The sequence below is a fragment of the Microbulbifer sp. SE14 genome (assembly GCF_059834885.1).
On record NZ_JCBAJA010000019.1, the window covers coordinates 1 to 57,671 of the forward strand.

The following is a 57,671-nucleotide window of genomic DNA, read 5'->3' on the forward strand; positions in this document are numbered from 1 at the left end:
GTCGGTGTCGGTCTGGTTGGCATTGGCCACCAGCGGGCAGTTGTCAGCCCCGTCGTCGACGCCGTCATTGTCGTCGTCGCCGTCGCAGGCATCGCCGATGCCGTCACCGTCAGTGTCGGTCTGGCCCGGGTTGACCACCAGCGGGCAGTTGTCGCTGCCGTCGTCGACGCCGTCTCCGTCGTCGTCGTTGTCGCAGGCATCACCTACGCCATCGCCGTCGGTGTCGGTCTGGTTGGCATTGGCCACCAGCGGGCAGTTGTCAGCCCCGTCGTCGACGCCGTCATTGTCGTCGTCGCCGTCGCAGGCATCGCCGATGCCGTCACCGTCGGTGTCGGTCTGGCTCGGGTTGACCACCAGCGGGCAGTTGTCGCTGCCGTCGTCGACGCCGTCGCCGTCGTCGTCGTTGTCGCAGGCGTCGCCGATGCCATCGCCGTCGGTGTCGGTCTGATCCGGGTTGGGCACTGCCGGGCAGTTGTCCGCGCCGTCGTCGTGACCGTCATCGTCGGTATCGGAATCGTCGTCACAGGCGTCGCCGATGCCGTCGCCGTCCTGGTCTTCCTGGCCGGGGTTGGCTACCAGCGGACAGTTGTCACTGCCGTCATCCACACCGTCATCGTCGTCGTCGCTGTCGCAGGCATCGCCTACGCCGTCGCCGTCGGTGTCGGTCTGGTTCGGGTTGGGCACCGTCGGGCAGTTGTCGCTGCCGTTGTCGACGCCGTCGCCGTCGCTGTCGCTGTCACAGGCGTCGCCGATACCGTCGTTGTCAGCATCTTCCTGAGCGGGGTTGGCCACCAGCGGGCAGTTGTCGTTGCCGTCGTCGACGCCATCGCCGTCGTCGTCGGTGTCGCAGACATCGCCGATGCCGTCGCCATCCAGGTCTTCCTGGCCGGCGTTGGGCGTACTCGGGCAGTTGTCCACGTCGTTGCCGACGCCGTCACCGTCCAGGTCGTCGTCACAGGCGTCGCCGATACCGTCGCCGTCCTGGTCCGCCTGGTTCGGGTTGGGGATCAGCGGACAGTTGTCGCTGTCGTCGCTCACACCGTCGCCGTCGTCGTCGTTGTCACAGGCGTCGCCGATACCGTCGCCGTCTGAATCCTCCTGGTCGGGATTGGGCGTGAAGTGACAGTTGTCGAAGCCATCGGGGACGCCATCGCCGTCATCGTCGTCGTCGCATTGATCGCCGGCGCCGTCGCCGTCGATGTCGGTCTGGTGCGGGTTGGGCACTGTCGGGCAGTTGTCGTTGCCGTCATCCACGCCGTCGCCATCAGTGTCGCCTTCGCAGGCGTCGCCAATGCCGTCGCCGTCGCTGTCCTCCTGGCCGGGATTGGGCGTGTTCGGGCAGTTGTCCGTGCCATCGTCGACACCGTCGTTGTCGCTGTCGTTGTCGCTGTCACAGACATCGCCGGCACCGTCGCCGTCCTGGTCTTCCTGGTTCGGGTTGGGTACCAGCGGGCAGTTGTCGTTGCCGTCGTTGACGCCGTCGCCGTCGTCGTCGCTGTCACAGGCGTCGCCCATGCCGTCGCCGTCGGTATCGGTCTGGCTGGGATTTGCCACCAGCGGGCAGTTGTCGTTGCCGTCGTCGACACCGTCGCCGTCGTCGTCATCGTCGCAGGCGTTGCCGAGGCCGTCGCCGTCCGTATCCAGTTGGTCGGGGTTGGGGACAGTGGGGCAGTTGTCCGTGCCGTCGTCGACGCCGTCGCCGTCGCCGTCGCCGTCACAGGCGTCGCCGATGCCATCGCCGTCCGAATCCTCCTGATCCGGGTTCGGCGTCAGCGGGCAGTTGTCGACGCTGTTGGTCACGCCGTCGCCGTCCTTGTCGTTGTCGCAGGCGTCGCCGATGCCGTCGCCGTCGGTATCCGTCTGGCTGCTGTTGGCGACCAGCGGGCAGTTGTCGGTGTCGTTGGGCACACCGTCGCCGTCCACGTCATCGTCGCAGGCGTCGCCGATACCGTCGCCGTCCTGGTCCGCCTGATCGGCATTGGGCGTTTCCGGACAGTTGTCTGCGCCGTCGTCGACACCGTCATTGTCGCTGTCGTTGTCGCAGGCATCGCCCACACCGTCGCCGTCGGAGTCCTCCTGGCCCGGGTTGGGGGTATTGGGGCAGTTATCTTCGTCGTTGTCGACGCCGTCGTTGTCATCGTCGTTGTTGTTGGTTGTGTCGCAGGCATCACCGATTCCGTCACCGTCCGAGTCCTCCTGGTCCGGATTGGCGATGAACTGGCAGTTATCGAAGCCGTCGAGGACACCGTCGCCGTCATCGTCCGCATCGCACTGGTCGCCCTCGCCGTCGCCGTCGGTGTCGGTCTGGTGGGGGTTGGGGGTATTGGGGCAGTTATCCTCGGTATCGGGGATACCATCCCCGTCCGCGTCAACGGCAGCAGCCATCGCCCTGTTCGTTTTGCCGTCGGCGTCGCAGCCCGTCAGGGCTGCCATCGCCAGGGCGAAAAGTAATATTGGTATTCGTAACATCGACAAAGTCTCCCAGGCACAAGCACCCTTGTGCAGTAATTGGTCGTATGGCCCAGGGATGTGTGAGAGGTATGGCGGTGTGACACAGGTGCACGCACGTCGACGAAGGCTTGTGCCTCGCCGGCTGGGGTGCCGCTAAAGCGACTGGTGTCCGCAGAAGCCACAGCCCAACTTCCCTGTCTGGCCGCGCAAGATTTCCCATAGTTTCCCGGTGCGAACCGGCAAGTCCGCGATTCATGTTTAGGCGATGTCCTGCTGACTGTCTAAGCGATGGCGGCCGATGCTTACAATTCTGGCGGCTATTTCTCCTTTCCTGTCCCCAAGTGCCCGCTGGCAAGTGAGTCTCGAATAAGACAGCCGGTTCCGAAAATGACTAGTTCTCGGCGGCACCAGCCCCTAGACTGGCGGGCAGAGAGAGGAGATACCTGTGCAACTCGATCCGGCAATCTGTTCCAGTGCGCGCCTCGCCCGCGATCGGCGCTTCGACGGTCGCTTCTATACCGCGGTGAAGACCACCGGCATCTTCTGCCGGCCAATCTGTCCCGCGCGGCCGCCGCTGGAACGCAATGTGACCTATTACGCCACCGCCGCCGAGGCGGCCAGCGCCGGCTACCGGCCCTGCCTGCGCTGCCGGCCGGACGCGGCGCCGGGCAGCCCGGCCTGGGGGCTGGTGTCCACCACCGTACAGCGGGCACTGAAACTGATGCGCAGCGAACGCGAGGCCCAGTCCGTGGAGACGCTGGCAGAGCGCCTCGGCATCAGCAGTCGCTACCTGCGGCGGCTGTTCGCCGAGCATCTGGGGATCGGCCCGCTGGCGGTGTGGCAGGCGGAGCGGGCACTGTTTGCATTCAGCCTGCTGCGGGACACGAACCTGCCGGTCTCCGAGATCGCCTATGAGGCGGGCTTCAACAGCCTGCGCCGCTTCAACGGCGTGTTCAAGCAGGTCTACCAGCGCACGCCATCGGAGGTACGGCGGGAGAAGGGGGCCGGCGAGGCTGGAAGTACCAAGGACACCGTGACCCGACTGTACCTCGATTACCGCCCGCCGCTGGACTGGCCACGGCTGCTCGAATTCTTCGGCGCCCGCGCCCTGGCCGGGGTGGAGCAGGTGGAGGGGGAAGTCTATCGGCGCAGCTTTGCCCTGGCGCAGTTCCGCGGCGTGCTGCGAGTGAGCAACCAGACCGAGAGAAACCGCCTGGTGGTGGAGATCAGTGGCGAGGGGGCCGGTGCGGGCCTGTACCTGTTGAACCAGCGACTGCGGCGGCTGTTCGACCTGGATGCAGATAGCGAGGAGATAGCGGCGGTACTGGCGAAGGATCCGCTGCTGGCAAAACAACTGGCGCGTTCTCCGGGTGTCCGCCTGCCCGGCGCCTGGGACCCGTTCGAGTACGCACTGCGCGCGATACTCGGCCAGCAGATCTCCGTGGCGGCCGCCACCACCATCGCCGGGCGCCTGGTGGCTCGCTACGGAGAATCCTTCGTGGACGGCGAGGGTGAGGAGCACTATCTGTTCCCCACTGCCGAACAGCTGGCCGAGGCGGATTTTGGCGGTCTGGGCCTGACCCGGGCGCGGGCGCAGACGCTGCGTGCATTCGTCGCCGCCACCCTGGACGGACGGGTCAATTTCGCCGAGGTGGAGCTGGGTGACTGGTGCAGACAGGTGACCGCGCTGCCGGGTATTGGCGACTGGACGGCGCAGTATATCGCCATGCGCGGCCTGTCGATGCCGGACGCCTTCCCGGCATCGGACCTGGGTATATTGCAGGCGCTGGCTAGCAACGGGGAGAAGGCGAAACCGAAACAGGCCCTGGACCGGGCGGAGAACTGGCGACCCTGGCGGGCCTACGGCGCGCTGCTGCTGTGGCAGTCGCTAAAACCTGGAGATGAATGATGATCAACTACGAAATCTACGCCACCCGCTTCGGCGAAGTGGGGATAGCCGCGGATGGGCAGGGGCTGCTCGCACTGGAATTCCACAGCGACGAGCGCCCGATGCGGATAGATCCCGACTGGCAGAGGGGGGCTTCGGATCTGACTGATCTGGCCGCCCGGCAGTTGGGGGAGTACTTCGCCGGCGAAAGGCGGGCATTCGACCTGCCGCTGAACCCCCGCGGCACCGACTTCCAGCGCCGCGTCTGGGAGGCACTGCTGCGCATCCCCTATGGCGAGACCCGCAGCTATCGCCAACAGGCGGAGGCGCTCGGCGATCTGAAGGCGATCCGCGCCGTGGCGCGGGCCAACGGCGCCAACCGAATCGCGGTGGTGATTCCCTGTCACCGGGTGATCGGTGCCGACGGCAGCCTGACCGGCTACGCCGGCGGCCTGGACATGAAAGCCCGCCTGCTGACCCTGGAGGGCGCCCGCTTCGTACAGCAGTCGGAGCTACTGTAGCCGGCCCCCCTGCTCCGGCAGTGGAAATACGCAATACCCATCCGCTAGCCACAGCCCCCTCCGACCGGGATAATAGCCGGCTCGCATCGATTCGAGCCGGAGGCCAAATGCTGTACAAACTGGGCGACAAGCAACCACGACTGGACGGCGAAGGCCACTACATTGCCCCCGGAGCCCAGGTAATCGGCAATGTGCGCATGCTCAGCCGCAGTTCCGTGTGGTTCAATGCGGTAGTGCGCGGGGACTGCGACCTGATCACGATCGGCGAGTACAGCAATGTGCAGGACGGCTCGGTGCTGCACACGGACCCCGGCATTCCGCTCACTATCGGCAAGGGCGTGACCATCGGCCACAAGGCGACGTTGCACGGCTGCAGCATTGGTGACTACAGCCTGATCGGCATCAACGCCGTGGTACTGAATGGGGCCAGGATCGGCAAATGCTGCATTATCGGCGCCAATGCACTGGTCACCGAAAGTACCGAAATTCCCGACTACTCCCTGGTAGTGGGATGCCCGGGCAAGGTTGTCAAGACCCTCGACGAATCCACTTTCGAACTGCTCAAGGCCAGCAGCGACCACTATGCGGCCAACGGCAAGCGCTTTGCAGAAGAATTAGTCCCGGTTTCCGAACCCTGATGTCTGATAAAGAAGTAACGGCCGGCAGGCCGGTAAAGTCCCCCTGTATTTCCGTCTGCGCGCTGAATGCAGAGGATATCTGCGAGGGCTGTTTCCGCAGCGGTATGGAGATCAGCCGCTGGGGCAGTATGAGCAACGATGAGCGCCGCGCGGTCCTGACTGAATGTACCGAGCGGGCGCGGCGGATGGGCCGTATCTGGTAAAAAATTTAAAAGCACCCCGCCGCTCCTACAGCGGGCTGAAGCCAAGAATTTAGACGAAAAATGACCCAACCCTTTGTCCACTTGAGAGTCCATTCCGAATTCTCCCTGATCGACGGCCTGGTGCGCATCAAGCCGCTGGTGGCGCGCGCCGAAGAGCTGCAGATGCCGGCGCTGGCGCTCACCGACCAGACCAACTTCTACGGCCAGATCAAGTTCTACCGCGCCTGCCTCAGCGCCGGCATCAAGCCGGTCACCGGTGCCGACTTCTGGCTCAGTGAGGGCGGCGAGGACAAGCCGACCCTGATCACCCTCTACGCGATGAACGGCGACGGCTACCGCAATATCACCGAGCTGATCTCGCGGGCCTGGATGGAGGGGCAGTACCACGGCAACGCCTATGTGAAGCGCGAGTGGCTGCGCGACTACAGCGCCGGCGTGCTGATGCTGTCCGGCGCCAAGTACGGCGACGTCGGCCGCGCGCTGGTCGCCGGGCGCCGCCAGCATGCGGAGGAGCTGGCCCGGGAGTGGGCGGGCATATTCCCCGGCCGCTACTACCTGGAGCTGCAGCGCACCGGCCGCCCCGGCGACGAGGAGTACCTGCACGCGGCCGTGGCCCTGGCCCAGCAGCTGGAACTGCCGGTGGTGGCCACCAACGACGTGCGCTTCCTGGAGGAGAGCGAGTTCGAGGCCCACGAGGTGCGGGTCTGTATTCACGACGGCCGCACCCTGGACGACCCCAGGCGCGAGCGCCGCTATTCGGAGCAGCAGTATTTCCGCACCCCCGAGGAGATGTGGGAGTTGTTTGCGGATATTCCCGAGGCGCTGCACAACACTGTAGAGATCGCCAGGCGCTGCTCGGCGCCGATCCAGCTGGGCAAGTACTTCCTGCCGGAATACCCCATCCCCGAGGGCATGACCGAGGACCAGTTCTTCGAGAAGGTCTCCTTCGAGGGCCTGGAGCGGCGCCTGGAAAAAATCCTCGACAGATCCGCCCCGGATTACGCCGAGCGCCGCGCCGTCTACGAGAAGCGCCTGCGCTTCGAGTTGGACATCATCTGCCAGATGGGTTTCCCCGGCTACTTCCTGATCGTGATGGACTTTATCCAGTGGGCCAAGGACCACGATATCCCGGTGGGCCCGGGGCGGGGTTCCGGTGCCGGCTCCCTGGTGGCCTACTCGCTGGATATTACCGACCTGGATCCGCTGCAGTACGACCTGCTGTTCGAACGCTTCCTGAACCCGGAACGGGTGTCCATGCCCGACTTCGACGTCGACTTCTGCATGGAGAAGCGCGACCGGGTGATCGGCTATGTGGCCGACAACTACGGACGCCAGGCGGTGAGCCAGATCATCACCTTCGGCACCATGGCCGCCAAGGCGGTGGTGCGCGACGTGGCGCGGGTGCAGGGCAAATCCTACGGCCTGGCCGACAAGCTCTCCAAGATGATCCCGCCGGACCCGGGCATGACGCTGGAGAAGGCGTTCGAGCAGGAGGAGGTGCTGCGGGAATTCCTCGAGAGCGACGAGGAGGGCCAGGAAATCTGGGAGATGGCCCTGCAGCTCGAGGGCGTGGCCCGGAACGTCGGCAAGCACGCCGGCGGCGTGGTGATCGCCCCCACCAAGCTCACCGACTTCGCACCTCTCTACTGTGACGAGACCGGCGCCGGCCTTGTGACCCAGTTCGACAAGAACGACGTGGAGGACGCGGGCCTGGTGAAGTTCGACTTCCTCGGCCTGCGCACCCTGACCATCATCGACTGGGCCAAGCGCATGGTGGACGAACAGCGCGCGCGGGAGGGGCTGGAGCCCCTGGACATCGCCGCGTTGCCGCTGGACGACCCGGATACATTCAAACTGCTGAAAAGGGCCGAGACCACCGCGGTGTTCCAGCTGGAATCCCGCGGCATGAAGGACCTGATCAAGCGGTTGCAGCCGGATAACCTGGAGGACATGATCGCCCTGGTGGCCCTGTTCCGACCGGGCCCGCTGCAGTCGGGCATGGTGGACGACTTCATCAACCGCAAGCACGGCCGCGCCCAGGTGGCCTACCCGGATGCCAAGTACCAGCACGAGAAACTGAAACCCATCCTGGAGCCCACCTACGGGGTGATCGTCTACCAGGAGCAGGTGATGCAGATCGCCCAGGAGCTGGCCGGCTACACCCTCGGCGGTGCCGACCTGCTGCGCCGCGCCATGGGCAAGAAGAAGCCGGAGGAGATGGCCAAGCAGCGCTCCACCTTCGAGGAGGGCGCGAAAGCGCAGGGCATAGACCCGGAACTGGCGATCAAGATCTTCGACCTGGTGGAGAAGTTCGCCGGCTACGGCTTCAACAAATCCCACTCCGCCGCCTACGCCCTGGTGTCCTACCAGACCGCCTGGCTCAAGGCCCACTACCCGGCTCAGTTCATGGCCGCCACCATGTCCTCGGACATGGACAAGACCGACAAGGTGGTGACCTTTATCGAAGAGTGCCGGGCCATGTCGCTGGACCTGGTGCCGCCGGACGTGAACCTGGGCAGCTACCAGTTCTCGGTGGATGTGGACAATCGCATCATCTACGGTCTGGGCGCCATCAAGGGCCTGGGCGAGGGCCCGATCGAAAACATCATCAATGTGCGCAAAGAGGGCGGGCCCTTTACCGACCTGTTCGACTTCTGCTCGCGGATCGATCCGCGCAAGGTCAACAAGCGCGCCCTCGAGGCTCTGGTGCGCTCCGGCGCCCTCGACAGCATCGGTCCCGATGTCGGCGGTGAGGACGGGCTCGATTACTCCCGCGCGGTCATGTTCAACGCCCTGGACGAGGCGGTGAAAGCCGCCGAGCAGCAGGCGGCCAACGCCAGTGCCGGCATGATGGACCTGTTCGGCGAGCTGGTGCCCCGGGCATCGGACGGCGACGTCTACGCCGACTTCCGCCGCGCGCGTCCCTGGAGCATCCGCGAGCGCCTGGAAGGCGAGAAGAACACCCTCGGCCTGTATCTCACCGGCCACCCGATCGACGAATACGAGGGCGAACTCAAGCACCTGGTGAAGGCGCGTATCGCCGACCTGAAGCCGGGCAAGGAGAGCCAGAAGGTGGCCGGCCTGGTGGTGGCCATGCGGGTGATGAAGACCAAGCGCGGCGACACCATGGCCATAGTCACCCTCGACGACCGCAGCGGCCGCATAGAGGCGGCGGTGTTCAGCGAGGCCTTTGGGGAATGTCGCGAGAAGCTGGCCAAGGATGCATTGCTGGTGCTGGATGGCCCAGTGGCCCACGACGACTACAGCGGCGGCCTGAAGATGACCGTCAACAGCGTCTCCACCCTGGATGAGCTGCGCCAGGGCAGCGTGACCGGCGTGCACCTGCAGCTGGACAGCGCCGGCGCCACGCCGGGGCTGAGCAGGCGCCTGGCCGCCTGCCTGCAGCCCTATACGGGCGGGAATTGCGATGTGAGCCTGGAGGTGATGCGCAGCGATGCCCGCGGTATCTACCAGTTGCCGCCGCAGTGGAAGGTGGAGCCAAACGACCAACTGGTGCAGTCATTGCGCGAACTGCTCGGTAGAGAAAGGGTGACTCTCAACTACACTGAGCGACGGTGAGAACCACTGAAAGCCACTGCGCGTGCGCCTGGCGGCGTCCGGCGGTGCTGGTGCGCCAGCCCGGTCGAATCCTCACGTACTAAAGTACGCTCCGGTTGCTGCGCTCCGACGGCCGCCGCCAGCCACCCGCTCGCTACGCTTTCAGCGGTTCTCAAGTCAGGGTGGGCTCGACTAGCCAGTTCTATATAGGTAAGCTAGCCGCCATTTTAAATCGACGGGACGGGCTGGCGCTCCGTGTTGGGCTTCGCAAAGCTCAGCCCAACCTACCGGATAAGCTGGCCGTTTTTTTGAGCGATGGGGCAGGGCGTAGGTTGGGCTGGGCTCCGCGAAGCCCAACAGGGCGGCGCCCGGTGCTCCCGGGTCCCGACAAGTTTTCAAGGCGCGGATTTCATGAATTTCAATTTTCTCGAGTTTGAACAGCCGATTGCTGAGCTGGAAAGCAAGATTAAAGAACTGCAGCATGTGGGCGACGATGTCGACCTGAATATCGCCGACGAAGTGGCCCGCCTGCGGGAGAAGAGCCAGAGCCTGACCGAATCCATCTACTCGAACCTGTCCCCCTGGCAGGTGGTGCAGGTGGCGCGCCACCCGCAGCGCCCCTACTCGAAGGACTATATCGAGCGCATCTTCACCGACTGGGATGAGTTGCACGGCGACCGCCACTTCGGCGACGACAAGGCCATCATCGCCGGTATCGCGCGCCTGGACGGCAGGCCGGTGGCGGTGATCGGCGAGGAGAAGGGCCGCTCCGTGAACGAAAAGGTGGCGCGCAACTTCGGCATGCCCAAGCCCGAGGGCTACCGCAAGGCCCTGCGCATCATGGAGATGGCCGAACGTTTCAAACTGCCGGTGCTGACCCTGATCGACACCCCCGGGGCCTATCCGGGCATCGACAGCGAGGAGCGCGGCATCAGTGAGGCCATCGCCCGGAACCTGGCGGTGATGTCGCGCCTGCGCACCCCGATCATCTGTACCGTGATCGGCGAGGGTTCCTCCGGCGGCGCGCTGGCCATCGGCGTCGGCGACCAGCTGAACATGCTGCAGTACTCCACCTACTTCGTGATCTCCCCGGAGGGCTGCGCCAACATCATCTGGAAAACTGTGGAGAAGGCACCGCTGGCGGCGGAGGCCATGGGGGTGACTTCCGGCGTGCTGGAGGAGCTGGGTATCGTCGATGAAACCATTGAAGAGCCCCTCGGCGGCGCCCACCGCGACCCGGATACCATGGCCGCCCGCCTGAGAGAGCGTCTCAGTTCACAGCTGGACCAGCTGAACAATGTGCCCATCGATGAATTGCTGGAGAAGCGTTACCAGCGGTTGATGAGCTATGGCAATATCGCTTCCTGATCAGCCCCGCAAAATCCATTTTTTCTGTAGGGGCGAACCTTGTGTTCGCCCAACGGGAGCGGTAATACGCCGATCCCGATGCGAAGGCCCTGCTACCGGTGGTCGCCCGGGAAATGTTTGCCGATGAGGCTTTTTTCCGGGCGGCCACCGGTAGCAGGGCCGGCACAGAATTGACAGCAGGCCTCGGGTGCTACCCAGGCCAGGGCGAACACAAGGTTCGCCACTGCAAATCCAATTTATTCCGCGGCCAATGCCTTATTCCTTGCTCGCCAGCGCCAAGGCCACAGTCCCCGGCCCCAGGTTGATTCCGCCGGACAGGCTCATCACCGAGCGATAGACCTTCACATTGTGCTCCTGCGCCACCTTTTCCAGTTCGGCAAATCCCTGAACTTTGGGCAGCTCATCCAGCCGCCCGGCGATGCTCACCACCACCATCGGCGTCAGCAGCTCTCCGGCGCGGATCCTGTCAGTCGCCAGTCTGAACAGCGCCCCGGTGCAGTTGTCGTAGCCGCGCACCGTGTCCGTCACGGTGCTGCCGTCGCGATGCATCGACAGTATGGGGTGCAGGTCCAGGTGGCGGGCGGCGGTGGCCTTGAACCAGCTGATACTGTTTTCATTCTTGTTGCGCGCCCGCTCGCGCACATAGTAGACGTCCCTGATCGCGGCGTAGCCGTGGATCCAGCGGCTGAATTCCTCCGCCTTGTCCGCGACCTCTGCGCCGCCCAGTCCCCTGCGAATCAGCATCAATGAATAGAGTGCGAGCAGGCCCTGGCCGGAAAACAGGGTGTGCGAATCCACAGTGTGAATCGCCACATCGTCACCGACGGCGCCGCTGTTCAGCAGCAGGCGCGCGGCAGTGCGGGCATTCTTGTAGGTGGGACTGTTGGTACCGTTGATGGTCTGCACCACAATGTCTTTGCATCCCCTGTCGACCAGGCTCCGCAAAATGGAGCCGATCTCCTCGGTCGGCGCCGGTCCGCTGACAATCTGGCGCGAGCGGTCCACCAGCGACATGGAGTAAAAATGATTCATCTTCGCCGGATTGCGCTGGTCGCCGAAGATATCCTTGCCGACCCCAACCGAGTGGGGGAGGACGGGAATGGAAAACTTGCGCAGGAAATCATCCGGCAGGTCGCATCCGGAATCTACAACTAACTGGACCATCAGGTGCTCTTTTTATACAACTCGTCGTTAAGGCTATTTGGCCCGGGTATCGCATCGCGGCAATTCCGGGTCAGTTGTGATGAATTTATCATTCGGCGCCGGTGGACGACAAAACAAAATGGTACAAAAGTATTAATAGCGGTAATTTGTCCTAGGATATAGCTACTTTTGAGTTATTTTTACCAATCGAAACCTTTGTTTAGGAGCTGGTGTGAATAATTTGGTGGGATTGGTCAGGGAAGCGCTTGTGCACCATCCCTGTGGCGGTGTGCGCTGGCTGGGCTACAGCGGCGGACTCGATTCCACCGTGCTGCTCCAACTGCTGTGCGAAATGGGGATAGAGGTGCGGGCGATACATGTCCATCACGGCCTTTCCCCGAACGCCGATGCCTGGCAGGCGCACTGCAAGGCGATGGCCGAATCCCTGGGGGTGCCGTTTTATCCGCGGCGAGTCCGGGTCGATACTGGCGGCAGCCTGGAGCAGGCCGCCCGCACTGCCCGCTATCGGGTGTTCGAGGAATTACTGCGGCCGGGCGACCAGCTGCTGCTGGCCCAGCACGGCGACGACCAGGTGGAAACCTTCTTCCTGCGCCTGCTCCGCGGCGCCGGCGCCCTGGGCCTGGCGGCCATGGCGGGTAGCCGCCCCCTCGGGGACGCGACGGTGCTGCGCCCGCTGCTCGGCGTGGGCAGGACGCAGCTGGAAGCCTATGCGCGGGAACACCGCTTGCAGTGGATCGAGGATGAGAGCAATGAGGACCAGTCCCTGGATCGCAACTACCTGCGCGCGACGGTGATGCCGCTGCTGCGCGAGCGCTGGCCGCTGCGCGAGCGGGTGGGGCGGGCGGCGGAAAACTTGCGCGAGGCCGCCGAACTGCTGCAGGACTTGGGCGATGCGGACCTGGACTCCTGCGGCCGGCGCCGCGAGCGCTTCGGGGAGAGTCTGGAACTGGCGGTCTTGCGGGATCTGTCCGAGCGTCGGCAGAAAAATCTGCTGCGCAGCTGGCTGGCGACGTGCGGCGGCAATATGCCGGAAGCTGCGCACCTCGAACAGGCTTTGACCCAGGCGCTGCAGGCCGCGGAGGACAGTCGGATGTCTGTCTCGCTGGGCGGGCGGGTGGCGCGCCGCTTTCGCGATCGCCTCTATCTGACGCCGCCGCTGCCGAAGGTGGAGGAGGGTGAATGGCGCTGGGATGGCCGCTCCGTCTTGCTGTTGCCCGGCGGCTGGGAACTGAGAGCCGGTTCCGGCTGGCCGCAAGGGGGCTACCGCGTCCGCTTTCGCCGCGGCGGCGAGCGGGCCAAACCTGTAGGTCGTCAGCGCTCACAGACACTGAAAAAACTGCTGCAGGAAGTCGGTCTGGAGCCCTGGCTGCGCGACCGTGTGCCGCTGGTCTACAGGGGCGAGGAGCTGCTGGCGGTGGGTGACCTGTTCCCCTGCGTAGAGGGGCTTGCGGGATCGCTCAAATGGCGCTATGCCGGGGCCTGCGCATGATTCTTTGACTGAGCGCCTGCGGCTTTTCCAATTGAGGGGCGAGCGCCTTTCTGGTAGTCTGGCGTCCCATCTCAAAGGCACCGGGACGGGCAGGAGCAGTCCCCAGGGCTGTTATCAGGAGAGTCCGCCCGGGCCAGCCCCGCACCCCGATTCCATCGGGCATTCAACTGACCAAGGTTTTGCATGACGCGCTATATTTTTGTCACTGGTGGCGTGGTTTCCTCGTTGGGGAAAGGTATCGCCTCCGCCTCCCTGGCCGCCATTCTCGAGGCCCGAGGCCTCAAGGTCACCATCCTGAAGCTGGACCCCTACATCAACGTGGATCCGGGCACCATGAGCCCCTTCCAGCACGGAGAGGTCTTCGTCACCGAGGATGGTGCCGAAACCGACCTGGACCTGGGCCACTACGAGCGCTTTATCCGCACGCGCATGTCCAAGCGCAACAACTTCACCACCGGCCGGGTCTATGAAACCGTGCTGCGCAAGGAGCGCCGTGGCGACTATCTGGGCGGCACAGTGCAGGTGATCCCCCATATCACCGACGAGATCAAGCGCCGCGTCCTGGAAGGCGGCCGCGACATGGACGTGGCCATCGTCGAGATCGGCGGTACCGTGGGCGATATCGAATCCCAGCCCTTCCTGGAATCCGTGCGCCAGCTGCGCGTGGAGCTGGGTCTGAACCGCGCCCTGCTGATTCACCTGAGCTACGTGCCCTATATTGCCACCGCCGGTGAGACCAAGACCAAGCCGACCCAGCACTCCGTCAAAGAACTGCGCTCCATCGGCCTGCAGCCGGATATCCTGCTGTGTCGCTCCGAGCGCGAGATCGACGAGGACTCCCGCCGCAAGATCGCGCTGTTCACCAACGTGGAAGAGCGCGCGGTGGTGCCGCTGCCGGACGCCAAGACCATCTACAGCGTGCCGCGCCTGCTGCACAGCTACGGCCTGGACGATATCGTCGTCGACAAGCTGCAGCTGGAGTGCGACGCACCGGACCTGTCCGAGTGGGACGCTGTCGTGGACGGCAAGCTGAACCCGCAGCATGAAGTGAAGATTGCCATGGTCGGCAAGTACATGGAGCTGCTGGACGCCTACAAATCCCTGATCGAGTCCCTGACCCACGCCGGCATCAAGCACCGTTGCAAAGTGGATATCGACTTCATCAATGCCGAAGATGTCGAGGGCGAAAACGGCCTCGACCTGATCAAGGATGCCGATGCCATCCTGGTGCCCGGCGGCTTCGGCGAGCGCGGCCTGGAAGGCAAGCTGGAAGCGGTGCGCTACGCGCGGGAAAACAAGATCCCCTACCTCGGCATCTGCCTCGGCCTGCAGTCGGTGGTGATCGAGTATGCGCGCAATGTGCTCGGCCTGAAGGAGGCCAACAGCACCGAGTTCGACATCAACACCCCGCACCCGGTCATTGGCCTGATCACCGAATGGATCGACAGCGAGGGCAAGGTCGAGAAGCGCGATGAGCAGTCCGACCTGGGCGGCACCATGCGTCTCGGTGGCCAGGAGTGCCGCCTGACCAGGGACAGCAAGGCGCGGGAAATCTACGGCTCCGACGTGATCGTCGAGCGCCACCGCCACCGCTACGAAGTGAACAACAACTACGTCGACCGCCTGCAGCAGGCCGGCCTAAAGATAGGTGGCTGGTCCGCGGACGATACCCTGGTGGAAATGGTGGAACTGCCGGAACACCCCTGGTTCGTGGCCTGCCAGTTCCACCCGGAGTTCACCTCCACACCGCGCGACGGCCACCCGCTGTTCGAGAGTTTCGTCGCCGCGGCGATGAAACAGCATGAAAAACAGGGACTGGGGACGGTTCGCTGAGCGTCGCATATACTCGCAATTTGAAAGATTAGCGCCCCTCTCCCGCTTGCGGGAGAGGGGCCGGGGGAGAGGGAAAGTTGAAAATTATTGAAGTCGGAAAAGTCCAGGTCGCCAACGACAAGCCCTTCGCGCTGTTCGGCGGTATGAATGTGCTGGAATCCCGCGACCTGGCCATGCAGGTTGCAGAACACTATGTAAAAGTTACCGAGAAACTCGGTATCCCCTACGTGTTCAAGGCCTCCTTCGACAAGGCCAACCGCTCATCCATCCACTCCTACCGCGGCCCCGGTATGGAAGAGGGCCTGAAGATCTTCGAGGAGATCAAGAAGACCTTCAACGTGCCGCTGATCACCGATGTGCACGAGCCCGAGCAGGCGGCGCCGGTGGCGGAAGTGGTGGATATCATCCAGCTGCCCGCCTTCCTCGCCCGCCAGACCGACCTGGTTGCCGCCATGGCCAGGACAGGCGCGGTGATCAATGTAAAGAAACCGCAGTTCATGAGCCCGCCGCAGGTGAAAAATGTGGTGGAGAAATTCGCCGAGTGCGGCAATGAGAAAATCATTCTGTGCGAGCGCGGCGCCTGCTTCGGTTACGATAACCTGGTGGTGGACATGCTCGGTTTCCGCACCATGATCGATGTCACCAAAGGCGCGCCGCTGATTTTCGACGTGACCCACTCGCTGCAGATGCGCGATCCGGGCGGTGCCGCCTCCGGCGGTCGCCGCGCCCAGGTCACCGAACTGGGCCGCGCCGGCCTGGCCATCGGTATCGCCGGCCTCTTCCTGGAAGCGCACCCGAATCCGGACAAGGCCCTGTGCGACGGCCCCAGCGCGCTGCCGCTGGACAAGCTGGAGCCCTTCCTGGCGCAGATGAAAGCGGTGGACGACCTGGTCAAAGGCTTCGAGCCGCTGGATACCAAATAATACTCGGGACTCGGGACTCGGGACTCGGGACTCGGGACTCGGGACTCGGGAACGCCGAGCTCCAGCTCGGTACTCTGGCCGCAGGCCAGCCAAAAACAAAGAACACCAATTAGCCATTCACCCCACTCACCAACATGGAGCCCTTGTTAATGAGCAAGATTGTCGCCGTAAAAGCCTACGAAGTGCTGGATTCCCGCGGTAACCCCACCGTCGAGGCCGACGTAATTCTGGAAGACGGTTCCATCGGTTCCGCCTGCGCCCCGTCCGGCGCATCCACCGGCTCCCGCGAGGCGCTGGAACTGCGCGACGGCGACAAGAGCCGCTACCTGGGCAAGGGCGTGCTGAAGGCCGTCGAGAATATCAATACCACCATCGCCGAGCTGCTGAAAGGCATGGATGCGACCGACCAGCGCGCCCTGGACCAGGCGATGATCGACGCCGACGGCACCGAGAACAAATCCAAGCTGGGCGCCAACGCGATACTGGCGGTCTCCCTGGCCGCGGCCAAGGCGGCCGCAGTTTCCAGGAAAGTCCCGCTGTACCAGCACATCGCCGACCTGAACGGCACCGCAGGCCAGTACTCCATGCCGGTACCCATGATGAATATCCTCAACGGCGGCGAACATGCCGACAACAACGTGGATATCCAGGAGTTCATGATCCAGCCGGTCAAGGCCACCAGCTTCGCCGAGGCCCTGCGTTGGGGTGCGGAAATCTTCCACTCCCTGAAAAAAGTGCTGTCTGCAAGCGGCCTCAACACCGCAGTGGGTGACGAAGGCGGCTTCGCGCCCGACCTGCCTTCTAACGAAGCGGCATTGAAAGTGATCGCCGAGGCGGTGGAAAAAGCCGGCTACACCCTGGGCGATGACATCACCCTGGCCCTGGACTGCGCCTCTTCCGAGTTCTACAAGGACGGCACCTACGACCTGGCCGGTGAGGGCAAGCAGTTCGACAGCGAAGGCTTCGCCAACTACCTGGCCGAACTGTCCTCCAACTACCCGATCCTCTCCATCGAAGACGGCATGGACGAGAGCGACTGGGACGGCTGGAAGCTGCTGACCGACAAGATCGGCGGCAAGATACAGCTGGTGGGCGACGACCTGTTCGTGACCAATACCAAGATCCTGAAGGAAGGCATCGAGAAGGGCGTGGGGAACTCCATCCTGATCAAGTTCAACCAGATCGGCTCCCTGTCCGAAACCCTCGATGCGATCAAGATGGCCAAGGACGCCGGCTACACCGCGGTGATCTCCCACCGCTCCGGCGAGACCGAAGACACCACCATCGCCGATCTCGCAGTAGCCACCGCTGCCGGCCAGATCAAGACCGGTTCCCTGTCCCGCTCCGACCGCGTGGCCAAGTACAATCGTCTGCTGCGTATCGAGGCCGAACTGAACGGTTCCGCCCCGTACCGCGGCCGCGCCGAGTTTAAATAATTTTCGGGGCGACAATTGTAGGGGCGAACACAAGGTTCGCCCCTACAAATACTGATCGATACTCCCATGAAATGGCTGCTGGCAATCCTCACCATCATGCTGCTCGTTACCCAGTTCCGCCTCTGGGTAGGCGAGGGCAGCCTGGCGGAAGTGACCCGCCTGAAGCGCCAGCTGGCCCAGCAGCAGGAAAAGAACGCCGCCCTCGCGCGGGAGAACCGCCACCTGTTGCGCGAAGTGCGCAGCCTCAAGGAGGGCACCGACGGCGTCGAGGCCAAGGCGCGCTACGACCTGGGCCTGATCAAGGAAGGCGAAACCCTGTTTATCTTTCTCGACCCGGAAGAGGGTAACAAGTGATTAGTGGTGCTCTCGTTAGCGGCTACTGGGTTGTGGTGCCCGCCGCCGGCGTCGGCAAGCGGATGGGCGCAGACAGGCCCAAGCAGTACCTGCCGCTGCTGGGGCGTCCGCTGCTGTCCCTGACCCTGCGCAATATCCTCACCTGGCCCGGGCTGGCCGGCATTGTTGTGGCCCTGTCGGAAGACGATGCATGGTTTCCCCATCTGCCGGAGGCCAGGCACCCGCAGGTGCACCGGGTAACCGGCGGCGTCGAGCGCGCGGACTCGGTACTGGCCGCACTCAATTTTCTCGCCACACGGGAACCCGGGGAAACGCCGGTATTGGTGCACGATGCCGCGCGACCCTGCGTAGCGCTGGAGGACATCGAAGCCCTGTTGCGGGCGGACCCGGTTTCCCTGCTGGCACAACCCGCCAGCGATACGGTCAAGTTGAGCCGTGTAGAGGGAGACAGGGCCGTCGTCGACAAAACCCTGGACCGCAACAGCATCTGGCTGGCGCAGACTCCCCAACGCGCGCCGTTGGGCCTGCTGCATTCCTGCCTGCGCCGCGGGCTGGAGCAGGGCGCGGCCATTACCGATGAGGCCAGCGCGCTGGAACTGTTCGGCGAGAGCCCGCAACTGGTGCCGGGGCGGCGCGACAATCTCAAGGTCACCCACCCCTCCGATATAGTGCTGGCGGAGACCATACTGCGCCTTCGTTATGCGCCCACAGAGGACAAGCGATAGTGAGTTTTCGAATTGGCCAGGGTTTCGATGTGCATGCATTCGGCCCCGGCGACCACGTGATACTCGGGGGAGTTGGGATTCCCCATGAGCGCGGGCTCAAAGCCCACTCCGACGGCGATGTGCTGCTGCACGCGCTGGCGGACGCATTGCTGGGCGCGCTGGCGCTGGGGGACATAGGCCACCACTTTCCCGATACCGACGCCGCCTACGCCGGCGCCGACAGCCGCGTATTGTTGCGTCATGTAATGGGCCTGATTGCGGAGCGCGGCTATCGCCTGGTCAATGCCGACTGCACCCTGATTGCCCAGGCGCCCAGGATGGCCCCGCATATCGAGTCCATGCGCGCGAATATCGCCGGCGACTGTGCGGTGGAAGCCGGCGCGGTCAGCGTCAAGGCCACGACCAGTGAGAAGCTCGGTTTTACCGGCCGCGGCGAGGGTATCGCCGCCCAGGCGACAGTCCTGCTCGAGCGTATCAATGAGTAACCAGTGGAGCCTGGACTGGCCGCGGGCGCTGGGCGGTGCCGCCATTGCGGGCGATTTCCGCTCGGCTGCGGAAGACTTTGTCGTTGAAGAGCTGGCGGTGCCACCGGTGGCCGACAGTGGCGAGCATGTCTACCTGCTGGTACAGAAACGCGGTGCCAACACCGGCTGGGTGGCACAGCAACTGGCGAAGCTCGCCGGCGTGCGCACCCAGGATATCGGCTACTACGGCCTCAAGGACCGCCATGCGGTCACCACCCAGTGGTTCAGCGTCTGGCTGGGGCAGAAAGGGGCGCCGGATTGGGCGCAGATCAATAATGATGAAATAACCCTGCTGCAGAGTCATCGCGGCCCGCGCAAACTGCGCCGCGGCGAGCACAGCGGCAACCGCTTCCGTATACGCCTGCGCAATATCACCGGCGACAGGGACAAGGCCCAGCAGGTATTGGCGAAGATCTCCGGCGGCGTGCCCAATTACTTCGGCGAACAGCGCTTCGGCCGCGACGGCGGCAACCTGGACCTGGCGCGCAGCCTGGCGGAGGAAAATGGCCGCTGCCGCAAGAGCGAGAAGGCCTTCGCCATGTCCGCGGCGCGCAGCTGGCTGTTCAACCAGGTGCTGGCGGCGAGAGTTCGTGCAGGTAACTGGCAGCAGTCGATGCCCGGTGAGCCAGAGTCCGAGCCCACTGGCCCCCTGTGGGGGCGCGGCAGAAACCCAGCGTCTGAAGATCTCGCCGAGTTGGAGCAGGGCGTCCTCGAGCAGTGGCAGGCCTGGTGCAACTGGCTGGAACACTGCGGGCTGAAACAGGAGCGGCGCCCGCTGGTTCTGCGGCCGGAAGCCTTTTCCTGCGAGTGGTCAAATAATGACCTGGTGCTGGCGTTCGCGCTGCCGGTCGGCACCTTCGCCACGGCGCTGCTGCGGGAGGTGGCAGAGCTGGCCAATGTATCCGGCGCCACATAGAATTCTGTAGCCGAACGAATAGCTCCCCTCTCCCGCTTGCGGGGGAGGGGCTGGGGGAGGGGGTGCCCGAGCGGCCCCGGATGTTGGAACAATAAAAGAATATGGATCGCTTGAAACGTGAAGGTTTGGGGATGACTTCCCAGCGCACCCGCAACCGTCTGATACAGCGGCTGCGGGATGAGGGAATCAGCAACGAGGAAGTGCTGGATGTCATGGCATCCACCCCGCGGCACCTGTTCCTCGACGAGGCGCTGGCCATTCGCGCCTACGAGGACACTTCACTCCCCATTGGCTACGGCCAGACCATCTCCCAACCCTATATCGTCGCGCGCATGACCGAGCTGCTGTTGAGCCGCGCCAAGTCCCTGCACCGGGTGCTCGAAGTGGGCACCGGCTCCGGCTACCAGACCGCCATACTCGCGCGCCTGGTCGATCAGCTCTACTCGGTGGAGCGCATCGAGCCCCTGCTGGACCAGGCGCGCCGGCGGCTGCGGGAGCTGGATTTCCGCAATGTGGAATTCAAACTCAGCAGCGGCGGCTTCGGCTGGCCGGAAAAGGGACCCTACGAAGCCATCCTGGCCGCTGCCGCACCGGCGTCTGTTCCGGATGAACTGAAGCAGCAGCTGGCACCCAATGGTGTCTTGGTCATTCCTGTCGGGTCCGAACGCCAGTACCTGACGATCGTCACCCGCCGCGAAGACAGCGACCAGTTCGACGTGGAAAAGCTGGAAGCTGTGCGCTTTGTGCCACTGCTCGGCGGAGTGGTTCGATGAAGCTGCCGGGACTGTTCAAGAGCCGCTACCTGGGCGTGGTCGCGCGCGGCATGGCAATGGGCGCGGCGGACGTGGTGCCCGGTGTTTCCGGGGGCACCATCGCCTTCATCACCGGCATCTATCGGGAACTGCTCGATTCACTGAGTCGCATAGGCCCACACTGTGTCACCATACTGCGGCGTCACGGTGTCGTGGTGGCCTGGCAATATATCAACGGCACTTTTCTGCTGTCACTTTTCTGTGGGATTCTGCTCAGTGTGATCAGCCTGGCAAAAGTGATCGGCCATTTGCTGCATACCTACCCGATCGTGGTCTGGGCCTTCTTTTTCGGGCTGGTGCTCGCCTCGACGGTGCCCATTCTGCGCGGTATTCCGCGCTGGTCCTGGTCTGTGGTTCTGTTCCTGCTGGTCGGAATCGCAACCGCCCTGCTGGTCAGCGAAATGCGTCCGGCGCAAATCCCGGCGACACCGCTGACGCTTTTCCTGTCCGGGGCTCTGGCGATCTGCGCCATGATACTACCGGGAATCTCCGGGGCCTTTATCCTGCTGCTGATCGGCATTTATCCCCGGGTACTGGCTGCCGTGCACGAACTGCAGCTGTTCAACCTGGTCTGTTTTGCCGCCGGGGCCGCGACCGGCCTGCTGTTGTTCAGCCGGCTGCTCTCCTGGCTGATGCATAATTATGTCGCCCGAACCCTCGCCTTTCTCGCCGGCATACTGCTGGGCAGCCTGAAGATTATCTGGCCCTGGAAGCTTCCGCTGGCCGGCGTCGAGGGGGCGGGGGACAAACTGGCGCCTCTGATGTCCAACACGTCGCCCTCCAGCTATGCGGTACACACGGGGGAGAGTGCCTACCTGGCGGCGGCAGTGGCCGCGGCGATTGCTGCGGCGGCACTGGTACTGGCGGTGGACTGCCTGGGACGAAAATATCGATCAGTGCACACTTAATGAGCACCTTATTTGCCTTTGCGGCAATATGACCTGCCAAAGGTCGGAGTGGCAGCTTTTTCTAAGGGTTTTTGGCGGGATTTCCGAACTTTTTTTTAGACACTTTTCCCATAAATGCGGCCGTCTGATGTAAAAAGAGAATAATGGAATGTCGTCTACTTCAACATAATAAGCACCGATTCTGGCGGGGCATTTGCCCTGTTTCCAGTCCGATTCTTTCAATGGTGTTTAATATATTGAGCTTGGTGCTCTTGTCCCTGGCGCTGTCATCCTGTGCCGGCCACCGGGCCCCCACCAGTTCACTGGAACAGCCTCCAAGCCTGAAGATCAAGCATCACACCGTCAGTCGCGGCGAGACCCTCTATTCCATCGCCTGGCGCTATGGCAAGGATTTCCGCGAGCTGGCGGCCATAAATGGCGTTTCGGCGCCCTACCAGATCTACCCGGGACAACGCCTTCAACTGGTGGGCCGGCCCACCTATGCCGCTGTGCCCCCGGTGGCGAAAAAGCCTTCTTCCGCCCCGAAGGCAAAACCACGGCTGAACGTAAAAACGACGGCGAAGAGCACAAAATCCTTAACAGTCCCTAAGCCGCGTCGCTCGGCTTCACGGGTGGCCAGTTCCTCGATCCAGTGGCGCTGGCCGGCCGGGGGCAAAGTCATCAGCGGTTTCAGGGCGGGGGACCCGCTGCGCAAGGGTGTTGATATCGCCGGTGAAAAGGGAGACTCTGTACTCGCAGCAGCCAATGGCACCGTGATCTACGCGGGGAGTGCGCTGAGAGGCTACGGACGACTGCTGATCGTAAAGCACAGTGAGGAGTACCTGAGTGCTTATGCCCACAACCACAAGCTACTTGTGGAGGAGGGCAGCGAGGTCAAGGCGGGGCAGAGGATAGCGGAACTGGGTTCAAGTGGTACCGACCGCAACAAGCTCCACTTTGAAATTCGACGTAACGGTCAGCCAGTGGATCCCCTGGCGCACTTGCCTTAATCGAGGCCGTAACCCGGGTGGGAGCCGAAGGCTCTGCAAATAAAAATGGACTTTTGATTTGTACCACTTGAGGTAGTCACCGGAATCGTGACGACCGCAAGGTCGGCCGAGATCCGGAGGCTGTCGCACAGACAGTAACCAGCTGGTTGTAGTCGAGTTGATGGTAGTGCGGCTGATATTGGCAAAGTACAAGGAGTAGGGGAAATGGAAGCACAACGGCAAGACCAGTTGATGACTGGCCACGCAGATGATCTTCCTCCTGAGTTGGCAGTAGATCAGAACGAGAAACAGATCAACCACAAAGAGGGCTATACCAACGTCCGCACCCGGAGAACAGCGGCAAATAAAAACTCCGAACCCGCCCCCCTGAAGGCTCAGGTTGTTCACAAAATAGAAAGTCGCAAGTTGGACCGCGACAGTCATTTGCAGAAGAACCTCGATGCCACCCAGTTATACCTGAATGAAATTGGCTTTTCCCCGCTGTTGACCGCTGAAGAAGAGGTCTACTACGCACGCAAGGCGCTGCGCGGTGATGCGGCGGCGAGAAAGCGCATGATTGAAAGCAACCTGCGCCTGGTAGTGAAGATTGCCCGTCGCTATGTCAGCCGTGGCCTGGCTCTGCTGGACCTGATTGAAGAGGGCAACCTGGGCCTGATTCGCGCAGTGGAAAAGTTCGATCCCGAGCGCGGTTTCCGGTTTTCGACTTACGCCACCTGGTGGATTCGCCAGACGATAGAGCGGGCCATCATGAACCAGACTCGCACCATCCGCCTGCCGATCCATGTGGTCAAGGAGCTGAATGTCTACCTGCGCGCATCCCGTGAGCTGGCGCAGAAACTCGACCATGAGCCATCGGCGGAGGAAATCGCCAACCTGCTGGAAAAGCCGGTGGAAGATGTCGAGCGCATGCTGGGCCTGAACGAGCGCGTCACCTCAGTGGATACGCCCATCGGTCCGTCGTCGGAAAAAACCTTGGTGGATACCATTCCGGACCAGCAGGAGTCGGATCCGGCGGAGCTGCTGCAGGACAGTGACCTGTTCGACAGCATCAACCGCTGGCTCGGCGAGTTGCCGGACAAGCAGTGCGAAGTGGTCTCCCGTCGTTTCGGTCTGCGCGGTTTTGAAGCCAGCACCCTGGAAGAGGTCGGTCGCGAAATCGGCCTGACCCGGGAGCGTGTGCGCCAGATCCAGGTGGATGCGCTCAAGCGACTGCGCGAAGTGATGGAAAAACAGGGGCTCGACGGCCAATCGCTGTTTGGCAACCTGTAAGGCAAGTCAAAAATGCGAAAGCCCGCGAAGGCATCGGTCTTCGCGGGCTTTTTTATTGGATGGGAATAGACTCTTACACAGTATCGCGGCCTATTTTTGCGCCCAGCGCCCGAGGTTGTCCTGGTAGTACTCACCGGGAGCCACACGGGCTTCCAGTTTCTCAGCCGCGCGCGCCGCAACCTGGGCGATGTCGATATTGTTGCGCTTGGCGATCCTCGCGTACTCCGCCTTGCGCTTGGCGTTGACCTCCGCCACCAGTCTTTCCAGCTCCGGTGAACTCTGGTTCACGACGGCGATGTAGCCGCTGTTCGCCTCACCCACAAGGCCCTGGCTCTTGGCTTCGTTCAGGGTGATGGCCATGGCCGGCAGTGCGATCGCCAGACCCAGCCACAGCAGGGCAGTCTTGATAAGCTTCATGATTCGCCTCCTTAGAAAATGCCTTCTTTGTCCTCGAACAGGTCGTCCAGCTCCCTGTCGACCTTCACGCGGATCTCGTGCTCGATCTTTACGTTCAGGTTGACGGTAATCGGCTCGCTGGGGGCCTGCACCGCCACTGTCGGCGTGCACCCCGCGGTAATCGTGGCGCAGAGCAGCAGTGCGGGAATCAGTCTGGTGGTCGTCATCTGACGCTCCTCAGGGTTAAACATCAGGGTCATTGTAGCGGGCCTAGCTTAACCCAATCTGAATCCGTGTGTTTCGATCGGGTTCACCAAACATAACTGCTCGGGACCCGGAAAAGAATGCCATAGCTTGATACGAAGGTCCTGATGCCGGGGGAAGTTTGCGGGACAGTGACTCGGGCCATCCATGGCCCTCGCCCTTTGGGCGCCTTCGGCGTCCAAAACGGCAATCCTGCCGTTTTGTCAGCGAGGGGGACCTCGCTGCCAAGCCTACAGGGATGTATTGAGGGGGGCGCCTAGTCCGTGTCCCGCAAACTTCCACCGGTAGCAGGCCGCCCAGGCTTCTCTTACTGGCAACGGGGGGTGAGTAGTGTCACCGAACCTGCTTCTCCAGCGCTTCCGTCAGGTCCCGGCTCGCCTGCAACGAGCGCAGCATATCGGGGACGTTGTTCTCCAGGTTCAGGTTTATGACAAGGTCCCGGTCCGCGGCCACCGATTCGCTGCGTCCCACCAACTTCAGTTGCAACTGCATGTCGCCGCTGGGCGGGTATTCCAGTGTGCCGGAGAGTTCCCGGTAGTTGTAGTCCTCCAGGGCCCCGGCGAGCAGTTTCAGCTGTGGATTGCTGGACAGCATTTCGGCGGAGAAGGCTCCGTAGTAGCGCAGGCGGCCGCCTGGGGGGCGGGCCTTTACCTGCCCCTGTTTCACGGTTACCCCCTCGGCGCTGGTAACCAGGGGGATCTGCAGGTCGAGGATGCCAGTGGCGGCGAAGTTCTCCGCCTCCATCTCCCGGGTCAGTTCCCTGAGGGAGATGCCATCGATGCGGACCTGGCTTCTGCGCTCTTCACCGGCCAGGTTCCATATCAACTGCGGAGACTCCAGGGTGCCGCCGAGCAGCTCCGCGCTCACTGTGCTGAGGGTCAGGTCCTGTTTTTCGTCGAGCGCCAGGGAAAAGTGGATATTCTCGATCGACAGTCCCACGTCCAATGTATCCAGCCGTATTGCTTGAGGTCCGTCCGTGATCCATAACTTCCCCTGCCGCTGCAGCGAAATATCCCCTTGAAGGCCTGCCGCGAAGCTGTCGCCGTGGACTGCCGCCACCTCTTCCAGCTGCATATGGATAGAATCCTCTTGTGCCGACGGCCAGGAGTAACGCCCCCGGGCGGAAAGGGTGCCGGCGACTATATCCACCGGTAGCCCCTGCACCGATTGGCCCAGTGATTGCGTCCGGCTGAATTCCACGGGTGCCAGGGTAAAGTTTGCGCCGCCTTTGTTGCCTTCCAGGTCGTGTCGCCACTGGGTCTGCAGCCGCATGGCGCCCATCAGGACCTGGCCCTTCCCGGTGAGGGTATCGCCGTTTAACGCCAGGTCGCCTTCCAGCGTGGCGTCCAGTTTGTAGCGGCCCTGGACCTGCAGCTTGAGATTGCCCGAGCGGTAGCCGGCACTTAAAGAGGGCTGGTCGCCCACCCGCCTGAATTGCAGATTTTCGAAAATCAGGGAGCCCGAGGATTGCAGCTCGGGAGCCTTTAACATCGAGACGTTGGCTGTCAGTTCCGCACTCTCACAAATCGGCTTCCCCTTGGCGAAAGTGCATTCCAGTTGAGGGGACTGCAGGGACAACTGCTCGATTTCTACCGAATCCTGAGTGATGTTTTCCGCCCGGAATTCTATTTGCCGGAGCTGCCACCGCAGGTGATCTCCTTTCAGCGCCAGCTCGACCTGTGTACCGACCGAGGGTTTTCCTATGGAGAGTTTGTTGGCCTCCCTGACCAGTTCCGGTGACTCGGCGCTCAGTTCCAGCGAGCAGCTGGTCCCATCGGTGATACGGCAGTCTAGCCGTTGCAGCTGGGAGACGATGGTGGTTTTTTGCCGCTCTTCTTGTGCCTTCAGTTTCACCGCCTTGCCTGCGATGTGGAGCTCACCGGGCCACTGATCGGCCTGCAGGGCCAGCACTTCCGGCAGTTGGATTTCAACCGATCCTCTCCGCCAGCCGAGCTGTGCCAGCCCTGAATCAGCATCATCGCCCGCGGCGACGGTGAGGCTCGCGCGGCTCTCCGGCAGCAGGGCCAGGTTGATATCGTCCAGCCAGCTCTGTCCATCGTCTCTGAGCTCGGTTAGCGGTATCAGTTTTGCCGATCCACGGAAACTTATTACCCCGTCCGCCGAATCCAGCGAAAGGGGTGCGAACTTTTGCTGCCAGTCCGGGGACGCCAGCAGTGGATTGGCAGCCTGGAGATCGAGAGTGCCGTCAATATCGAGCGCCGGCCTTCCCTGGGCTGTGCTGGTGTCGAATCTGGCCCGAAGCAGCGGCGGCTGCGCGCCGGCAGCCTGCTCACCCCGGAGGGTCAGGTCGATGGTTCCGCTGCCGGAAAAGTCCTCCGGCCGCAGGGGGTGCAGCGAGCTGAGCCTGACGGCAATCGGGTCGGTGGTGGACACGGTAGCATTGATCTCCCCATCCAATAGCCCTTTGGGTAGTGGAATACGCACGGACTCACTCTGCAGTCCCAGCGAAACCTCCCGGTATTCACCAAACTGGAGAATTTGATCCGGCAGCTGAGCGCGGATGCTGGCGGACAACTTCCCTGTCGCGCCCGCGGCAATCTCGTCGAGGTTTGCGGGCAGGGGGAGGCCCTTGATCTGCTGCAGGTCGGATTGCAGTTGCGCTGTGCCGCGCCACTGGCCGGCTTCGTCCTGTACCAGCTCGCCGGTCAATGAAAGGGCGCGGCTCTGCCGGTCCGTATCCAGCTGCGCGGTGATTTCCAGCTGTCTGTTGCGCAGCTGGAGTTGCACAGACAGTTGTTGCCCCCGACTGGAAAAGTTCGCGTGGACGGCCTGCTTTTCGAAATTCCGGATGAGCTCCAGTCGTCCGCCTCGGGCGTCAGCGCCCTGCAAACTCAACTCCTCTACCAGCAACTTCTCCGGCAGGTACCTCTGTAGCAGTTGTATCGATTCGCTGAGGCTGACATCCTGCGGAGAGGGCGTCTCTGCAGCCGTCTCCGATGGCGGATCCCCTGCCTCGGTTGCTGCGGGCGTGTAAGCCAGGCTTGCGATTGTCAGCTGGCTGCGGTTTTCCCCGGCGGAAAAAACCAGGCTCCAGGGGTGCCGCAACCGCAGATCGCGCAGTTGCAGCTGTGCGCCCGAGCTGAGGGAGAGCCGCAGCCGCTCAATGGAGAGCCTCTCCAGGCCGAGTTGCAAGCCGTTCAGCCCCTCGACACGGCTGCCTTCCAGCAGGGGATTGACCAGCTTCGGCGCCAGCCGGTCCCCGTCCCACCAGACCCAGCTGCAGGCTGCGACCAACAGCAGCACTACGGCGAGTGAAATAAGGCGGGATTTTCGCACGGGGCACCTCGATTGACCGGATATTGGCGCTGATATGGATTGTAGGTCGGGCGTCACTGCGCTCAGCCCAACCTGCGTATTTTCCGAGTCCCGCCGGGGCGAGTAGTGCCAGTTTAACCGGCCCGGTACTGATAGTCTTGAATCTCGTCGCCGCGCCCTTGGCAGTGGCAGCGAAATCTATATAGTGGGTATCTTCCCCGCCGGCTTCCCGGTGGAGGCTCGGTTTGTCAGAACGGAATACCCCTGTAATTGCTATGAAAGACGCCCAACCCCGCACCGTTTACCTGAAGGATTACCGGGTACCGGACTACCTGGTCGACAGCACAAGGCTCCACTTCGAACTGCAGCCCAAGGCCACCCTGGTCAAGTCGCAGCTGAAGATCCGCCGCAATCCGGACGCCGGGGAGGGGCTGCCGCCGCTGCTGCTGGACGGCCTGGAGCTGGAGCTGTTGTCCGTCTCCATCGACGGCCAGCTGGTGCCCGCCAGCCGCTATCGCGAGCTGCCGGAGGGGCTGTCGGTCCCGGTGGAATCGCCGGAGTTTGTGCTGGAAATCCACAACCGCATCAACCCGGAGGACAACACCTCCCTGGAGGGCCTCTACCTGTCCAACGGCATGTACTGCACCCAGTGCGAGGCGGAGGGCTTCCGCAAGATCACCTATTACCCGGACCGCCCGGACGTGATGTCGAAGTTCACCACCACCATAGTGGCGCCGCGCCAGTACCCGGTGCTGCTGTCCAACGGCAACGAGATAGAGCGGGGCACCACCGAGGACGGGCGCCAGTTCGTCACCTGGGAGGACCCCTTCGCCAAACCCGCCTACCTGTTCGCCCTGGTGGCCGGCGACCTGCAGCAGGTGGAGGACAGCTATACCACTGCCAGTGGCCGCCAGGTGAAGCTGCAGATATTTACCGAGGCGAAGAATATCGGTAAGTGCGACCACGCCATGCGCTCGCTGAAGAAAGCCATGCGCTGGGACGAAGCCGTCTACGGACGCGAGTACGACCTGGATATCTTTATGGTCGTGGCTGTGGATCACTTCAATATGGGCGCCATGGAAAACAAGGGCCTGAATATCTTCAACTCCGCCTGCGTGCTGGCGAGCCCGGAGACGGCCACCGACACTACTTTCCAGCGCATCGAGTCCATCGTCGGCCACGAGTATTTCCACAACTGGTCCGGCAACCGGGTCACCTGCCGCGACTGGTTCCAGCTGAGCCTGAAGGAGGGCTTTACCGTATTCCGCGACGCCGAGTTCTCGGCGGATATGAACTCCCGCGCGGTCAAGCGCATCGAGGATGTGTCCATGCTGCGCACCGCCCAGTTTGCCGAGGACGCTGGCCCCATGGCCCATCCGGTGCGCCCGGATTCCTATATGGAGATTTCCAACTTCTACACCCTGACCGTGTACGAGAAGGGCGCGGAAGTGGTGCGCATGATCCACACGCTGCTGGGCGCCGAGGGTTTCCGTAAAGGCAGCGACCTCTACTTCGAGCGCCACGACGGCCAGGCGGTAACCTGCGAGGATTTCGTGGTGGCGATGGAGGATGCCAACGACGTCGACCTGACCCAGTTCCGCCGCTGGTACAGCCAGGCGGGCACCCCGGTGTTGGAGGTGACCGATGCCTACGACGAGGCCAGCGGCAACTATGCCCTGACCGTCAGGCAGTCCTGCCCGCCCACGCCGGGCCAGGAGGAGAAGCTGCCTTTCCATATCCCGCTGGCGATCGGCCTGCTGGGCGCCGACGGCGGCGATTTGCCACTGGATGCCGCCGGTACCACCCAGATGGTGCTGCAGGTGACCGAGGCGGAACAGACCTTCAACTTCAGCGGTCTCACAGAAAAACCGCTGCCGTCACTGTTGCGCGGCTTCTCGGCGCCGGTCAAGGTGCGCTACGGCTACAGCACGGAGCAGTTGCTGTTCCTGATGCGCCGCGATTCCGACGAGTTCAACCGCTGGGACGCCAGCCAGCGCCTGGCCTTTATGGCGTTGGAGCAACTGCAACAGGTATACCGCCGGGGCGAGGCCTTGAAATTGCAGCCGGAACTGGTGGAAGCCTACCGCAGCGTGCTGCGCAACCGCGATCTGGATCCGGCCCTGGTGGCGGAAATGCTGGCCCTGCCGAGCGAGCAGACACTGGCGGAGGAGTCCGGGCAGATAGACGCCGAGGCCATCATCGCCGCGCGCAAGTTTGCCCGCGGTGTCCTGGCCGAGGCGCTGAAAGACGACCTGTTGGAGTGCTACCAGCGGCTGCATACAGACAAGCCCTACAGCCCCAACGCCGCTGATATCGCCGAGCGCAGACTGAAAAACACCTGCCTGGCCTACCTCTGTGTCACCGAAGAGGAGGACGCGCTGGCCCTGGCCCAGGCCCAGTTCGACACTGCCGCCAATATGACCGACAGCGCCGCGGCCCTGGCTTCGCTGGTCAATCACGCTAGCGACGCCGGTGCCGACGCGGCCCTGGAGAGCTTCTATCGGCGCTGGCAGGGGGACACCCAGGTGGTGGAACTCTGGTTCGGCATGCAGAGCAGCAGTGCCAAACGGGGCACCCTGGAAACGGTGCGCATGCTGATGCAGCACCCGGCTTTCGAACTGAAAAACCCCAACAAAGTGCGCGCGGTCATCGGCGGCTTCGCCAACCGCAACTTCACCCGGTTCCACAGCGCCGACGGCAGCGGCTTCGATTTCGTCGCCGAGCAGGTGATCACCCTGGACAAGCTCAACCCGCAGATAGCCGCACGGCTGGTGATACCCCTTACCCGCTGGAAGAAATACAGCGGCGAGCTGGGCACAAGGATGCAACGGGCGCTACAGTCGGTGATGGATTCCGGCAGGCTGTCTGCGGATCTCTACGAGGTGGTCAGCAAAAGCCTGGCTTGATGCGCCGGGTGCCGGCCCGGCACACCTGTAGGAGCCTGCTTGCAGGCGAACAGGAGCAGAGTCCCGTAGCCGTTCGCCTGCAAGCAGGCTCCTACAAAACCGGCCTAACTCAACAGCACTGAGCCTGGTAGGCGAACCTTGCAAGCGAATCTACTAGAAGCTATTTCATAACTACTGTGCGGGCGCCTGGCGGCGTCCGGCGGTGCTGGTGCGCCAGCCCGGTCGCAATGCTCATGCACTAGAGTACACTCCGCTTCCTGCGCTCCGGCGGCCACCACCAGCCTCCCGCTCGTTACGTTATGAAACAGCTTCTAATCATTTAACCCCATTCCATCGAGAATCCTCGGCATACATTTCTCAATTCTCGATTCGCGGGTTTTGGACTGCTTGGCTCCCGAAAAATACAGGATGTACGCCCTCTGTCGTCCCGGCGTCAGGGCTTCAAAGGCGGTTTTCAAGGCGGCGTCGGCGTCCAGTCTGCTTTGAAGTTCTTCGGGCACGGGTTCCGGGTTCTTTTTGAAGGCCACTTTCAGCCCGGCCTTCTCCGCTTCAATGGCTTCGCGGATATAGGCTTTCAGGGTGATTTCCATATCAACAATGTCCTGGGCACTGGTAAACGGAATCCGGCGTGCCCCCTGCGTACTCTGTCCGGGTTTCTCCAGTATGCCATCTGGGTCTTTTAATAAAGCGCCCTTGGTAAACAGGATTGCACAGGACTCCTTGAAGCCCTGGAGTATGATGACGTTGTTTTCCCGGAAGGTGTAACAGGGCTTGCCCCACTTCAATTCCTCGGTCAGGTCACAATCGAGGGCAATCGCTCTCAATTTTTCCATTTCTCTCTGCCATTTCCTGGCCTTGCTTAAATATGTGTCGACCTTGGGATTTACTCTGTTCATTGGTTGATGCTCCGGTGTAATGTGAGCTTCGGGCTGCCTGGAGTGGTTGCTCACCATCTCTGGGGCCAGTTAAAGAGGTCTCAGTACCAGTCTGCCGTAGGCAATAAACAGGCATATGGCTGCTACGACAAGCCAGTAAGCTATAGAGCCGTAGGTTTTGTCGCCTGAAAGAATATGCAAACCGGAGAAGAGAAACATTTCCGCGGCGATGCAGATCGCCGCGATAGGAGCCAGGATGGCCAGCGGCCTATAGAATATCGGGAGGACCAGGCCCAGGGCGCAAAGCAGCTCAAACACGCCCAGCGAAAGCCAGAGCCCGTGAGGGATCGCTTTCAGGGAAGGCACGGCCTGTTCAGAATTGGAAAACTTCCATACCGCGCCCACGGCGGTATGCAGCGCGAGAACAACTTGAAGGACCCACAAGAAAATATTCACGATTCGTCTCCTTACAGAAAATTTATTGGTCCGCTAGATACTTCCGGATATGCCTCTTTAATCCTTGTTCTGGATTCTAATGCTATTCAGTGCCTTCCTTCCCGAAACGGGCCCGCATTTTCGCCAGGACATACCCCCACGCGTGCTCGTGGCGAAGCCCCTCTTCGTCATCGGGTATATTGGTGTGATTCACGTGCACCTGGGTTTTTCCTTCTACGGCTTCGAAAGACAGAGTCACGACCGACTCCATCCCCCGGGTTGCCTCGGAAACCCATGTGTGTCGGATCCTGTGGGGTTTTTCGAGAGTGATGAAGCGGCCGTAGTGCGCTACCTCCCGGCCTTCCAGCTGGTACATGCTGTAGAAAAGACCGTCGACTTCTGGCGGGTTGACTATCGCCTTGGGCACGCCAAACCAGGGGCTTCCCGGGCTTGTACTGTCCAGCCAGGCCTCAAACACCTCGTCCGGGCTGGCATTGATCTTCCGGGTAAGATTGATTTCCGTGGTTTTTGCTTGTTGGTTCATTCCGCAGTCATCCATTTTTGCTGTCAAAATATTCCTCAAGGCGATCCAGGTGCTGGGTCCAGAATTTCTCGTAGGAGTGAATCCATCGCGCGATCTCCTTCAGGGGTTTTGGGTCAAAAGCTATAACGTGATCGCGCCCCACCCTGGTTCTCCGGACCAGCCCGGCATGCTCGAGAACCTTGAGGTGCTTTGAAACCGCATTCAGCGACATATCGAATGGCTCCGCGATCTCGGTTACGCGCGCGGGCCCCTCGCTCGACAGGCGGGCGATGATTGCCCGTCGGGACTCATGGGAGAGAGCGGAAAGTGCGCTGTCGAGTTGATTCATGATTAAATTCAACCATAAGGTTGAATTTCTGTCAAATGGAGCATAAGTTATTGAATATATTGCATTTTATGCAGGGGTCTTGTCGGATGGGGACTTTTCGGTCCGGCTCCGGGTAGTCGCGGGCCTCGGCTCCTACAGAATGTGGCTGCGCTTTTCCTCTCCCAGCCGCACCAGTTCCAGCGCGTCCCCCTCCCGGCGCAGTTCCGTCACCGAGGCATAATCCGGCCGGAACTGCTGAATCCGCCGGTTGCCGCGAATATGCGCCACCACCGAGTTGATCACCATGAAATGGCAGAAGACCGCCGTGTCCTCTTCCAGGCCGAGCAGGTATTGCACTATACCCCGGCGCCAGTCCCTCTGCCTGATATCGCCTTCATCCCAGTCTCTGTCCAGCAAAGCCCGGATCCACTGTGCGCGATCACTGAGCGGCATTCCCAGGGGGGAGGGGATTTCGCTCACAGCAGCCTCCAGCAACACAGAGCGCCGCCAGAGTTCCGCCAATGGCTGTGCCGTCTGCTGTGCGCGGATTTTTGGGCTGCTTGCCAGTGTAACCGGCTTGGTGGGGGCCAGTTCCCGGGCGAGCTTTTCCGCCTGCTTGCGCCCCAGCTCGGTCAGCTCCGGATCCGGAATCGTCGGGCCTTTCGCGGCCTCGCCGTGGCGAATCAATAGTATTTTCGTCATTGAGACTAGAGATAACCGTTCAGCAAGTCGTCTGGTATATCTTGCCACAGGGCCGCCAGTTCCGCCGTATCGAAGGGGCGTGCCGAGGGGTGATCGCCGAAGCGGCGGCTGTGGCCTCGGTCAAAAGCGGGCCAGTCGTCTCCAGGGATGCCGCATTCAGCGAAATTGAGCCAGGCCTCTCTCATGGCGCCACTCAGCTTGTGCGCCTCGGTCTCGCCGCCGTAGAGGGGCTGCAGGGACTCCGCGTCGTGAGTGCCGAACACATAGCCCAGCTCAACCGCGTGGCAGGCGCCCAGCATGGGCTGGGCCGCCAGCGGTTGGGCAAAGTGATAGTGGTAACGGTCACCGCCGTGCGCCTGCAGCAGGCGCAGGCCGGGCAGGGTGAACACCATGTCGGTGAGCAGCAGGTTCCAGGTGCGGCTCCACTCGGGCCAGGGGTTCCCATTCATACTCCTGGCCAGCCGGTAGTAGTGATCCAGCAGCGGATCGAGCGCCTGTTGTGGCAGCAGCCACTCCAGGCGCGCGCGTATCTGCCGGTCGTCCAGGGTAAAGCTCTCGGGATTGATCGCGCTGAACAGGTTCCACTCATCGAGGTTGCTGCCCAGCAGCAGTGAAACATCGGCGCCGCTGCCGCTGCGTAGCGCCTCCAACGGCTCGATATCCAGCAGCTCGCCATCGAGCACCGGCTTGAAAGGCAGCTGGCCCCAGCTCTGTTCCATGCGTGGGTCTGACAGTACTGCTTGCTGTGCCTGCAGCAGGCTTTTTGTGTTGGCGCGGTGCAGCGAATTTCCACCGCCAATCCGCTCCAGATGCTCGATAAACGCCTGCGCCAGGTTGTTCGCCCTGTCCCGGGAGTGCATGGCGCGGGGATTGCCGCTCTGTACTATGGCGCGCCGAAACAGGCCGCGACAGCGGGGCGCGGCCAGCAGGGCGGCGATGCTCATGGCACCGGCGGATTCACCGAACAGGGTGATATTGTCCGGATCGCCGCCGAAAGCGGAAATATTTTTGTGCACCCACTCGAGTGCCGCTATCTGGTCCAGAATCCCCTCGTTGCCGCTGGCGGGAATATCGCTGATATCCCGCAGGCGCAGGAAACCGAGAGCACCCAGGCGGTAGTTGAAGGTCACCACAATGGCGCGTCCACTGGCCGCCAGGCGGCAGCCGTTGTAGATCTCCTGGCAGCCGGACCCCATATAGAAGGAGCCGCCGTGTACCCAGAGCATTACGGGCAGTTTTTTGCCGTCCGAGTCCGCCGGCGCATAGATATTCAGATACAGGCAGTCTTCGTTTTCCGGCGGCTCGCCTTTGGGGCCGCGCACTTCGATCAGCGCCGAGGGGTTTTGTGCCGCCGGCATGCCGAAGTCAAAGGCGTTGAACGGAGCCTGCCCGGGCGGCAGCGGTTGCGGTGGCTGCCAGCGCAACTCCCCGACGGGAGGGCGGGCATAGGGAATGCCGAGAAACCGGTACACTCCTGTCTTTTTATCGACTTTGCCAACTATCGGCCCTGCCGGGGTGTCCACTAGCGGGGTATTTTTTCTCTTGCTGTCATAAAGGTTTCCGATGTCCGCGTCACTGTTCATTGAAGACGTCCTGGTCCTTTTTGTACTTCGATCCATGGCTGGTCAGTTCAGTATAGCGGGCGCTGTTTTTACTCCCGTCTCATCCATAACCAAGACTCTTCGTTACAGGTGATCTCGTCGAGTTCTATGACGCGGAGTTCCTCGCCAGACCGGTTCCGGATGTGATGCAGCCCGGATTCCACCACCCAGAAGTTTTGCCAGAAAAGTAGAGCCGACATACCCGGCCGAAAGGCCCGGTTTTTCTGCTGGGGAAAGAAACCGGACACTTCATAAAGTCTGCGCTCAAGGGCAATTTGTCCGGATTCAATTTTGCATAAAAAAATTGAGTAGCTGGCGTAACTAACGTCTTTTCTGTGCTTGAAAAGTCCCTTATATCAGTCCATACCATAACTATCTGTTCAAATTTTATTCATTAATTGCTCAAGGAAGAGAGGAGTAGACACAGCAAGGATTGAAATCACGCCATGCAATAATCCCCTAATAGCAGATGGAGTGTCAGCCTGCAATCCAGTGTGTAGATGGATTTATTTTCACTTGATGTAAGTGGTAGGTGAAGGAATGATCTCAAAGATTTTCGACAAACAAACCGGCTCGGTTAAAGAGCTGCCACTCGAGAACCTGAATTTATCTTCTCCCGGGCTCGTAGTACTTCCGGTGGGCTTAGACGAGATTGCATCTTATGCCAGGAACGGTTTCGACCTGGTCATCATTCTGAAGTCTGGAGAGAGCTTAGTCATTGCCAACTTTTTCAGGGTTGACGAAGAAGGCGTCCACAGCGAACTGGCCTTCAATGGTGAGGATGGCCCCGTGCTGTTGGCAATGTCCGGCGATCCGGGAACCATTTTCTCCATGGCGGCGGGCCCTGCCGGAGGTGTGATCCCGGTAGGTGCACCTGTTGCCGCTTCAAGTGCCGGAGCGTCCCCCTGGCTGATCGCGGGGTTGGTTGCGCTTGGACTGGTTGCGGCGATTGCGATTGCGGACGACGATGACGGCGATGACCTGGGGCCTCCCCCAGAGCCGCCACCGCCCCCTCCTCCGCCATCACCTCCGCCGCCTCCGCCTCCGCCTCCGCCTCCGTCGGATCAGCCGAAGCCGCCACCGTTAACACCTACGGATGGTGATGCAGACGCCGACACGGATGCGGATGCCGACGCAGACACAGATGCAGATGCCGACGCGGATGCCGATGCAGACGCAGATGCGGACGCGGATGCGGATGCCGATGCGGATGCGGATGCCGATGCGGACGCGGATGCCGACGCGGATGCCGATGCCGATGCCGATGCGGATGCGGATGCGGATGCGGATGCGGATGCGGATGCCGATGCGGATGCGGATGCCGATGCGGACGCGGATGCCGATGCGGACGCGGATGCCGATGCGGACGCAGATGCGGATGCCGATGCGGACGCAGATGCGGATGCCGATGCGGATGCGGATGCCGATGCGGACGCAGATGCGGATGCGGATGCGGATGCGGACGCCGACGCGGATGCCGACGCGGATGCGGATGCGGACGCCGACGCGGATGCCGACGCGGATGCCGACGCGGATGCGGATGCGGACGCCGACGCGGATGCCGATGCGGATGCCGACGCAGATGCCGATGCGGACGCCGATGCCGATGCGGATGCGGATGCGGACGCCGACGCGGATGCCGATGCGGATGCCGATGCCGATGCGGATGCCGACGCGGATGCCGATGCGGACGCCGATGCGGACGCCGATGCGGATGCCGACGCGGATGCCGACGCGGATGCCGACGCGGATGCCGATGCGGACGCCGACGCGGATGCGGATGCCGATGCCGATGCGGACGCCGACGCGGATGCGGATGCCGATGCGGATGCCGATGCGGATGCCGATGCGGATGCCGACGCGGATGCGGATGCCGACGCGGATGCGGATGCCGATGCCGATGCCGACGCCGACGCTGACGCGGATGCCGACTCTGACGCGGATGACTGCCTAGAGGACCTCTTCGAACTCGTGGAGTCCGTAACCGAGGAGCTGACCGAGGACCTGTCGGACTACATCGAGAGCGGTGGCCGCGATTCAGAGGTGATCTATGACCTGGTGGATGCCGCCGTAGAAGAGGTCAATGAGGCGATATGGGATTGCCTCGATGAACTCCTTGGTCACGGCGACTCTGTGACAGCGTCGGGGCAGCTTGCCCTCCAGGGAGGCGACTTCACCCTCGTCGACGAGTTCGGCGGCGATGTTGTCTCGCTCTACGATGCAGAGTTCGATTTCGCGGATGATGCCGATACCCAGCTGTGGCCGGACGGCGGCGGCAGTGCCGAGGATGTCGGGCCAGGCGGCCACGATTCGTATCCGCCAACACTGAACTTTGCGGATCTGGTGGATGAGCCCGGTACGGAAAGCGACTCACTGTTCGCACAGGGTGAAGGTGACGGATTGCCTCCGCCACTGGATATCTCCAGCGGGTGCGACAGCCAAATGGATACCGCGATGCATGCACAGACGGATGACCAGCTCCAGGATCTGTGGCAGCAAAACGGGTTCAATGACGTATGAATTCATAGAGGAGATTGATGCCGAAACACACCGGGCCGCAAGGCCCGGTGTTTTTGTTGGACTAGACTGGAAAGCGGAATTCTATAAATTAGGTATGCCGGCCCAGTGTGGCGACAGCCCGATATAAACAGTTGTCAACGGTAAGCGAGTAGTGAATCGAATAAAGCGACTATGGATGGTTTCGCTCTCTTCGGCGATGTTTTTATGGATGCATCAGGCCCGGGCGGAAGATATGGAAGTTGTCAGCCCGACGGCGCTGCAGTCGGAAGTGGTTCAATCGCCGACCGGGACGTACCTCCCCCTAAGAGATGGGCTGGCTGCCCAAGAGCTGGATCTTGTCAGTGCGGTTCATCGAGCCGTTGAGTGGCACCCCAGCATCTCCGAGTCCGTCGGGGCTCTGCATCAGCAACAGGAGAATGTCCGGGCGGCCAAGGCCGGTTACTTCCCGCAAGTTGGTGTCAATTTCGTCGCCGGGCGCGACACCGAAGACGACAGCGATGGTGACGGCCATGTGGTCCAGATCTATGCATCGCAGATGCTTTATGACTTCGGCAAGGTGTCCAGTGAAGTCGACCTGGCGACTGCGGGTATGAGGCGCTCCCGGGCCAGGGTGCTGCAATCGATCGATACCGTGGCCCGCGACGCGGCCCAGGCGGCCATCGAAGTGCAGCGTTACCAGGCGCTGCTGAAAACTGCCCAGGAGCAGATCGAAGGTGTCTCCGCCATTGCCTCCCTGGTGCAAATGCGCAGCGACAGGGGCGCGAGCTCCCGCTCCGATGTACTCCAGGCCCGGTCCCGTATGGAAGCCGCCCGTGCGTCCAGGCAGCAGGTTCAGGCACAACTCAACCGCTGGCGCAGCACCCTGCAGTACCTGATGGGCAGTCGCAACCGTTTCAGCATGTCCATGGATATCCCGGTACCTGTCAGTGATGCCTGTCAGGCGGAATCGCCGGAGCTTCCCGCCGTGCCGGAAGTGTTGATTGCCGAGGCGTCGCGGGCAGAGGCCATGGCGCGTATGGAAGAGGCGAAAGCGGGGGCCTGGCCGACACTCTCGCTGGATGCCAGCGTCAACAACTATCTCGACCAGCAGTATGTGGATGCCAACGCATTGGACCAGAATGAAAATGCGATCTTCCTGAACCTGTCCATGCCGATATACCAGGGAGGCAGGATCTCGGCCAACAAGCAGTCCACCGTCTATGCGCTGCGCGCTGCAGATGCGGCGAAAGACGCGGCGCGCCTGTCGGTGATGCAGGATCTTCTCGCGGCACAGGAAGAGGCCAGTGGACTGACGCAAAGCCTGTCCATTCTCAGTGCGCGCGAGCGGGCAATTGCCGAGACCCGGGACCTTTACAGGAAGCAGTATTCCTCTCTCGGCACCCGCACCTTGCTGGATCTGCTCAATGCCGAGCAGGAGCTGCACCAGGCGCGCCTGGAAAAAAACAATACCCGCTATGATCTGAACCGACTTCAAATAGACTGCCTCTATAACCTTGGCGAACTCAGGAGGGTCTTCCAGCTTGAGGGCCGTGAGATACAGGGCGTGGAGGTGCTACCGTGAGCGAGAGTGAAATTGCGGGTGCGGAAGCGACTCTCCAGCCGCTACAGGCAACCGGTGAACAGCTGGACTACGCTCCCTGGCTGGACGCCATCCTGGCGGTTGCCCGGCACTACCGCCTGGAATACTCGGCGGAAAATGTGCGCATCTCCGCCCACTGGAGCGGGGAGGAGTCCACCGGAAACCTGATCCGACATATGGCCAGGCAGGCCGGCCTGACGGTCAAGTTTGCCCGCTATGAGGAATCCCTTCTCACACCCTGGCGACTGCCGCTGGTCGTCCAGTTCAAGGACGGACAGGTGGGGGTTGTCGAAACCATTGCCGGCGACGGCAGCCTCGGTGTCCTCTACAGCGGTGACCAGGGCCTGCAGAGCAGCATCAGTGCCGAAAGCATTGCCGGGCAGGTTTCCCAGGTTGTGGTGTTACGCCCTGCGAAGACGGTCACGGATGCGCGGGTCGACGACTATATCAAGCCGGACAACAAGCACTGGTTCCGCAAAATCATCCTGCGCGACCTGAAACCCTATGGGCACGTCATGTTGGCCACGACGGTCGCCAATACCCTGGCGCTGTCCGGAATCCTCTTCGCCAGGCAGGTCTACGATCGGGTGATACCGGCGGAATCCATGCCGACCCTGTATGTGCTGTTCAGCGGTGTGATGCTGGCCGTGGTATTCGATTTCATCATGCGCACCATGCGTGTGAGGATCACCGACCTACTGGGCAAGCGCGCGGATATTCGCGTTTCCGACCAGGTGTTCGGCCATGCTGTGCGCCTGCGGAATTCCGCCAGGCCCAAGTCCACTGGCACCTTTATATCCCAGATCCGCGAGCTGGAGCGGGTGCGCGACATGGTGACCTCCACCACCATTCTGGCGCTGGCGGACATGCCCTTCTTCCTGCTGTTCCTGGTGGTGATGTGGGTGATTGCCGGCCCGCTGGTGCTCGTGCCCCTGGCGGCGGTGTTTGCGCTGATCATTCCCGGGCTGCTGGTGCAGGGAAAACTGGCCAAGCTGGCGGCCGAGTCGATGCGCGAGTCCTCACTGCGCAATGCCATGCTGGTGGAAACCATCCAGGGTATGGAGGATATCAAGGCCCTGCAGGCGGAGCAGCGCTTCCAGCGTCAGTGGAATCACTACAATGCGGTGACGGCGGATTCCAACCTGAAGTTGCGCTACCTGGTCAACATGCTGATGACCTGGACCCACAACGTCCAGTCTTCCGTGTTCGCGCTGATAGTGCTGTTTGGCGCGCCCATGGTGATGTCCGGCGATATGACTACCGGCTCCCTGGTGGCCGCCTCGATACTCGGCTCGCGCATGATGTCGCCGATGGCGCATGTCACCCAGGTCCTGAGCCGCTGGCAGCAGGCCAGGTTTGCGCTGCAGGGACTGGACGAGATCATGAAACTGCCGGTGGACCACCCGGAGGGCAGCAAGCGGGTGCACAAGCCGGTGATTCGGGGTGAATACCACTTCAAGCGGGCGATTTTCCAGTATGGGGGCTGTGACGCCGAACCGGCACTGATGGTTTCCGAGCTGTCCATTGAACCCGGGGAACGCATAGCGGTGCTGGGAAAAAACGGCGCGGGCAAGTCGACCCTGTTGCAGGCCCTGGCCGGCGCACTGGAGGCCAGCAGTGGCCGCGCCAACCTGGACGGCGTGTGTATGGCGCATATAGACCCGGCGGATATCCGCCGCGACGTCGGCCTGCTCAGCCAGAATGCCGGCCTCTTTCACGGCACCCTGCGGGAAAACCTGACCCTCGGTGCGCCCCATGCTACGGACGAGGAAGTTCTCTGGGCCCTGGATATGAGTGGGGCGCTGGAGCTGGTGCAGAAAATGCCCCGGGGCCTGGACCATATGATCCTGGAAGGCGGCCTGGGTCTTTCCGGCGGCCAGCGGCAGTCGCTGCTGCTGTCGCGTCTGCTGATCCGTCAGCCCCATATCCTGCTGCTGGATGAGCCCTCGGCGTCACTGGACGAGGCGACGGAACGCCGCTTTATCCAGCGCCTGGACGAGTGGGCTGCAAACCGCACGCTGGTGGTGGCGACGCATCGCAGCAGCATTTTGAACCTGGCGGAGCGGATACTGGTGGTGGACGGCGGCCGTATAGTGGTGGACGACACCAAGGAAAACGCACTGGCGATGTTGTCTCAATCCGCCAACCGCGAACATCGTGAAAGCGAGCAGGTGTCCTGATGGCGACTGGCAAAACGGTCGGTGGCGGTGGAACCGGGGGGGGCAAGGGCATTCCCCTGCTTGAGGCCGACTATCACAGTGGAGAGCAGCACTACAGCGACGAGGTGGACGAGGCCACCATCGTCCGTTCCACCCGGGTTGTGTGGATTTTTTTCCTGCTGATAGCAGCCCTGGTCGGCTGGTCCTATTTCGCCCGGGTGGACGAAGTCTCTTCCGGTACCGGTAAGGTCGTTCCCACTTCCCGCGCCCAGGTCATCCAATCCCTGGAAGGGGGAATACTGGCCGAATTGAAAGTCGCGGAGGGGGATATCGTCGAGCGCGGCCAGGTCCTGGCACAACTGGATCCGACGAAAGTCCGCTCCAATGTAGAGGAGAGCGCGGCCAGATACCGGGCGGCACTGGCCAGCGTCGCCAGGCTCACAGCGGAGGTCAATGGTACGGCCCTGGTTTTTCCCGAGGAACTCGCACCCTACGACAACCTGAAGGCCAAGGAAACCAAGCTATTTGTCACCCGGCAGAAAGGTCTGGAGGAGTCCCTGAAAGGACTGCGGGAGTCCCTGAAGCTGATCGAGAGCGAGCTGTCCATTACCAGGTCCCTGGTGAGCTCCGGTGCCGCCAGCAATGTCGAGGTGCTGCGCCTGAGCCGGCAGAAGTCGGAACTGGAACTGAAAATCCAGGAGGTGCGCTCGGAGTACATGGTGCAGGCGCGGGAGGAGCTTGCCAATGTCAGTGCGGAGGTCGAGGCGCTGTCCTCAGTGGTGGAGGGGCGTTCCGATTCCCTGACGCGACTGACACACCGCTCGCCGGTGCGCGGCATCGTCAAGGATATCGCAGTTACCACTATCGGTGGGGTCATTCCCCCCAATGGCCGGCTGATGGAAATAGTTCCCCTCGACGACAAGCTGCTGATAGAAGCGCGTATATCGCCGCGAGATATCGCCTTCATCCACCCGGGGCAGCACGCCAAGGTCAAGATCACCGCCTACGACTACGCCATCTACGGCGGCCTGGACGGAAAGGTCACCACCATTTCCCCGGATACCATCCAGGACGAGATCAACCCCAACGAATTCTACTACCGGGTTTTTATCCTGACGGGCTCCGATGCGCTGGTGAATGAGGCGGGTAAAAAGTTTGCGATAGTACCGGGCATGGTCGCGACCGTCGATGTGAAAACCGGATCGAAAACCATATTCGACTACCTCGTCAAGCCGATCAACCGTGCCAGCGAGGCGATGAGGGAGCGGTAAGGGCTAAGTGATAGCGGATAGCCCCCAGTCATTTTGACAGGAAAGTGGGGGAGATCGGGTGGAAACCCTTAAGCTGTTTGAGATGTGATGAAAAGCAACAGAACCCTGTTTTCAACCCTTATTCTACTGTTGGACTGGCTAGGGGCATCCCTGGGATTTGCCGACCAGGTGCAGCCGGTGACCCTGACGGCCGAGGTCACCGTTGTCAACAGGTCGAATAGGGATATAGAGGGGTACGTGCACAGGCTGTCTGTTCCGGTAAGCGGTCATCTGCAGCAAAAATTGGTCGACATAAGATACGAGCACCCAGAGGGGATCAAACGTAAAAGGCACAGGCGTGGAGATGGCGATTATGTGGAGTTTCGCTGGAATATTCCGGCCGGGTCGTCGTCGACTAGAAAAGTCCATTTCGACCTGGAGTTATCGTCCTACGACTACACGAAAAGAGAAAATTCCGGCTACCGGGAAGTCAATGAGAGTTACCTGCAGTCCGCCAAGTACATTGAATCGGATTCCACTGCCATCAAGAGACTGGCGGCCCAAATAGAGCGAACCTACGACACGGACGAGGAAAGGCTGAGAGCGGCCTTTCTGCTTCCGCAGCAGATGATCGACTACCAGGTGCAGTCGACGGAAGGGGCACTCTCCGCGATAGAGCGAGGCAAAGGCGATTGCACAGAGTTTGCCGCCCTCTTTGTTGCGCTGGCGAGAGCCATGGGATATCCGGCGAGGATGACGACTGACTTCCTGTTTACCTCGAGGACCGAGTTCCGGCAGCCCAACCACCATTCCGCAGAGGTCTACCTGCACGGAAACTGGATTCCGGTGGATCCCAACCTGGCCTTGGACCCGAAATTCGGCTATGGATTCGGTGTGGGACAAAAGGACAAGGTTATCCTCACTCGTGACTTTTCCTGGGTTTGGTCGAACTCATGGCCGAAGAGTTTAAGCGGTGAGACGCTTGAGGCCGATGTGAAGGTCCTGTGGACGGTGAATAGAGGTTGATCTGTTATGGAGAGTGCGCTGCGTAATGAGGGTATATTTTCAGGTGGTTTCTCCCAGGAAAGACTGCTGGAGTGTGAACTTCTCAAAAAAGAGAACGAGTTTACGGGATCTCCATTCTTTAAGAAATATGGGGATGTCGATCAGCTGTTGATAACGGAAACCGCCCTGGACAAGGGGTTGGATGTAAAGTTCTATCGGAAGGATATCTATAGCGTGTCCGACGGAAAGAGGGATGTCCTCTTTTGTCAGAATTCAGCGATGGTTTCCGAGGTGTACAGGTTTTGTGCTCAATTAAAGCACGTTACGAAAGAGCTTCTGTCTAGGGGGGAAGTCCCGGTCCCGCCGGGTGAGGTGTTCGATAGCTACCGGAAGGCCTTGCGGTATTTTGAAGAAGTGAATGCCCCCGTTGTTGTAAAGCCGGTTCGAGGTAGTCACGGTAGGGGGATCACGACAGGTGTAACCGATGAGCGGGCTTTTAGGTCGGCGTGGGAGCTGGCGAGGGAAAAAGCCACAGAGGTTATCGTTGAAAGACATATAGCCGGCTGCGACATCCGGGTCAATGTCATCGGGGGGCGGGCTGTTTCTGCCTGTATCAGGATTCCGGCAAATGTCGTTGGGGATGGTCACAGTACAATCAAGAAATTGGTGGAAGAAAAAAACAACAGGAGAAGAGCAAATCCGGCACACTTCATGATGTCCGAGTACATCAAGCGCTTCGACCTCTTGGAGTCGAAGGGCGTGTCTTTCAGTGAAGTCCCTGGGGAAGGGGAGCGTGTTTGGCTGTCGGGGGTTGCCAATGTTTCTGTAGGTGGGGAAGGCGTCCAGCTTGTGGAACATCTCGATCCCCGTATCCTGAGAATGGCCGAACGAGCAGCCAAAGCCTTTCCTGGTGTGCACCATGTTGGTGTGGATGTAATCGTACCTGAATATGACAGACCGGAAGGTTGTACCCCATACGTAGTGGAGGTGAATACAAACTCTGCCACTTCCGCCCCGGTGTTCCCTAACTATGGTAAAGCCGTGGATCTTCCCGGGTTATTGCTGGATTACCTATTTGCTGATAGCGAGCGGAGCCTGTCTTGCCCCCTGAGTCACCAGTCTGATGCTTCGGGTAGGGAATTTCTGTCGATTTCCGAGCGGTGGGATTGTGAAAGCCATGATTTCAAGTTACGTAAGAGCCTTTCCGGGCAGAAGGCGTTGATCAGGCACGCAGCTAGCAGGCTCAACCTCAAACATTATGAAATCAGCGGCTCAGTAGCGGCTGTCGAATGTGCGGGGGAGAGCAAGCTGTTTCACCGGGCTATGCCGGACACTGTTCTGCAGGTCGCGCGCCGGGCATGCATTCACAGTGAATTGCGGGCCTGTCTTCTGGAGAAGAAAGGTGTGATTTCTTCTTTGGGAGATTCCGGAATGACAATGGGTTCCGCGGAAAGGAGCCCTGTCAGATATCGGGTGTTGGTCATCGACGGGCAGGTGGTGGCTGGTCTGGAGAGACGGAGTAGAGAATCAGGGCCGGATGAGAGTGAGCAAGATTCCGGGAGGGGTGTCTTATTTGGCGAGGTCACACGAGACATCAGCGAAAATATTCACGCTGAGTTCGCCTGCATCGCTGTCAAGGCCGTAGAGGCGGTATTCAATCCATTTTTGGCCGGGGTGGACATCGTAGCGGCCGATATTTCGGAGCCTGCAACCGGACAGGCATGGATGATTACCGATGTCGTATCCAACCCTGCCTTGGGCTGGCATCACTATCCTGTTTATGGAGAAGGCAGGGATGTGGCTTCCGCTCTGCTGATTGCCCTTTTCCCCCGGCTTAAGGGGGTAAAGATACAGTTATTGCATTTGAGAATCACGGTTAAGGGAGATGGTCTTGGTGCCGGTTACCGGAGGAGGGTAAAAAGGCGCGCTTGCGAAAAAGGAGTTCTGGGAGAGGTACGAATCATATCCGAGAAAGCTGTGGAAATAATGGCCCAGGGTACGCCTGTGGCTCTGTCGTCCTTTCTCTCCCAGTGTTCCGTCGCCGATGATGGTGCGTCTGCTTTTAATGTACAGGTGGATTCCCTGCCAATCGCCAGGTATGAGAGATTTGAAATCCGAAAGTAGCCTGCTCCTGTGGTGCCCGCCACTGTGCTCGTCAATCCTGCCACCGAGGGCGGGAAACGACCGCGCAGCAGCGCTAGGCGTAGCTGTTGCTCTTCTGCGCCTCTTCGAGCAGCAACCTGGATATCGACCCGAAATCTGAATCCCGGCGGGATCCCTTGAGCAGTATCAGGTCGGAGTGCCCGGCGAACGCCACCAGGTAGCTGGCCAGATCCGGTGCGGTGGAGAAGTGGGGGCCCAGTACAGCTTCCGGCAGCACCGCGCGCAGATACTGCATTTCGTCGCCATGGGTCACTACCCAATCCACCCCGCTGGAGAGCAGCGGCTCGGCGAGGCTCTCGTGCAGCGCCTGGGATTGCTCGCCGAGCTGCACGATGCGCCCGAGTACGGCGATCTTGCGCCCGCCCTCGCCGACTTTTGCCTGTTCGAATACGGAAAAGGCGTTCAACATGGAACTGACGGTCGCGTTCCAGCTATCGTCGATAATGTCTAGCGAGCGCCCGCCCAGGTCGAGTTGGCTGCGGTGCAGATGCCCTTCATCCAGCTCGAGCTGGTTCAGTGTCTCCGCGGCAGTGGCGAGAGCGCGGCCCATGGCGTAGACGGCACAGAGTGCTGCCACCGCGTTGTAAACCATGCCGGTGCTGGGGGCGGGCACGTGGAGCTCCAAGTGTTCTTCCGGCGTACGCAGGCGTACCCAGCTGCCACCCTCATCGCCGCGGATGTCGACTATCCGCACTTCCGCTTCGTCACTGGTGCCGAAGACCACGACCCTTTTGGCATGTTTTCTGGCCTGTTTGATGACATAGTCGAAGCACTGCAAGTGCTCGCCGACGATGGCCACGGCCGGGCCTGTCAGCCCGTCGAAGATACGCGACTTCCACTTTGCGGTGTCCTGCACCGTTTTTACGCGCTTGGTGGTCTGGGATACGCCGATTTCGGTGATCAGAGCGATGGTGGGTTTGATCTTGCGGGTAATCGGGCCCCGTTTCATCCATAGCGCACTCTGTGCCACCTCGATAACCGCCGCCTCGTGGTCCCGGCTCAGGCTGGCCAGCATGGAGGGGGCGCCGACGCGCGAGTTGTAGTTGCCCAGGCTGGTGAGCGCCTTTTCCCGGCCACCCAGCATCTGGCCCAGCATCTTGAGGGTGGTGGACTTGCCAGCGGTGCCGGTGATGGCGATGACGTCCCCACTGAAACGGCTGCGGGCGGCCAGCCCCAGTTCGATGATCGCCCTGATGGGATCCTCCACCTGCAGAACCGGCAGCTCTGGCGGCAGGCCTGGCACCGGCCTGGCGACAATGGCGCCGGCGATGGCATCGGCGAATTCCGGAAGCCTGTTGTGGAGATCCCAGCCGTTGGACCATGGGCTGGTGCTCTGCTCGTGATAGGCCCTGTCCAGGTTGCTGTGGGCGACGAACATGACCGGGGCCAGGGACTGGGGGATAAAGCCCTTGCCTGACACTACGCTGCGCACGAACCAGCCCTCCGGGGGTGGCACCAGCCATTTGCCCCCGGTCACCGATACCAATTGTTCGGCATTCCATGTCTGCCCCGGGTAGTGTTCGTGCACCAGCTCGGAAAATTCTGTCTGGTAGACAGGCAGTTTTTTCTGGGTGGCACTGCCGTTTTTGACCGGAACATCCAGATTGACCAAGAACCCCTCCAGCGGGATGGGCTCGATCCGCTCGCCGCTGGAAACGAGCCCGACATGCAGTTGCAGATCAGCCTTGGTGAAAATTTTCGAGGCCGGCGGCCTGAGACCATAGAAGTCCCGGTAAATGATACCCGGCTGCCAGCGACTGGTGGGCATCTGCCAGTCGCAGGGGTCGTGGTCCATGGATTTCCCCCAGTAGGGCATGGCCGTTTCCCGGGTGGGTATCGCGCGGAAATCTATGCGGTAGTCTTCATCCGGTACTTGTTCCACGGTCCAGAAGGATTCCACCCAGAGCAACTGTCTCGACTTCACTTCCCGCGGTTGCAGTCGCACGCCGAGTAGTGTGAGCGGGCCTAAACGGATCGGGGATATCCTCGCGTCCTCCGGTACCGATTCGACCTGCCAGGCCGGATTTATCGGACGCTCTTTCTGCGCCAGCGCTGCAAGATCGTAGCAGGTCGGTTGTGCCGCCGGGCATTCGGGCACCGGGCGATCCGGTGGGCTCAGTTCAATCGTGCCGCTGCCGTCAACTGTCAGCTGCAGTCCCGTGCCGAGCCTCGCGCAAAGTTCGGCATAGCGGCGGCTGGCCTCGATGGCCTTGGGGCCCGATAACTGGCGGCTGAAACCGAAGCCGGCGCCGACGGGCACGAAAGTGACTCTCTCCACGCCCCTGGCGCTCAACTCCAGCCGGAATACGCCGCTGTCGGCGAGGGATTGGCGCACCGAGTCGAACAGCAGGTCGCCGGCGTCGTGGATGATCGGCCGCTGGCGGTAGATTTCAATTCCCTGCAGCAGGTGGGCGCTGGCCCCGAGTACCGCGTCGGCGCCGGCATCGATAATCGCCTGGCCGACTGCAATTTCCTCCAGGCCCGGGTGGCGCTCCAGGTTGGGCCCCCAGTGTACGGCGACCAGGACTATCTGGGCCTGCTGTCGGGCTGCGTGAATCCGCGGCGCCAGCTGGGCCTTCCAGAGCTGTGGGTCCGACAGGGGCAGGTGGGCGCAGCCCGCGCTGTCTTCGTAGGCGGCGAAGTGTCGCTGGGTGGCATCCAGGGAAAAAATAGCCACATTTAATGAGCCGGCGGGCCTGATCACAGGGGTCAGTGCCTCGTCGAAATTTGCCCCGGACCCGGTGTGGCCGATACCGACGGTATCCAGCCACTGCCGCTGCTCCAGCAGCGCCTGCGGGCCATAGTCACCGCTGTGGTTGTTGGCGGTGGTGACCACGTCTACCCGGGCGGCGACCAGTTGCCGCAGCATCTCCGGGCGGGCCCGGTAATAGTAGGGAGAGGCCTCACCTTTCTCGGCCCCCTGTTCGCCGGCGGTCGCAACCACACATTCCAGGTTGACGATACTGAGATCGGCATTGTTGAGGGCGGGGATATTTCCCAGCACCTTTTCCTCACCCAGTTCCGCGGTCCTGTAGTGTTGGCGGCGGCCCAGGTTGACGTCGCCTCCCCAGGCGATCACCGGCACTTCGCTCGGCGGAAGGGCAGGGTGCAGCGTCTCGTCCACCAGGCTGGCGGTTGCCGAGACCTGTTCGCCGTTGCGCAGGTAATTCCTGTAGGCCACAAGGCCGGAAAGGTAGTGCTCCACATCGTCGATACGCACGCGGAAGGCGTGGTGGCGGATAAAGAAGCTGCCGACGATTCTCTGCGGGTTGCGGAAGAACATCGCAAACTCGGGCCAGAAGTAGCCGTTGAGCAGGTAGTTGGCGCGCTTGTGCAGCGCGCGATAGAACCAGTCCAGGTCCAGCTGGGCCAGCAGATGCCGGAAACGCTCTTCCTTCTGCAGGCGGGTCACCATCTTCTGCGCCGCCATCATCAGCTCGAGCAGCGTGGGGAAGGTGGTGATGCGATTCTCCACGAAGTCCAGGTAATCGGCGACGTTCCTGATACCGAACTGGTAGTACTTTTCCTCCGGGCGATAGAGGGTCAGTTCGTTGACGCAGTAGCTCAGCCAGTGGTCGTGGGCCCTCCAGTGGTTGGCGGCGATAAAGTAGGAGAAGGCTTTTTCCACCATCGCCAGCCAGCGGGGATTGCGACTCAGGCCGTAGAGACGCATCAGGCCGAAGGCGGCCTCGCCGTCGTAGTAGACGATGCGGAACTCCTCTTTGACGGTGAGTTCCGGGTACTGCAGCACATGCACGAACTTGCCGCTGTGCGGATCCTGCATGAACTGGATGCCCAGGGCCAGCTGCTCCATCAGCTCCAGGTACAGGTCCGATTTCATCAGCTCGCTGAATTTCACCAGGGCCAGTAGGCACACGGCGTTGCCACCGAGCTTTATCTCGCCGTTGCTCTCCACCAGGAAGGCGGCCTGGTCGCCGGAGGCCAGAGTGACCTGCTTGATCAGTTTCTCCGTCAGGTATTTCAGCGACCTGTCGATGGCGGCTTTCAGTGTCTGGTCGCCGGTCACCTCCCATCCCTCCAGCATGGCGTAGGTGCTGCTGGTGTGGCGCAAGGTGTTGTAGGTGTCGATGGATTTGTCGAAGCAGGCGTGCCAGCCGTAGTGAAAGCGGCCGCTCGGCCTGACCTGGCTGGCCAGGTACTGGCTGCTGGTTTCGATAAGCTTGGCGGCCGTTTCCTCGTCCAGCTCCCCGATAACGCGGCGGCCGGCATTGCGCCCGGGGCCGTACAGGGGCACCGGGCTTTCCGAACCGTCGCAGAAGACGCCCTCGGTAGACAGCACAAATACCGGCTTGTCGTCGGAGAAGTCCAGTTCCAACTGGTTGCCGTAGCGCCTGCGCACATAGGATTTGAAGTTTTTCTCGTTGATGACTACATGACTGATTTTGTTCCCGCCATAGATCATGGCGTTGCCATTCAGTTCCTGCTCCAGGAAGGCGTATTTATATTCCGGGTCCAGGGCTATGCCATAGCGGAAGTATGCGCGCTTGGTGGCGTTGAAGCGCTGCTTCAGGTCTCCCCAGGTCATCGCCTCTGCGTCGCATACCCAGTCCACCCTGAGCCAGCAGACATTCATTTTCGCGGCATTGGCCGCACGGCGCACCAGAGTGGCCGCGGCCTGCCAGGCGCCAGCGAAATCCTTCGCCGTGACGTGCTGGACCTTGGCCCGCTGTTTTCCATCACTGACGGAAAAGAACAGGGTGTGGGGCGGCGCTATACCGCGCAGTGCCTGTTCCACCGCGGGGCGGGCTTGCATTAACAGTTTGGAGAGTGACATGGCCTTATTGCTTGATGAAGGTTGATGTAACCGGTTCGCAGCACGGGCTCTATTTCGACCGTGAAGTCTTTGTGGGTCGAAAGGGCGCTTGCGCCTTTAGCGACAGGGCTGCGTAGTGCAGTGAGCGGCGCAGTGATTATTGAATCGGATCTGGCTGCTGGAACTGCTTTCGTGGGCGGCCGGCGGCCGGGAATTTCCCGGAGGGCAAGGCCGTGGGTGACGCCAGAGTAGACATCAAGACACTTTCATCCCTGGGGCTGTGACGAACCCGCCTAAAATTTGCGGCTGTGCGTAGAGGAGTATAGACCCGGGACTGAAACCTGCCCGGGCAATAGGCGCATTCCCTAGCCATATCAAGGGCAGTGTGAGTTGCCGGCAGCGACAGAGCGGAAATAGTTGAAACTTCCGCTTGCAAACGCCGATTACTCGGATACTATTAACGCCATAGAGTCAACTAGCGATAGTTTCCAATGAATACCCTGAACCTCCACATTTCACCGCGCATGCGCCACGCCCAGCAGCACCAGCTGCCGGCCGTCGTTCGCCTGTGGTGTGGTGTTCGTGTTCTCGCCAATATCGTGAACCGCCGCTCCCTGTGCACTGACTATAAGGTGACCGCGGTGATCACCTAGCACACCCGACATAGCTTTAGGCGATGGAAGGTGTAAAAAGCCTTCCTCCCAAGAAAAAACCCGGAAGGCTGACCTTCCGGGTTTTTTTTTTGCCGGTTTTTTCCGGGATTGGCCGGCCCCGATTCAACGAAGAGAGCAATGATCGACAAGGAGTAGTGAGATGGACAGGCAGTGGTGGCAGCGGCTGCACAGTTTTCCGCCTTTAATCTGGATCATACTGATCGGCAGTTTTTTCGGCCGCGGCACCTATTTTATGGTGTGGCCATTTCTGGCGATCCTTCTGTATGAAAAATTCCAGCTGGGGGCGGCGGAAATCGGTTTGATACTCAGTGCCTCCGCGGTAGGCGCGGCGCTGCTGGGTTTTTACGTGGGCGCTCTGTCGGATCGCTACGGCCGCCGCAATATGCTGCTGGCGGGAACCGCGATCAATTTCCTCGCCTTCGCACTGCTGGCGGTGGCGCAGACACTGCCGGCATTTATCCTGGCGATGACCTTCTGCTCCATCGGTCGCGCGATATGGGAGCCGCCGGCCAGCGCGCTGATCGGCGACCTGATCCCGGACAAGCAGAGTCGTGAGCTGGCATTGCAGTTCCGCTATTTCCTGATCAATGTGGGCGCCGCGCTGGGCCCGATTATCGGCGTCTGGGCGGGGTTGAGCGCGCAGCAGTCCACCTTCGGTCTCACCGCTCTCAGCTATCTGCTGTTGAGCCTGGCATTTTTGTGGGGCTTTGCCCACACGGAAAGCGGGCGCCTGGCGCGCAGACGCCGCGACGCCAGCGTGACGCTGCGCAGCACCCTGGCGGTGTTGCGCAGAGACCAGGTTTTCCTGGTGGTGATCATCGCCAATGTGTTGACGCTGTTTATCTATGCCCATATGGATTCCAGCCTGGTGCAGTACCTGACCCGCGCCGAGGCGCCGCGACTGGTGGAGCTCATCTCCAGCATGATCCTGGTCAACGCCACCACCATCGTGCTGCTGCAGTTTCCGCTGTTACAGATGATGCGCAATATCGATGTGAACGGGCGCATCGTGATCGGCCTGGCGGTACTCGCAGCTGGCCAACTGTGGTTTGCGCTAAACCCGGTGCACTGGTTTGCCGGCTGGCTGGGAGCCACTTTCGTGGTCAGCCTGGCGGAGGCGGTGCTCTTCCCGACCATGAGCGTGCAGATAGACCGGCTGGCGCCGGACCACTTGCGCGGCAGCTACTTCGGGGCCTCGTCCTTTTATTCGCTGGGCTGGTCGGTGGCGCCGCTGATCGGCGGCATTGTCATCGAGTGGTGGAGTGGGCAGGCGCTCTACTTGCTGATGTTTGGTCTCTGCGGCGTCGTATTCGGGCTCTACCGCCTGACCGGGCGGCTCTCCCGGCCCCGGTGGCGGGAGCTGGAAAACGCGGTGAATCTGGAGGCGGGCACGCCGCAACCGCAATAGTTGCCCCCTGTTGTTGGCCCCCCTTTTTGTGGGGCCTTTTTTATTTCCACCGCGACAATCATATTCCGCGGTGACGCATCTCCGGCTCGGTTCTTCGCCAGACCATCGACAGTTCCGGCTGGCCGGTGTGGGGATCGATCTGTTCCCGCTGGATGGAAAAGCCGTGCCTTTCGTAGAAGGCGATGCTGCGGTGATTGGACTTGTAGACCGTCAGGCTCAGTACGCCGGCCAGACTCTGGGCGTATTGCAAGAGCTGCGAGCCGGCTCCCTTCCCCTGGCTTTCGGGCCGCACGAACAGTGCGGCCAGGGTATCGTCCAGCAGTGACAGAAAACCGAGAAGGGCGCCGCCCTCTTCGCAGACATAGGTTTCCGCGGCGGGGAGGTAGCAGTCACGCAGCTGCTCGGCGCGCCGTATCCAGAAGTCGGCGGGCACGAAGTCGTGGGCGCTGATAGAGGATTCCAGCCAGATCTTTATTACCGTGTCGGTATCCGCCCCTATCATCTTCCTGATCATCGCTCAGCTCCGCCCTCGGTTCGCCTGCGGCCGCTTCGCCAGATAGTGCGACACCGCCACCTGCAGATAGTCCAGGGTGTTTTTGTTCAGGAGGCTGCCCTGCAGCAGCCGCGGGTCGGTTCGTTGCGCTTCCCGGACCTTGTGTTGAATCTTTGGATCGCCACCGGTGTAGTCGTCGAACAGATTGAGCCAGCGGCCGGCCAACCTCTGCACCCGCGTATCGTCCGCCCCGACGCCGGCTTCCAGCAGTTCGGTCAACTCGGCCAGCAGGGCGGGCCAGCGGGCCATGGATCGGGGGTAGTGCCGCTGCATCGTCCGGAATTCTTCCGCTGTGAGCAGCGGGCGATAGAGGTCCAGCCGGCTGTGGGCGAAGGCCTCGGTGATATAGCGTTGCTGCCCGCGGGTGATGCCAAACTGCTGTTGCAGTATCTGCTCCTGCTCATAGCTGCGTATCAGCTTACTGAACAGCACCGGGTGGCGGGCGGCATCCTGCTCCAGGACCTCCATCCAACGCTCCGCCAGCGACTTGGCGGGGGCGGCGTCCGGTGGCAGCTGCCGCTGCTGCAGCTGATGCAGTTCGGCCACCAGGGACTGCCAGTGATCCCTCGTTTTCAGGGGGCGCAGGTAGGCCGGCAGGGCGGCCAGTTGTGCATCGCTGAAGTGGCGTTCATAGCTCTGCATCAATGCCAGTAAATCCAGCAGGTCACCGCTTTCCACAGGAGTGCCGCCCTGCAACTGGCCGTCGATCCGGTCCAGCTTCCCGATCATCTGCCGGGCTTGTTCGACCTGCTGGCGAAGGGCTTCTCGCTGCCGGGCGACGGAGTCCCGCAACGCTGGAGCGCCGTCGGCCATCAGCTCCCCGATATCCGACAGTGACAGACCCAGCCCTTTGAGAAGCTGGATCTGGTATAGGTTGGCAACGTTGTCGCCATTGTACAATCGGTATCCCGCCGCACTGCGCGCCGCCGGAACCAGCAACCCGATCCGGTGATAGTGGTGCAGGGTGCGCACGGTGACCCCGGTGCGTTTGGCCAATTGGCCGACTTTCAACAACATAAGATTGGTGTGGCTCCCATCAGGCGCAGGTCAGCGTTCGGCGACGATATAGCGAAAGCCGCCGCCGGCACTTTGCAGGCCGTCCTTGCGACGGGCAAAGTAACGCCGGTTCAGGTCCTGCGCCGTCATATCGCTAACCGCGGTAAACCCCCGGTCATGGAGCCCCGACACCAAAGCGGCTGGATCGAAGTGCGCTTGCCAGGGTTCGCCCATCTTCGCGAACATTTCCGCAGTCACGCGCTCCATGGCCTGTTCTATCGGGCCCAGCAGTGTGCTGGTCACCCGGTAATCGAACACTATACCGCTCCCCGGAGCAAATTTTGCTACCGTGCCCAGGGTCTGCCAGACGGCCTTCTCGCTCAGATAGGGCGTTACGCCCAGGCAGGAGAACCAAGTGGGTTGATCCCAGCGGCAGCCCGCCCGCCCGAGCCGAACGGCGAGATCGTCGCTCGCCATATCCAGTTCGAGCCAGCGGCAGTTTTCCGGCAAATCCGCCCCACAATCCCGGATCCTTTGGCGCTTCCCGGTCAGGGTGCTCGGTCGGTCGACTTCCACCATCAATACGTCGGGGTGGTCAGTGGCGGTGCGCAGGGTGTACGTATCCAGTCCCGCACCCAGTATCACCAGTTGCCGCACGCCTCCGGCCAGAGCCTCGGTGAAAGTGTCTTCCGCCAGCCGGCTTCGGCCGACGATCGCCGCACGCATGGAGCGGGCCGCCGGGTCGTTGAACTGGAATGGGTCGTCTGTGACGGATTGGCGTAGCGACGGCTCAAGGATGGACAGCGCGAAAGGATCTGCCAGGACGGAAGGTTCATCCAGCAGTTGGTGTACCGCCCGTGCCGTGGCGACCCGCAGGGCCGATGAAGAGAGACCGGTTCGTACGTCTGCGTTTTTCAGGTAACTCATTGCTCGTCTCCGATTTCCAGGTTCAGTAAAACACGAGCGAGGGACCTTAAACCCTGACGTTGCGTGAGGGACAAGCCAGATAGCAAACTTTTCTGCGATACCGGGGGTGCATCTTAAGTGAGAAGATCGCGGCTGTGGCAGATATGGGCGTACTCCCCATGCAGGTTATCGAGGAATATCTGCTGTACTGTTTCGGCATCGATCAGCGAGCCGTCGCGCAAGGGCATCGCGAAGCTGGCCGTCGTATCTTCCGGCAGCAGAACCCGGTAGCCCAGGGCAGCGCCGACCCTGACCGTAGCATCCACTGAATGGTTGGCCACGACTCCCGTTATTACCAGCTCCCTGACCCCGAGTTCCTTGAGCAGGTCATCCAGCTCGGTGGCGATAAATGCGCAGTTCTCCCGTTTGGTGATTACCTGTTCTTTTTGTCGGGGTGTGACTTCTCTTTTGAAGGCAAAGTGCGGGTTGGAGCGGTGATAAGGGGATTCGGGAAAGCGGGAGGCGTGGCGGATATGTACTATCGGTAGCCCCTTGGCGCGCCAGTGCTGCAACAGCAGAGCGATGCATTGCTCCGCATTGGGATTACAGCGCGGGTGAGGGGAGAAGTGATCGATGGCCTGCTGCACATCGATCACCAGCAGCGCCGGGTTGCCTGTTTCTAACATCGCGGCGCTCTCCTGCATTTTTATCGCCGGTTTATATCTCTGCGGCCAGTCGCGAGCCCTGGTCGATGGCCCGCTTGGCATCCAGCTCGGCCGCCTCAAAGGCGCCGCCGATCAGGTGGACTTTTACCGTGCCGCCCTGCAGCGCATTGTACAGGACTCGCGCCGGCTCCTGGCCGGCACAGATCACGATATTGTCCGCCTCCAGCAGGCGTTCTTCGTCGCCGACGCGGATATGCAGGCCGCGATCGTCGATCTTCTCATAGCTGGCGCCGGCGATCATCTGCACGTTGCGGTGCTTGAGGCTGGTGCGGTGTATCCAGCCTGTGGTCTTGCCGAGGCCGGCGCCCACCTTGCTGGTCTTGCGCTGCAGCAGTGTCACCTGGCGCGGTGTGCTTACCGCTGCCGGCTTTTTGAGGCCGGCGCGGTTTTCAAGCTGGATATCCACTCCCCACTCATCGAAGAACTCGTTTTTGCTACTGGCGATCAGCTCCTGGCTGTTGTTGCCCTCGTGGGTCAGGTATTCCGCCACGTCGAAGCCAATACCGCCGGCGCCGATAACCGCGACCTTTTCCCCCACTGGCTTCTTGTGCTTCAGCACATCCAGGTAGCTCAGGACCTTCTCGTGCCCGATACCGGGGATGGGCGGTGTGCGCGGATCGATGCCGGTGGCGATAATCACTTCGTCGAAGGCCTGCAGGTCTTCGGCGGTGGCGCGGGTATTGAGCTTGACCTCGACGCCGGTGATTTCCAGGCGGCGCTTGAAGTAGCGCAGGGTTTCCTCGAACTCGGCCTTGCCGGGGATCTGCTTGGCGATATTGAACTGGCCGCCGACCTTGTCCTCTGCCTCGAACAGGGTGACCTTGTGCCCGCGTTCCGCGGCCACAGTGGCGGCCGCCAGACCGGCGGGGCCGGCGCCGACCACGGCGATTTTCTTTGCGGTTTCCACCGGCAGATATTGCAGCTCCGTCTCGTGGCAGGCTCGGGGGTTGACCAGGCAGGAGGTCAGCTTCAGCTCGAAGGTATGATCCAGGCAGGCCTGGTTGCAGCCGATGCAGGTGTTGATCTCGTCCGCGCGGTTCTCGGCAGCCTTGTTGACGAATTCCGCATCGGCCAGGAAGGGCCGCGCCATGGAGATCATATCGGCGTGGCCAGCGGCCAGTACTTCCTCAGCGACTTCGGGCATATTGATGCGGTTGCTGGTGACCACCGGTACTGTCAGGTGCTGTCTCACCTTGGCGGTGATTTCGGTAAAGGCGGCGCGGGGCACGCTGGTGGCGATGGTCGGAACACGCGCCTCGTGCCAGCCGATTCCGGTGTTGATAATGGTTGCGCCGGCCCCCTCGATGGCCTTGCCCAGGGCAACCACTTCATCAAAAGTGCTGCCGTCCTCGACCAGGTCGAGCATGGACAGGCGGTAAATAATGATGAAGTCTTTTCCCACGGCTTCGCGCACCCGTCGCACGATTTCGATCGGCAGGCGGATGCGGTTCTCGAAGCTGCCTCCCCACTCGTCGGTACGTTTGTTGGTGCGGGAGACGATGAACTGGTTGATGAAATAACCTTCCGAGCCCATGATCTCGACGCCGTCGTAGCCGGCCTCGCGGGCCAGGGTTGCGCAGCGCACATAGTCGTCGATCTGGCCCTCGACTTCCTTGCCGGTCAGTTCCCGCGGGGTGAAGGGGTTGATCGGGGCCTGGATCGGCGAGGGTGCGACCAGATTGGG

At 61.6% G+C, this 57,671-nt stretch carries 44 protein-coding genes (1 of these 44 running past the window's edge); 27 read left to right on the top strand and 17 right to left on the bottom strand.

The genetic code is table 11. The annotated features are described in order from the left end of the window. A partial coding sequence (locus tag AC6R19_RS13920; RefSeq protein WP_500580440.1) for a thrombospondin type 3 repeat-containing protein occupies nucleotides 1–2,385 on the bottom strand: 2,385 nt, incomplete at its 3' end. Between the two features lie 511 nt (nucleotides 2,386–2,896). Here AC6R19_RS13920 and AC6R19_RS13925 point away from each other — a divergent pair. The 6 genes from AC6R19_RS13925 (at nucleotide 2,897) to AC6R19_RS13950 (ending at nucleotide 10,627) form a co-directional block, all read left to right on the top strand. After that, nucleotides 2,897–4,360: a DNA-3-methyladenine glycosylase 2 family protein gene (locus AC6R19_RS13925; protein WP_500580441.1), complete on the top strand. Its 1,464-nt coding sequence runs from the start codon at nucleotides 2,897–2,899 to the stop codon at nucleotides 4,358–4,360. Further along, nucleotides 4,360–4,860 carry a methylated-DNA--[protein]-cysteine S-methyltransferase gene (locus tag AC6R19_RS13930; RefSeq protein WP_500580442.1) on the top strand — a complete coding sequence of 167 codons (501 nt, stop codon included), beginning with the start codon at nucleotides 4,360–4,362 and terminating at the stop codon, nucleotides 4,858–4,860. Before AC6R19_RS13925 ends, AC6R19_RS13930 begins: the two co-directional genes overlap by 1 nt. A 107-nt stretch (nucleotides 4,861–4,967) precedes the next feature. After that, on the top strand, nucleotides 4,968–5,498 hold the full coding sequence (locus AC6R19_RS13935) for a gamma carbonic anhydrase family protein (RefSeq protein WP_500580443.1): 531 nt from the start codon (nucleotides 4,968–4,970) through the stop codon (nucleotides 5,496–5,498). Further along, a complete protein-coding gene (locus tag AC6R19_RS13940; protein ID WP_500580444.1) occupies nucleotides 5,498–5,701 on the top strand; it encodes a DUF1289 domain-containing protein in 204 nt (67 codons plus the stop codon). The genes AC6R19_RS13935 and AC6R19_RS13940 overlap by 1 nt, the downstream gene beginning before the upstream one ends. Before the next feature lie 60 nt (nucleotides 5,702–5,761). Beyond that, nucleotides 5,762–9,280: a DNA polymerase III subunit alpha gene (gene dnaE, locus AC6R19_RS13945; RefSeq protein WP_500580445.1), complete on the top strand. Its 3,519-nt coding sequence runs from the start codon at nucleotides 5,762–5,764 to the stop codon at nucleotides 9,278–9,280. 390 nt (nucleotides 9,281–9,670) lie between these two features. Continuing rightward, nucleotides 9,671–10,627 carry an acetyl-CoA carboxylase carboxyltransferase subunit alpha gene (locus tag AC6R19_RS13950; RefSeq protein WP_500580446.1) on the top strand — a complete coding sequence of 319 codons (957 nt, stop codon included), beginning with the start codon at nucleotides 9,671–9,673 and terminating at the stop codon, nucleotides 10,625–10,627. A 255-nt stretch (nucleotides 10,628–10,882) separates the two neighbouring features. Here AC6R19_RS13950 and AC6R19_RS13955 read toward each other — a convergent pair whose 3' ends face one another. Continuing rightward, a complete protein-coding gene (locus tag AC6R19_RS13955) occupies nucleotides 10,883–11,791 on the bottom strand; it encodes a DegV family protein (protein WP_500580447.1) in 909 nt (302 codons plus the stop codon). 247 nt (nucleotides 11,792–12,038) lie between these two features. Here AC6R19_RS13955 and tilS point away from each other — a divergent pair, with 247 nt between their 5' ends. The 12 genes from tilS to rpoS all read left to right on the top strand — a co-directional run bounded on the left by tilS (nucleotide 12,039) and on the right by rpoS (nucleotide 23,969). Further along, complete coding sequence (gene tilS / locus AC6R19_RS13960) at nucleotides 12,039–13,280, top strand: tRNA lysidine(34) synthetase TilS (RefSeq protein ID WP_500580448.1); 1,242 nt, start codon at nucleotides 12,039–12,041, stop codon at nucleotides 13,278–13,280. A 183-nt stretch (nucleotides 13,281–13,463) separates the two neighbouring features. Further along, nucleotides 13,464–15,113 (top strand): CTP synthase, encoded by a 1,650-nt coding sequence (gene pyrG / locus AC6R19_RS13965; RefSeq protein WP_500580449.1) that lies wholly within the window; start codon nucleotides 13,464–13,466, stop codon nucleotides 15,111–15,113. A 77-nt stretch (nucleotides 15,114–15,190) separates the two neighbouring features. After that, nucleotides 15,191–16,036, top strand: coding sequence for a 3-deoxy-8-phosphooctulonate synthase (gene kdsA / locus AC6R19_RS13970; protein WP_500580450.1), 846 nt, complete (start codon nucleotides 15,191–15,193; stop codon nucleotides 16,034–16,036). Between the two features lie 149 nt (nucleotides 16,037–16,185). Continuing rightward, nucleotides 16,186–17,472, top strand: a complete 1,287-nt coding sequence (eno, locus tag AC6R19_RS13975; protein ID WP_500580451.1) for a phosphopyruvate hydratase — start codon at nucleotides 16,186–16,188, stop codon at nucleotides 17,470–17,472. Between the two features lie 66 nt (nucleotides 17,473–17,538). Further along, nucleotides 17,539–17,826: a septum formation initiator family protein gene (locus tag AC6R19_RS13980; RefSeq protein ID WP_500580452.1), complete on the top strand. Its 288-nt coding sequence runs from the start codon at nucleotides 17,539–17,541 to the stop codon at nucleotides 17,824–17,826. Next, nucleotides 17,823–18,551 carry a 2-C-methyl-D-erythritol 4-phosphate cytidylyltransferase gene (gene ispD / locus AC6R19_RS13985; protein WP_500580453.1) on the top strand — a complete coding sequence of 243 codons (729 nt, stop codon included), beginning with the start codon at nucleotides 17,823–17,825 and terminating at the stop codon, nucleotides 18,549–18,551. Before AC6R19_RS13980 ends, ispD begins: the two co-directional genes overlap by 4 nt. After that, nucleotides 18,551–19,036 carry a 2-C-methyl-D-erythritol 2,4-cyclodiphosphate synthase gene (ispF, locus tag AC6R19_RS13990; protein WP_500580454.1) on the top strand — a complete coding sequence of 162 codons (486 nt, stop codon included), beginning with the start codon at nucleotides 18,551–18,553 and terminating at the stop codon, nucleotides 19,034–19,036. Before ispD ends, ispF begins: the two co-directional genes overlap by 1 nt. Then, entirely contained in the window at nucleotides 19,029–19,991 is a 963-nt protein-coding gene (gene truD, locus AC6R19_RS13995) for a tRNA pseudouridine(13) synthase TruD (protein WP_500580455.1), read from the top strand. Before ispF ends, truD begins: the two co-directional genes overlap by 8 nt. A 101-nt stretch (nucleotides 19,992–20,092) precedes the next feature. Further along, entirely contained in the window at nucleotides 20,093–20,764 is a 672-nt protein-coding gene (locus tag AC6R19_RS14000) for a protein-L-isoaspartate(D-aspartate) O-methyltransferase (RefSeq protein WP_500580456.1), read from the top strand. After that, on the top strand, nucleotides 20,761–21,711 hold the full coding sequence (locus AC6R19_RS14005) for a DUF368 domain-containing protein (protein WP_500580457.1): 951 nt from the start codon (nucleotides 20,761–20,763) through the stop codon (nucleotides 21,709–21,711). The genes AC6R19_RS14000 and AC6R19_RS14005 overlap by 4 nt, the downstream gene beginning before the upstream one ends. Nucleotides 21,712–21,935: 224 nt before the next feature. Beyond that, a complete protein-coding gene (locus AC6R19_RS14010) occupies nucleotides 21,936–22,700 on the top strand; it encodes a peptidoglycan DD-metalloendopeptidase family protein (protein ID WP_500580516.1) in 765 nt (254 codons plus the stop codon). 204 nt (nucleotides 22,701–22,904) lie between these two features. Then, nucleotides 22,905–23,969 carry an RNA polymerase sigma factor RpoS gene (rpoS, locus tag AC6R19_RS14015; RefSeq protein WP_500580458.1) on the top strand — a complete coding sequence of 355 codons (1,065 nt, stop codon included), beginning with the start codon at nucleotides 22,905–22,907 and terminating at the stop codon, nucleotides 23,967–23,969. 90 nt (nucleotides 23,970–24,059) lie between these two features. Here rpoS and AC6R19_RS14020 read toward each other — a convergent pair whose 3' ends face one another. The 3 genes from AC6R19_RS14020 to AC6R19_RS14030 all read right to left on the bottom strand — a co-directional run bounded on the left by AC6R19_RS14020 (nucleotide 24,060) and on the right by AC6R19_RS14030 (nucleotide 27,926). Then, nucleotides 24,060–24,386, bottom strand: coding sequence for a YdbL family probable chaperone protein (locus AC6R19_RS14020; protein ID WP_500580459.1), 327 nt, complete (start codon nucleotides 24,384–24,386; stop codon nucleotides 24,060–24,062). Between the two features lie 11 nt (nucleotides 24,387–24,397). Next, complete coding sequence (locus tag AC6R19_RS14025; protein ID WP_500580460.1) at nucleotides 24,398–24,592, bottom strand: YnbE family lipoprotein; 195 nt, start codon at nucleotides 24,590–24,592, stop codon at nucleotides 24,398–24,400. Between the two features lie 370 nt (nucleotides 24,593–24,962). Next, nucleotides 24,963–27,926 carry an intermembrane phospholipid transport YdbH family protein gene (locus tag AC6R19_RS14030; protein WP_500580461.1) on the bottom strand — a complete coding sequence of 988 codons (2,964 nt, stop codon included), beginning with the start codon at nucleotides 27,924–27,926 and terminating at the stop codon, nucleotides 24,963–24,965. Between the two features lie 254 nt (nucleotides 27,927–28,180). Here AC6R19_RS14030 and pepN point away from each other — a divergent pair, with 254 nt between their 5' ends. Continuing rightward, complete coding sequence (gene pepN, locus AC6R19_RS14035; RefSeq protein ID WP_500580462.1) at nucleotides 28,181–30,811, top strand: aminopeptidase N; 2,631 nt, start codon at nucleotides 28,181–28,183, stop codon at nucleotides 30,809–30,811. 311 nt (nucleotides 30,812–31,122) lie between these two features. Here pepN and AC6R19_RS14040 read toward each other — a convergent pair whose 3' ends face one another. The 6 genes from AC6R19_RS14040 to AC6R19_RS14065 form a co-directional block, all read right to left on the bottom strand. Beyond that, a complete protein-coding gene (locus AC6R19_RS14040; RefSeq protein ID WP_500580463.1) occupies nucleotides 31,123–31,707 on the bottom strand; it encodes a YdeI/OmpD-associated family protein in 585 nt (194 codons plus the stop codon). A gap of 69 nt (nucleotides 31,708–31,776) precedes the next feature. Further along, nucleotides 31,777–32,142, bottom strand: coding sequence for a DoxX family protein (locus AC6R19_RS14045; RefSeq protein WP_500580464.1), 366 nt, complete (start codon nucleotides 32,140–32,142; stop codon nucleotides 31,777–31,779). 82 nt (nucleotides 32,143–32,224) lie between these two features. Continuing rightward, nucleotides 32,225–32,665 (bottom strand): SRPBCC family protein, encoded by a 441-nt coding sequence (locus tag AC6R19_RS14050; RefSeq protein WP_500580465.1) that lies wholly within the window; start codon nucleotides 32,663–32,665, stop codon nucleotides 32,225–32,227. A 7-nt stretch (nucleotides 32,666–32,672) separates the two neighbouring features. Continuing rightward, a complete protein-coding gene (locus tag AC6R19_RS14055; protein WP_500580466.1) occupies nucleotides 32,673–32,993 on the bottom strand; it encodes an ArsR/SmtB family transcription factor in 321 nt (106 codons plus the stop codon). 132 nt (nucleotides 32,994–33,125) lie between these two features. Beyond that, a complete protein-coding gene (locus AC6R19_RS14060) occupies nucleotides 33,126–33,674 on the bottom strand; it encodes a histidine phosphatase family protein (RefSeq protein ID WP_500580467.1) in 549 nt (182 codons plus the stop codon). Nucleotides 33,675–33,679: 5 nt separating this feature from the next. Beyond that, nucleotides 33,680–35,293 (bottom strand): carboxylesterase/lipase family protein, encoded by a 1,614-nt coding sequence (locus AC6R19_RS14065; RefSeq protein WP_500580468.1) that lies wholly within the window; start codon nucleotides 35,291–35,293, stop codon nucleotides 33,680–33,682. 522 nt (nucleotides 35,294–35,815) lie between these two features. Between AC6R19_RS14065 and AC6R19_RS14070 the strand changes: the two genes are divergently transcribed. From AC6R19_RS14070 to AC6R19_RS14095, 6 genes are all read left to right on the top strand, one after another. Continuing rightward, nucleotides 35,816–37,795: a BapA/Bap/LapF family prefix-like domain-containing protein gene (locus AC6R19_RS14070; protein ID WP_500580469.1), complete on the top strand. Its 1,980-nt coding sequence runs from the start codon at nucleotides 35,816–35,818 to the stop codon at nucleotides 37,793–37,795. Nucleotides 37,796–38,027: 232 nt separating this feature from the next. Next, nucleotides 38,028–39,356, top strand: a complete 1,329-nt coding sequence (locus AC6R19_RS14075) for a TolC family outer membrane protein (protein WP_500580470.1) — start codon at nucleotides 38,028–38,030, stop codon at nucleotides 39,354–39,356. After that, nucleotides 39,353–41,554 carry a type I secretion system permease/ATPase gene (locus AC6R19_RS14080; RefSeq protein ID WP_500580471.1) on the top strand — a complete coding sequence of 734 codons (2,202 nt, stop codon included), beginning with the start codon at nucleotides 39,353–39,355 and terminating at the stop codon, nucleotides 41,552–41,554. The genes AC6R19_RS14075 and AC6R19_RS14080 overlap by 4 nt, the downstream gene beginning before the upstream one ends. Continuing rightward, on the top strand, nucleotides 41,554–42,804 hold the full coding sequence (locus AC6R19_RS14085; RefSeq protein ID WP_500580472.1) for an HlyD family type I secretion periplasmic adaptor subunit: 1,251 nt from the start codon (nucleotides 41,554–41,556) through the stop codon (nucleotides 42,802–42,804). Before AC6R19_RS14080 ends, AC6R19_RS14085 begins: the two co-directional genes overlap by 1 nt. Before the next feature lie 87 nt (nucleotides 42,805–42,891). Then, a complete protein-coding gene (locus AC6R19_RS14090; RefSeq protein ID WP_500580473.1) occupies nucleotides 42,892–43,809 on the top strand; it encodes a transglutaminase-like domain-containing protein in 918 nt (305 codons plus the stop codon). A 6-nt stretch (nucleotides 43,810–43,815) separates the two neighbouring features. Next, nucleotides 43,816–45,912 (top strand): ATP-grasp domain-containing protein, encoded by a 2,097-nt coding sequence (locus tag AC6R19_RS14095; RefSeq protein WP_500580474.1) that lies wholly within the window; start codon nucleotides 43,816–43,818, stop codon nucleotides 45,910–45,912. 73 nt (nucleotides 45,913–45,985) lie between these two features. Here the strand turns inward: AC6R19_RS14095 and AC6R19_RS14100 are convergent, their stop codons facing one another. Continuing rightward, entirely contained in the window at nucleotides 45,986–50,746 is a 4,761-nt protein-coding gene (locus AC6R19_RS14100; protein ID WP_500580475.1) for a CapA family protein, read from the bottom strand. A gap of 470 nt (nucleotides 50,747–51,216) precedes the next feature. Here AC6R19_RS14100 and AC6R19_RS14105 point away from each other — a divergent pair, with 470 nt between their 5' ends. Together AC6R19_RS14105 and AC6R19_RS14110 are read left to right on the top strand one after the other, a co-directional pair. After that, a complete protein-coding gene (locus AC6R19_RS14105; protein WP_500580476.1) occupies nucleotides 51,217–51,378 on the top strand; it encodes a hypothetical protein in 162 nt (53 codons plus the stop codon). A gap of 160 nt (nucleotides 51,379–51,538) precedes the next feature. After that, nucleotides 51,539–52,807: an MDR family MFS transporter gene (locus AC6R19_RS14110; RefSeq protein WP_500580477.1), complete on the top strand. Its 1,269-nt coding sequence runs from the start codon at nucleotides 51,539–51,541 to the stop codon at nucleotides 52,805–52,807. Nucleotides 52,808–52,865: 58 nt separating this feature from the next. Here the strand turns inward: AC6R19_RS14110 and AC6R19_RS14115 are convergent, their stop codons facing one another. The 5 genes from AC6R19_RS14115 to AC6R19_RS14135 all read right to left on the bottom strand — a co-directional run. Next, nucleotides 52,866–53,321: an N-acetyltransferase gene (locus tag AC6R19_RS14115; RefSeq protein WP_500580478.1), complete on the bottom strand. Its 456-nt coding sequence runs from the start codon at nucleotides 53,319–53,321 to the stop codon at nucleotides 52,866–52,868. A gap of 3 nt (nucleotides 53,322–53,324) precedes the next feature. Next, nucleotides 53,325–54,377, bottom strand: a complete 1,053-nt coding sequence (locus tag AC6R19_RS14120; protein WP_500580479.1) for a MerR family transcriptional regulator — start codon at nucleotides 54,375–54,377, stop codon at nucleotides 53,325–53,327. Nucleotides 54,378–54,407: 30 nt separating this feature from the next. Continuing rightward, on the bottom strand, nucleotides 54,408–55,283 hold the full coding sequence (locus AC6R19_RS14125; RefSeq protein ID WP_500580480.1) for a class I SAM-dependent methyltransferase: 876 nt from the start codon (nucleotides 55,281–55,283) through the stop codon (nucleotides 54,408–54,410). A gap of 113 nt (nucleotides 55,284–55,396) precedes the next feature. Next, entirely contained in the window at nucleotides 55,397–55,948 is a 552-nt protein-coding gene (locus AC6R19_RS14130) for a cysteine hydrolase family protein (protein WP_500580481.1), read from the bottom strand. Between the two features lie 31 nt (nucleotides 55,949–55,979). After that, nucleotides 55,980–57,671 carry the 3' portion of an NADPH-dependent 2,4-dienoyl-CoA reductase gene (locus AC6R19_RS14135; protein ID WP_500580482.1) on the bottom strand. It continues 339 nt past the right edge of the window, so 1,692 of the gene's 2,031 nt are visible here — the last part of the coding sequence; its start codon lies off the right edge, out of view; the stop codon is at nucleotides 55,980–55,982.

Excerpts from the sequence above, each read along its gene's own strand:
- AC6R19_RS13930 (WP_500580442.1), top strand. The coding sequence starts at position 4,360 with ATGATCAACTACGAAATCTACGCCACCCGCTTCGGCGAAGTGGGGATA.
- AC6R19_RS13935 (WP_500580443.1), top strand. The coding sequence starts at position 4,968 with ATGCTGTACAAACTGGGCGACAAGCAACCACGACTGGACGGCGAAGGC.
- AC6R19_RS13940 (WP_500580444.1), top strand. The coding sequence starts at position 5,498 with ATGTCTGATAAAGAAGTAACGGCCGGCAGGCCGGTAAAGTCCCCCTGT.
- dnaE (WP_500580445.1), top strand. The coding sequence starts at position 5,762 with ATGACCCAACCCTTTGTCCACTTGAGAGTCCATTCCGAATTCTCCCTG.
- AC6R19_RS13950 (WP_500580446.1), top strand. The coding sequence starts at position 9,671 with ATGAATTTCAATTTTCTCGAGTTTGAACAGCCGATTGCTGAGCTGGAA.
- AC6R19_RS13955 (WP_500580447.1), bottom strand. The coding sequence starts at position 11,791 with ATGGTCCAGTTAGTTGTAGATTCCGGATGCGACCTGCCGGATGATTTC.
- pyrG (WP_500580449.1), top strand. The coding sequence starts at position 13,464 with ATGACGCGCTATATTTTTGTCACTGGTGGCGTGGTTTCCTCGTTGGGG.
- eno (WP_500580451.1), top strand. The coding sequence starts at position 16,186 with ATGAGCAAGATTGTCGCCGTAAAAGCCTACGAAGTGCTGGATTCCCGC.
- AC6R19_RS13980 (WP_500580452.1), top strand. The coding sequence starts at position 17,539 with ATGAAATGGCTGCTGGCAATCCTCACCATCATGCTGCTCGTTACCCAG.
- truD (WP_500580455.1), top strand. The coding sequence starts at position 19,029 with ATGAGTAACCAGTGGAGCCTGGACTGGCCGCGGGCGCTGGGCGGTGCC.
- AC6R19_RS14000 (WP_500580456.1), top strand. The coding sequence starts at position 20,093 with ATGGATCGCTTGAAACGTGAAGGTTTGGGGATGACTTCCCAGCGCACC.
- AC6R19_RS14005 (WP_500580457.1), top strand. The coding sequence starts at position 20,761 with ATGAAGCTGCCGGGACTGTTCAAGAGCCGCTACCTGGGCGTGGTCGCG.
- rpoS (WP_500580458.1), top strand. The coding sequence starts at position 22,905 with ATGGAAGCACAACGGCAAGACCAGTTGATGACTGGCCACGCAGATGAT.
- AC6R19_RS14020 (WP_500580459.1), bottom strand. The coding sequence starts at position 24,386 with ATGAAGCTTATCAAGACTGCCCTGCTGTGGCTGGGTCTGGCGATCGCA.
- AC6R19_RS14025 (WP_500580460.1), bottom strand. The coding sequence starts at position 24,592 with ATGACGACCACCAGACTGATTCCCGCACTGCTGCTCTGCGCCACGATT.
- pepN (WP_500580462.1), top strand. The coding sequence starts at position 28,181 with ATGAAAGACGCCCAACCCCGCACCGTTTACCTGAAGGATTACCGGGTA.
- AC6R19_RS14040 (WP_500580463.1), bottom strand. The coding sequence starts at position 31,707 with ATGAACAGAGTAAATCCCAAGGTCGACACATATTTAAGCAAGGCCAGG.
- AC6R19_RS14050 (WP_500580465.1), bottom strand. The coding sequence starts at position 32,665 with ATGAACCAACAAGCAAAAACCACGGAAATCAATCTTACCCGGAAGATC.
- AC6R19_RS14055 (WP_500580466.1), bottom strand. The coding sequence starts at position 32,993 with ATGAATCAACTCGACAGCGCACTTTCCGCTCTCTCCCATGAGTCCCGA.
- AC6R19_RS14060 (WP_500580467.1), bottom strand. The coding sequence starts at position 33,674 with ATGACGAAAATACTATTGATTCGCCACGGCGAGGCCGCGAAAGGCCCG.
- AC6R19_RS14065 (WP_500580468.1), bottom strand. The coding sequence starts at position 35,293 with ATGGATCGAAGTACAAAAAGGACCAGGACGTCTTCAATGAACAGTGAC.
- AC6R19_RS14070 (WP_500580469.1), top strand. The coding sequence starts at position 35,816 with ATGATCTCAAAGATTTTCGACAAACAAACCGGCTCGGTTAAAGAGCTG.
- AC6R19_RS14075 (WP_500580470.1), top strand. The coding sequence starts at position 38,028 with ATGGAAGTTGTCAGCCCGACGGCGCTGCAGTCGGAAGTGGTTCAATCG.
- AC6R19_RS14085 (WP_500580472.1), top strand. The coding sequence starts at position 41,554 with ATGGCGACTGGCAAAACGGTCGGTGGCGGTGGAACCGGGGGGGGCAAG.
- AC6R19_RS14090 (WP_500580473.1), top strand. The coding sequence starts at position 42,892 with ATGAAAAGCAACAGAACCCTGTTTTCAACCCTTATTCTACTGTTGGAC.
- AC6R19_RS14095 (WP_500580474.1), top strand. The coding sequence starts at position 43,816 with ATGGAGAGTGCGCTGCGTAATGAGGGTATATTTTCAGGTGGTTTCTCC.
- AC6R19_RS14100 (WP_500580475.1), bottom strand. The coding sequence starts at position 50,746 with ATGTCACTCTCCAAACTGTTAATGCAAGCCCGCCCCGCGGTGGAACAG.
- AC6R19_RS14105 (WP_500580476.1), top strand. The coding sequence starts at position 51,217 with ATGAATACCCTGAACCTCCACATTTCACCGCGCATGCGCCACGCCCAG.
- AC6R19_RS14110 (WP_500580477.1), top strand. The coding sequence starts at position 51,539 with ATGGACAGGCAGTGGTGGCAGCGGCTGCACAGTTTTCCGCCTTTAATC.
- AC6R19_RS14115 (WP_500580478.1), bottom strand. The coding sequence starts at position 53,321 with ATGATCAGGAAGATGATAGGGGCGGATACCGACACGGTAATAAAGATC.
- AC6R19_RS14120 (WP_500580479.1), bottom strand. The coding sequence starts at position 54,377 with ATGTTGTTGAAAGTCGGCCAATTGGCCAAACGCACCGGGGTCACCGTG.
- AC6R19_RS14125 (WP_500580480.1), bottom strand. The coding sequence starts at position 55,283 with ATGAGTTACCTGAAAAACGCAGACGTACGAACCGGTCTCTCTTCATCG.
- AC6R19_RS14130 (WP_500580481.1), bottom strand. The coding sequence starts at position 55,948 with ATGTTAGAAACAGGCAACCCGGCGCTGCTGGTGATCGATGTGCAGCAG.